53 protein-coding genes and 1 tRNA gene (2 of these 54 running past the window's edge) are annotated in these 56,715 nt (G+C 68.4%); 33 read left to right on the top strand and 21 right to left on the bottom strand.

Features of this window, described 5'->3' with window-relative positions:
* Nucleotides 1–75, bottom strand: partial view of a vitamin K epoxide reductase family protein gene (locus tag KTR9_RS08400; protein ID WP_014926023.1) — the 5' end (the start) only. It extends 576 nt beyond the left edge of the window; the window shows 75 of its 651 coding nt (coding positions 1–75); its start codon is at nt 73–75; the stop codon falls past the left edge of the window.
* A gap of 153 nt (nt 76–228) precedes the next feature.
* Here KTR9_RS08400 and KTR9_RS08395 point away from each other — a divergent pair, with 153 nt between their 5' ends.
* From KTR9_RS08395 to KTR9_RS08380, 4 genes are read left to right on the top strand one after another with little or no spacing between them, the layout of a single operon-like run.
* Nucleotides 229–873, top strand: a complete 645-nt coding sequence (locus KTR9_RS08395) for an ABC transporter permease (RefSeq protein WP_010844301.1) — start codon at nt 229–231, stop codon at nt 871–873.
* Nucleotides 870–2,183: an ATP-binding cassette domain-containing protein gene (locus KTR9_RS08390; RefSeq protein WP_014926022.1), complete on the top strand. Its 1,314-nt coding sequence runs from the start codon at nt 870–872 to the stop codon at nt 2,181–2,183. Before KTR9_RS08395 ends, KTR9_RS08390 begins: the two co-directional genes overlap by 4 nt.
* Nucleotides 2,180–2,998, top strand: a complete 819-nt coding sequence (locus tag KTR9_RS08385) for an ABC transporter permease (RefSeq protein ID WP_014926021.1) — start codon at nt 2,180–2,182, stop codon at nt 2,996–2,998. Before KTR9_RS08390 ends, KTR9_RS08385 begins: the two co-directional genes overlap by 4 nt.
* Nucleotides 2,995–4,002, top strand: coding sequence for a glycine betaine ABC transporter substrate-binding protein (locus tag KTR9_RS08380; protein WP_014926020.1), 1,008 nt, complete (start codon nt 2,995–2,997; stop codon nt 4,000–4,002). The genes KTR9_RS08385 and KTR9_RS08380 overlap by 4 nt, the downstream gene beginning before the upstream one ends.
* Nucleotides 4,003–4,130: 128 nt before the next feature.
* On the opposite strand, the gene KTR9_RS08375 is transcribed toward KTR9_RS08380, so the two are convergent.
* The 3 genes from KTR9_RS08375 to KTR9_RS08365 form a co-directional block, all read right to left on the bottom strand.
* Nucleotides 4,131–4,646 (bottom strand): pyridoxamine 5'-phosphate oxidase family protein, encoded by a 516-nt coding sequence (locus KTR9_RS08375; protein ID WP_014926019.1) that lies wholly within the window; start codon nt 4,644–4,646, stop codon nt 4,131–4,133.
* A gap of 77 nt (nt 4,647–4,723) precedes the next feature.
* Nucleotides 4,724–4,918: a hypothetical protein gene (locus KTR9_RS08370; RefSeq protein ID WP_044506284.1), complete on the bottom strand. Its 195-nt coding sequence runs from the start codon at nt 4,916–4,918 to the stop codon at nt 4,724–4,726.
* A 1-nt stretch (nt 4,919) separates the two neighbouring features.
* Nucleotides 4,920–6,047, bottom strand: coding sequence for an LLM class flavin-dependent oxidoreductase (locus tag KTR9_RS08365; protein WP_044507761.1), 1,128 nt, complete (start codon nt 6,045–6,047; stop codon nt 4,920–4,922).
* A 186-nt stretch (nt 6,048–6,233) separates the two neighbouring features.
* Here KTR9_RS08365 and KTR9_RS08360 point away from each other — a divergent pair, with 186 nt between their 5' ends.
* Both KTR9_RS08360 and KTR9_RS08355 read left to right on the top strand, forming a co-directional pair.
* Complete coding sequence (locus KTR9_RS08360) at nt 6,234–7,406, top strand: LLM class flavin-dependent oxidoreductase (protein ID WP_014926017.1); 1,173 nt, start codon at nt 6,234–6,236, stop codon at nt 7,404–7,406.
* Nucleotides 7,403–8,743: an NtaA/DmoA family FMN-dependent monooxygenase gene (locus tag KTR9_RS08355; RefSeq protein WP_014926016.1), complete on the top strand. Its 1,341-nt coding sequence runs from the start codon at nt 7,403–7,405 to the stop codon at nt 8,741–8,743. Before KTR9_RS08360 ends, KTR9_RS08355 begins: the two co-directional genes overlap by 4 nt.
* 47 nt (nt 8,744–8,790) lie before the next feature.
* Here the strand turns inward: KTR9_RS08355 and KTR9_RS08350 are convergent.
* Nucleotides 8,791–8,862, bottom strand: a tRNA-Gln gene (locus tag KTR9_RS08350).
* Nucleotides 8,863–8,983: 121 nt separating this feature from the next.
* Nucleotides 8,984–9,739, bottom strand: a complete 756-nt coding sequence (gene fabG / locus KTR9_RS08345; protein WP_010844292.1) for a 3-oxoacyl-ACP reductase FabG — start codon at nt 9,737–9,739, stop codon at nt 8,984–8,986.
* A 329-nt stretch (nt 9,740–10,068) separates the two neighbouring features.
* On the opposite strand from fabG (KTR9_RS08345), the gene glmU reads away from it, so the two are divergent.
* The 3 genes from glmU to arsC all read left to right on the top strand — a co-directional run bounded on the left by glmU (nt 10,069) and on the right by arsC (nt 13,297).
* Nucleotides 10,069–11,529 (top strand): bifunctional UDP-N-acetylglucosamine diphosphorylase/glucosamine-1-phosphate N-acetyltransferase GlmU, encoded by a 1,461-nt coding sequence (gene glmU / locus KTR9_RS08340; RefSeq protein ID WP_014926015.1) that lies wholly within the window; start codon nt 10,069–10,071, stop codon nt 11,527–11,529.
* 57 nt (nt 11,530–11,586) lie between these two features.
* Nucleotides 11,587–12,564: a ribose-phosphate diphosphokinase gene (locus tag KTR9_RS08335; protein ID WP_010844290.1), complete on the top strand. Its 978-nt coding sequence runs from the start codon at nt 11,587–11,589 to the stop codon at nt 12,562–12,564.
* A 391-nt stretch (nt 12,565–12,955) separates the two neighbouring features.
* Nucleotides 12,956–13,297, top strand: a complete 342-nt coding sequence (gene arsC, locus KTR9_RS08330; protein WP_010844289.1) for an arsenate reductase (glutaredoxin) — start codon at nt 12,956–12,958, stop codon at nt 13,295–13,297.
* Nucleotides 13,298–13,316: 19 nt separating this feature from the next.
* On the opposite strand, the gene KTR9_RS08325 is transcribed toward arsC, so the two are convergent.
* On the bottom strand, nt 13,317–13,763 hold the full coding sequence (locus KTR9_RS08325) for a limonene-1,2-epoxide hydrolase family protein (RefSeq protein WP_014926014.1): 447 nt from the start codon (nt 13,761–13,763) through the stop codon (nt 13,317–13,319).
* A 232-nt stretch (nt 13,764–13,995) separates the two neighbouring features.
* Here KTR9_RS08325 and KTR9_RS08320 point away from each other — a divergent pair, with 232 nt between their 5' ends.
* The 3 genes from KTR9_RS08320 (at nt 13,996) to KTR9_RS08310 (ending at nt 16,354) form a co-directional block, all read left to right on the top strand.
* A complete protein-coding gene (locus tag KTR9_RS08320; RefSeq protein WP_014926013.1) occupies nt 13,996–14,628 on the top strand; it encodes a 50S ribosomal protein L25/general stress protein Ctc in 633 nt (210 codons plus the stop codon).
* A gap of 28 nt (nt 14,629–14,656) precedes the next feature.
* On the top strand, nt 14,657–15,223 hold the full coding sequence (gene pth / locus KTR9_RS08315; RefSeq protein WP_035718102.1) for an aminoacyl-tRNA hydrolase: 567 nt from the start codon (nt 14,657–14,659) through the stop codon (nt 15,221–15,223).
* A gap of 111 nt (nt 15,224–15,334) precedes the next feature.
* Nucleotides 15,335–16,354 carry a beta-ketoacyl-ACP synthase 3 gene (locus tag KTR9_RS08310; protein WP_044507759.1) on the top strand — a complete coding sequence of 340 codons (1,020 nt, stop codon included), beginning with the start codon at nt 15,335–15,337 and terminating at the stop codon, nt 16,352–16,354.
* Between the two features lie 180 nt (nt 16,355–16,534).
* On the opposite strand, the gene KTR9_RS08305 is transcribed toward KTR9_RS08310, so the two are convergent.
* Both KTR9_RS08305 and KTR9_RS08300 read right to left on the bottom strand, forming a co-directional pair.
* Nucleotides 16,535–17,299 carry an ABC transporter permease gene (locus KTR9_RS08305; protein WP_010844284.1) on the bottom strand — a complete coding sequence of 255 codons (765 nt, stop codon included), beginning with the start codon at nt 17,297–17,299 and terminating at the stop codon, nt 16,535–16,537.
* Nucleotides 17,296–18,369 (bottom strand): daunorubicin resistance protein DrrA family ABC transporter ATP-binding protein, encoded by a 1,074-nt coding sequence (locus KTR9_RS08300; RefSeq protein WP_010844283.1) that lies wholly within the window; start codon nt 18,367–18,369, stop codon nt 17,296–17,298. Before KTR9_RS08300 ends, KTR9_RS08305 begins: the two co-directional genes overlap by 4 nt.
* 301 nt (nt 18,370–18,670) lie before the next feature.
* Between KTR9_RS08300 and KTR9_RS08295 the strand changes: the two genes are divergently transcribed.
* From KTR9_RS08295 to KTR9_RS08280, 4 genes are all read left to right on the top strand, one after another.
* Nucleotides 18,671–19,687 carry a beta-ketoacyl-ACP synthase III gene (locus KTR9_RS08295; protein ID WP_010844282.1) on the top strand — a complete coding sequence of 339 codons (1,017 nt, stop codon included), beginning with the start codon at nt 18,671–18,673 and terminating at the stop codon, nt 19,685–19,687.
* Nucleotides 19,688–19,798: 111 nt separating this feature from the next.
* Nucleotides 19,799–20,674, top strand: coding sequence for a type IV toxin-antitoxin system AbiEi family antitoxin domain-containing protein (locus KTR9_RS08290; protein WP_014926010.1), 876 nt, complete (start codon nt 19,799–19,801; stop codon nt 20,672–20,674).
* 105 nt (nt 20,675–20,779) lie between these two features.
* The gene (locus KTR9_RS08285; protein WP_044506281.1) at nt 20,780–22,390 is read left to right on the top strand and encodes a peptide chain release factor 3; all 1,611 of its coding nucleotides are present in this window, start codon (nt 20,780–20,782) and stop codon (nt 22,388–22,390) included.
* A 28-nt stretch (nt 22,391–22,418) separates the two neighbouring features.
* Entirely contained in the window at nt 22,419–23,147 is a 729-nt protein-coding gene (locus KTR9_RS08280; RefSeq protein ID WP_083888944.1) for a hypothetical protein, read from the top strand.
* A gap of 93 nt (nt 23,148–23,240) precedes the next feature.
* Here the strand turns inward: KTR9_RS08280 and KTR9_RS08275 are convergent, their stop codons facing one another.
* A complete protein-coding gene (locus KTR9_RS08275) occupies nt 23,241–24,251 on the bottom strand; it encodes an enoyl-CoA hydratase/isomerase family protein (protein ID WP_014926008.1) in 1,011 nt (336 codons plus the stop codon).
* 210 nt (nt 24,252–24,461) lie between these two features.
* Between KTR9_RS08275 and KTR9_RS08270 the strand changes: the two genes are divergently transcribed.
* The 6 genes from KTR9_RS08270 to KTR9_RS08245 all read left to right on the top strand — a co-directional run bounded on the left by KTR9_RS08270 (nt 24,462) and on the right by KTR9_RS08245 (nt 30,751).
* Nucleotides 24,462–26,051, top strand: coding sequence for an ABC-F family ATP-binding cassette domain-containing protein (locus KTR9_RS08270; RefSeq protein WP_014926007.1), 1,590 nt, complete (start codon nt 24,462–24,464; stop codon nt 26,049–26,051).
* Between the two features lie 56 nt (nt 26,052–26,107).
* Nucleotides 26,108–26,896 carry an alpha/beta fold hydrolase gene (locus KTR9_RS08265; RefSeq protein ID WP_044506277.1) on the top strand — a complete coding sequence of 263 codons (789 nt, stop codon included), beginning with the start codon at nt 26,108–26,110 and terminating at the stop codon, nt 26,894–26,896.
* Nucleotides 26,897–27,026: 130 nt separating this feature from the next.
* Nucleotides 27,027–28,142 (top strand): MBL fold metallo-hydrolase, encoded by a 1,116-nt coding sequence (locus tag KTR9_RS08260; protein WP_014926005.1) that lies wholly within the window; start codon nt 27,027–27,029, stop codon nt 28,140–28,142.
* A 33-nt stretch (nt 28,143–28,175) separates the two neighbouring features.
* Nucleotides 28,176–28,937, top strand: coding sequence for a crotonase/enoyl-CoA hydratase family protein (locus KTR9_RS08255; RefSeq protein ID WP_014926004.1), 762 nt, complete (start codon nt 28,176–28,178; stop codon nt 28,935–28,937).
* A 30-nt stretch (nt 28,938–28,967) separates the two neighbouring features.
* Nucleotides 28,968–29,870, top strand: coding sequence for a LysR family transcriptional regulator (locus tag KTR9_RS08250; protein ID WP_014926003.1), 903 nt, complete (start codon nt 28,968–28,970; stop codon nt 29,868–29,870).
* An 8-nt stretch (nt 29,871–29,878) separates the two neighbouring features.
* Entirely contained in the window at nt 29,879–30,751 is an 873-nt protein-coding gene (locus KTR9_RS08245; RefSeq protein WP_044506275.1) for a LysR family transcriptional regulator, read from the top strand.
* 59 nt (nt 30,752–30,810) lie between these two features.
* Here KTR9_RS08245 and KTR9_RS08240 read toward each other — a convergent pair whose 3' ends face one another.
* Nucleotides 30,811–32,034 (bottom strand): acetyl-CoA C-acetyltransferase, encoded by a 1,224-nt coding sequence (locus tag KTR9_RS08240; protein WP_014926001.1) that lies wholly within the window; start codon nt 32,032–32,034, stop codon nt 30,811–30,813.
* A 51-nt stretch (nt 32,035–32,085) separates the two neighbouring features.
* Nucleotides 32,086–32,844 (bottom strand): 3-oxoacyl-ACP reductase FabG, encoded by a 759-nt coding sequence (gene fabG, locus KTR9_RS08235; RefSeq protein ID WP_014926000.1) that lies wholly within the window; start codon nt 32,842–32,844, stop codon nt 32,086–32,088.
* 208 nt (nt 32,845–33,052) lie between these two features.
* Between fabG (KTR9_RS08235) and KTR9_RS08230 the strand changes: the two genes are divergently transcribed.
* The gene (locus KTR9_RS08230) at nt 33,053–34,237 is read left to right on the top strand and encodes an acyl-CoA dehydrogenase family protein (protein WP_014925999.1); all 1,185 of its coding nucleotides are present in this window, start codon (nt 33,053–33,055) and stop codon (nt 34,235–34,237) included.
* Nucleotides 34,238–34,254: 17 nt separating this feature from the next.
* Here KTR9_RS08230 and KTR9_RS08225 read toward each other — a convergent pair whose 3' ends face one another.
* On the bottom strand, nt 34,255–35,019 hold the full coding sequence (locus tag KTR9_RS08225) for an SDR family NAD(P)-dependent oxidoreductase (RefSeq protein WP_014925998.1): 765 nt from the start codon (nt 35,017–35,019) through the stop codon (nt 34,255–34,257).
* A 328-nt stretch (nt 35,020–35,347) separates the two neighbouring features.
* Nucleotides 35,348–36,481, bottom strand: coding sequence for a thiolase family protein (locus tag KTR9_RS08220; protein WP_014925997.1), 1,134 nt, complete (start codon nt 36,479–36,481; stop codon nt 35,348–35,350).
* A 314-nt stretch (nt 36,482–36,795) separates the two neighbouring features.
* On the opposite strand from KTR9_RS08220, the gene KTR9_RS08215 reads away from it, so the two are divergent.
* From KTR9_RS08215 to KTR9_RS08200, 4 genes are all read left to right on the top strand, one after another.
* A complete protein-coding gene (locus KTR9_RS08215) occupies nt 36,796–37,992 on the top strand; it encodes an acyl-CoA dehydrogenase family protein (protein WP_014925996.1) in 1,197 nt (398 codons plus the stop codon).
* 55 nt (nt 37,993–38,047) lie between these two features.
* Nucleotides 38,048–39,205, top strand: coding sequence for an acyl-CoA dehydrogenase family protein (locus KTR9_RS08210; protein ID WP_014925995.1), 1,158 nt, complete (start codon nt 38,048–38,050; stop codon nt 39,203–39,205).
* 324 nt (nt 39,206–39,529) lie between these two features.
* Nucleotides 39,530–40,369 carry an SGNH/GDSL hydrolase family protein gene (locus KTR9_RS08205; protein WP_148281259.1) on the top strand — a complete coding sequence of 280 codons (840 nt, stop codon included), beginning with the start codon at nt 39,530–39,532 and terminating at the stop codon, nt 40,367–40,369.
* 32 nt (nt 40,370–40,401) lie between these two features.
* Nucleotides 40,402–42,225 (top strand): ABC-F family ATP-binding cassette domain-containing protein, encoded by a 1,824-nt coding sequence (locus KTR9_RS08200; protein WP_014925993.1) that lies wholly within the window; start codon nt 40,402–40,404, stop codon nt 42,223–42,225.
* A gap of 39 nt (nt 42,226–42,264) precedes the next feature.
* Here the strand turns inward: KTR9_RS08200 and KTR9_RS08195 are convergent, their stop codons facing one another.
* Genes KTR9_RS08195 through KTR9_RS08185 form a run of 3 tightly spaced genes read right to left on the bottom strand, consistent with a single transcriptional unit; the run spans nt 42,265 to nt 45,115 of the window.
* Complete coding sequence (locus KTR9_RS08195) at nt 42,265–43,410, bottom strand: alpha/beta hydrolase (protein ID WP_044506270.1); 1,146 nt, start codon at nt 43,408–43,410, stop codon at nt 42,265–42,267.
* Nucleotides 43,411–43,427: 17 nt separating this feature from the next.
* The gene (locus tag KTR9_RS08190; protein WP_010844377.1) at nt 43,428–44,393 is read right to left on the bottom strand and encodes a 4-(cytidine 5'-diphospho)-2-C-methyl-D-erythritol kinase; all 966 of its coding nucleotides are present in this window, start codon (nt 44,391–44,393) and stop codon (nt 43,428–43,430) included.
* A 53-nt stretch (nt 44,394–44,446) separates the two neighbouring features.
* Entirely contained in the window at nt 44,447–45,115 is a 669-nt protein-coding gene (locus KTR9_RS08185; protein WP_044507757.1) for an HAD family hydrolase, read from the bottom strand.
* Nucleotides 45,116–45,256: 141 nt separating this feature from the next.
* Here KTR9_RS08185 and KTR9_RS08180 point away from each other — a divergent pair, with 141 nt between their 5' ends.
* Nucleotides 45,257–46,249 carry an LLM class F420-dependent oxidoreductase gene (locus KTR9_RS08180; RefSeq protein WP_014925990.1) on the top strand — a complete coding sequence of 331 codons (993 nt, stop codon included), beginning with the start codon at nt 45,257–45,259 and terminating at the stop codon, nt 46,247–46,249.
* A gap of 126 nt (nt 46,250–46,375) precedes the next feature.
* On the opposite strand, the gene rsmA is transcribed toward KTR9_RS08180, so the two are convergent.
* The 4 genes from rsmA to KTR9_RS08160 form a co-directional block, all read right to left on the bottom strand.
* Nucleotides 46,376–47,338 carry a 16S rRNA (adenine(1518)-N(6)/adenine(1519)-N(6))-dimethyltransferase RsmA gene (rsmA, locus tag KTR9_RS08175; protein ID WP_044506268.1) on the bottom strand — a complete coding sequence of 321 codons (963 nt, stop codon included), beginning with the start codon at nt 47,336–47,338 and terminating at the stop codon, nt 46,376–46,378.
* A complete protein-coding gene (locus KTR9_RS08170; protein WP_193363236.1) occupies nt 47,302–48,468 on the bottom strand; it encodes a resuscitation-promoting factor in 1,167 nt (388 codons plus the stop codon). Before KTR9_RS08170 ends, rsmA begins: the two co-directional genes overlap by 37 nt.
* Nucleotides 48,469–48,559: 91 nt before the next feature.
* The gene (locus KTR9_RS08165; protein WP_014925987.1) at nt 48,560–49,477 is read right to left on the bottom strand and encodes a TatD family hydrolase; all 918 of its coding nucleotides are present in this window, start codon (nt 49,475–49,477) and stop codon (nt 48,560–48,562) included.
* A 57-nt stretch (nt 49,478–49,534) separates the two neighbouring features.
* Nucleotides 49,535–50,368, bottom strand: coding sequence for a PhzF family phenazine biosynthesis protein (locus KTR9_RS08160; RefSeq protein WP_010844383.1), 834 nt, complete (start codon nt 50,366–50,368; stop codon nt 49,535–49,537).
* A gap of 181 nt (nt 50,369–50,549) precedes the next feature.
* Between KTR9_RS08160 and KTR9_RS08155 the strand changes: the two genes are divergently transcribed.
* From KTR9_RS08155 to KTR9_RS08135, 5 genes are all read left to right on the top strand, one after another.
* The gene (locus KTR9_RS08155) at nt 50,550–51,272 is read left to right on the top strand and encodes a beta-phosphoglucomutase family hydrolase (RefSeq protein ID WP_010844384.1); all 723 of its coding nucleotides are present in this window, start codon (nt 50,550–50,552) and stop codon (nt 51,270–51,272) included.
* Nucleotides 51,269–53,626 (top strand): glycoside hydrolase family 65 protein, encoded by a 2,358-nt coding sequence (locus KTR9_RS08150; protein ID WP_044506266.1) that lies wholly within the window; start codon nt 51,269–51,271, stop codon nt 53,624–53,626. The genes KTR9_RS08155 and KTR9_RS08150 overlap by 4 nt, the downstream gene beginning before the upstream one ends.
* A gap of 85 nt (nt 53,627–53,711) precedes the next feature.
* Nucleotides 53,712–54,434: a HEAT repeat domain-containing protein gene (locus KTR9_RS08145; RefSeq protein WP_014925985.1), complete on the top strand. Its 723-nt coding sequence runs from the start codon at nt 53,712–53,714 to the stop codon at nt 54,432–54,434.
* A gap of 2 nt (nt 54,435–54,436) precedes the next feature.
* A complete protein-coding gene (locus KTR9_RS08140) occupies nt 54,437–55,426 on the top strand; it encodes a HEAT repeat domain-containing protein (RefSeq protein WP_014925984.1) in 990 nt (329 codons plus the stop codon).
* 287 nt (nt 55,427–55,713) lie between these two features.
* Nucleotides 55,714–56,715: the 5' portion of an HNH endonuclease signature motif containing protein gene (locus tag KTR9_RS08135; RefSeq protein ID WP_014925983.1), read on the top strand. 240 nt of this gene lie beyond the right edge of the window; only the first 1,002 of its 1,242 coding nucleotides appear in the window; its start codon is at nt 55,714–55,716; its stop codon lies beyond the right edge, outside the window.

Here is a 56,715-nt window from a genome sequence, read left to right as displayed (position 1 = left end):
ACGCACGGCCGCGGCCAGCAGGAGCCGGTCGTCGTCGGCATCGACCTTTGCGGTGGTCAGCGCACTCTCACTCACTTTTCCAGCATGACACCGCACGGCGGGGAGATCGACCCACGCCGCGTCGAAGTCACACTGGATCGGTCCAAATGTCGGCAGTATTGCCCGTCCGTGCGTAATGTCTTTCGAGACACCGGGGGGCTCGGCTGCCCCGGGGATGGGACAGCAACAGTGCAATTGTGGGACTATCTCAGTGAGAACGCACGATCCCTCACCTTCCTGACGTATCAGCATGCGTCGCTGTCGTTCCAGACAGTGCTCGTGGGTACGGCCGTGGCCATCGTCGTCGCCGCCGTCGTCTACCGGCTTCCGCTGGCGAGTGCGCTCACGCTGACGTCGAGCCGTGTGGCGCTGACCATTCCGTCGCTCGCCCTGCTCGCATTGCTGATCGTGCCCTTCGGACTCGGTGTGACGCCGTCGTTTCTGATGCTCGCCTTCTTCGCCACGCTGCCGGTCATCGGCAACGCGGTGGTCGGTTTGAGATCCGTGCCGCCGTCCGTGGTCGAATCCGCCCGCGGCATCGGCCTTTCGCGATGGCGGATCCTGCTCACGGTCGAGTTGCCGATCGCCTGGCCGGTGATCCTGACCGGCATCCGCGTGTCGACCCAGATGATCGTCGGTGTCGCGGCGATCGTCGCCTACGTTCTCGGACCCGGCCTGGGATCCCTGATCTTCAACGGACTTTCCCGCCTGGGTGGTGCCAATGCACTCGAAATGGCGCTCGCCGGAACGATCCTGATCGTGATCATCGCCCTCATCTTCGACGCTCTCCTGGTTCTGCTCGGCCGCCTCACCATCTCCAAGGGACTCTCATGACCGACACCGCCACCTCCTCCGCGCCGAACGGCAACAACCGCAACGTCACCGGCGAGTCCATCCGGCTCGACGGTGTGGCCAAGCGTTACCGGGGAAGCACCACACCGGCCGTCGCGCGCCTCGACCTGGAGATCGACGCCGGCGACATCGTCGCCTTCGTCGGCCCGTCGGGATGCGGCAAGACGACGACGCTGAAGATGATCAACCGCCTCATCGAACCCACCGAGGGGCGCATCTACATCGGCGGACGCGACGTCACCGCGGAGAACCCGGACAAACTGCGCCAGTCGATCGGCTACGTCATCCAGTCCGGCGGGTTGTTCCCGCACTGGTCGGTGAGCAAGAACATCGGCGCCATCCCGCGAATCCTCAACTGGGACAAGAAGCGGATCGCCGAACGCACCGAATACCTGCTCGACCTCGTCGGACTCGATGCCGCGACCTTCGCCGACCGGCTCCCCAAGGACATGTCCGGTGGTCAGCAGCAGCGCGTCGGCGTCGCACGCGCGCTCGCCGCCGATCCCCCGGTGCTGCTGATGGACGAGCCGTTCGGCGCCGTGGATCCGATCACCCGAGCCCGCCTGCAGGACAAGCTGATCGCGATCCAACACGAGCTGGCCAAGACCATCGTCATCGTCACCCACGACTTCGAGGAAGCGACCAAACTCGGCGACAAGGTGCTGATCCTCTCCGAGGGCGGGCGCATCGAGCAGTTCGCGCCCCCGGAGGAGATCCTGGCCAACCCGGCGAGTCCCTTCGTCGAGGAGTTCGTGGGTTCGGGTGCGACACTCGCCCACCTGACGCTCACCCGCGTCCGCGACGTCGACATCAGAGAGGTGGTCACCGCCCGCGTCGGTGAACCGTCCGGCGCCGTGGTCGCCCGCGCGAAAGCGGCCGGCGAGGACTGGGTCGCCGTGGTCGATCAGCACGGCCGCCCCCGCGCCTGGCCGTCGGTCGAGGAGATCCGCGCCAAGCCGGAGGTCTCGGACTACCTCGATCCCCGGCTCCCCGTCGTCGCGCAGTCCTCGACGCTGAACGACGCCCTCGACTCGATGCTCGCGACCAGCCAGGGTGGCGTTCTCGTCACCGACGGTCGGGGCGCCGTCGTCGGCGCGCTGAACATCGCGTCGGTGATGGAGGCAATCCGTGGGCAGCTCGCCACCGTGCGAGATGTCGATGCCGAGGTCGGTTACCTCGACCACGCCGATGGGTCGGCTCCCGTCGAGACCCCGGTCGTGGCGGCCGACGACGACTCCGGCACCGAGCACGTCGCCGGAGGCGTCACTCCCGAGACGAGCGTCGAGCGGTGACCGGCTTCATCGCCGAAGAGGCACGGATCACCGAGACCGCGAAACCGCCTGCACCAGAATCGGTTCCGAGTGGCTTACGGCGGCGACTCGCCCGCATTCCCATCGATGTGTGGTTCGAGCCGCTGGTGATCGTGGTCGTCGGCGTCGGTTTCGTGATCTGGTACGCGAACACCACTTTCACCAGCACGGAGAGCGCGGCGATGTCGTGGCCGGCTCTGCGTGCCACCATCCTCGACCACATCCAGCTGACGCTGGTCGCCACGATCATCGTCGTCGTGATCGCGATTCCGCTCGGCATCGCGCTCACCCGTCCCGCCCTGCGCTGGCTGAACCCGATCGCGGTCAACATCGCCAACATCGGACAAGCGGCCCCCGCGATCGGACTCCTGGTGTTGTTCACCTTCTGGCTCGGCACCGGTTTCACCACCGCCGTCGTCGGCCTGGTCGTCTACGCGGTGCTTCCGATCCTGCAGAACACGATCGTCGGGTTGCGGCAGGTCGACCAGCGGACGGTCGAGGCCTCGCGAGGCATCGGCCTGTCGGCGGTGCGCACCCTCGTCCAGGTCGAACTCCCCCTGGCCGTGCCGGTCATCCTCAACGGTGTCCGGACCGCACTGGTCATCCTGGTCGGCACCGCCACCCTGAGCACGTTCATCGGGGCGACCAGCCTCGGCACGCTCATCACCACGGGGATCACCCTGTTCCTGCCGAAGCTGCTCGTGTCCGGTGCGATCCTCGTCGCGCTGCTCGCCATGACGATCGACTGGCTCGGACGCCTCGTCGAACTCGCCGCGACTCCTCGGGGGATCGCATGATGACCCGCCTCCATCCGGTCCGCGCCCGTCGCGTCGCAACGGTCCTGGCGGCGTCGGCCGCCGTCCTGATGATGCTGTCGGCGTGCGGCTTGGTCAGTTCGTCCGGAACCTTCCGTCCCGCTTCCCTTCCCGGCGGCGAACGCCCGCTCGAGGGAACCTCCATCGCGGTGACGTCCAAGAACTTCACCGAGCAGGTACTGCTCGGGAAGATCACCGCCACGTACCTGGCGGCCGCCGGCGCCGACGTCGACGATCTCACCAACGCGCCGGGCTCGATGTCGTCCCGGCAGGCAGTTCTCAACGGCGACGCCGACATCGTGTGGGAGTACACCGGGACCGCCTGGCAGACCTACCTGGGCGAGACCGAGACGATCTCGGACCCGCAGCAACTCTACGAACGCGTCCGCGACGCCGAACGCGCGAACGGGGTCGAGTGGCTCCCGCCGGCGTCGTTCAACAACACCTACGCGTTCGCCGCGTCGTCACCGACCGCCGAGCGGCTGAACGTCAAGACGATGTCCGACATCGCCAAGCTCCCCGAGTCCGAGCGGACCTTCTGCATCAACGACGAGTTCTACTCGCGCGCCGACGGATTCATCCCGATGTTGAAGGCCTACGACATTCCGCTCGACCAGCCCGGCGGGGTGCCCTCGAGCAACGTGACCATGATGGATTCCGGCGTGGTCTACACCTCCACCGCGCGTAGCGAACCGTGCAATTTCGGCATGGTCTACTCGACGGACGGTCGCATCAAGAACCTGGATCTCGTCGTCCTCGAAGACGATCGGAAGTTCTTCCTGCCCTACAGCGGATGCGTCGTGGTCAACACCGGCCTCAACGATTCCAATCCGGAGATCGCCGAACTCATGGCACCTGTGTCGGCCAAACTCACCGACCCGCTGATGCAGGAACTGAACGGGCTCATCGACATCGACGGCGCCGATCCCTCCGACGTCGCCTACGACTGGCTGAAGGACGAGGGCTTCATCGTCCCGGTGGACTGACGACCCGTCGACTGTGCGTCGAATCCCGTCGACTGGTTGAATCCGCCACGGATTTCGACGCACGGTCGACGAATATCGACGCACGGTCGACGGGATTCGACACACGGTCGACGGATTTCGACGCACAGTCAACGAGATTGGGCCGAATTCGGTGCGAACACCGTCATCCAGTGCGGGTGCAGCCGGTAGTAGACGACCTCGGCGTCCCAGTCGAAGGCGTCGTCGCCGTAGATCGTCTTGAAGTGCGCCACCAACTCGGGCCAGTCATCTGCGCGAGGACCGTCCAGCGGATTCAGGATCTCGACGGTCCCGTGGGTGAACACCCCCAGTTCCTCACCCTGGATGTGCGCGACGCTCGCGGCGGGACGGGCGGCGAGATGTCGGGCCTTCGCGGCGGCACGCGCCGTGCCGAAGACCCACTTCCCATGGAGGAAATGTCCGTCGACGGCACTGATTCTCGGTTCACCCGACGCCGTCACGGTCGAGAGCGCGAGGACACGCATCCCGGTCAGGATGTCGACGAGTTGTGCTGCGCCGACGGTGTTGTCACTGCTGATGATGGAACGCAGATGGTCCGTCGAGCGGGACAGGGAGGCGTCGAGAAGGGTCTGGAGTTCGCGGAGTTCATCCGGGGTCTCGTGCATGGTGGGCGTTCCTCGTGGGCTGTTCGCCGGCGACGACGGTCGTCGCCGAGGAACCCCATGGTGCCATCGGAAACCACCTACGAGGGCTGTCCGCGACCGACCGTTCTTGCTGTCTCGAGCGGCAATCCCAGGGGCGGCGCCTCGGGATGCAGGGCAGCGCCCGCGGCGAGAAGGTCCACGTCGACGCGACACCGTAAGGCGGCGAACAGCGTACCCAACGACGACCGCGCACCCGTGCGCCGTCCGAAACCCGCTGCATCGAAGCCGGTCACGTCAGTGTCCTCCCAATCCCCATGCAGTGGCGAGTAATTCATGCGACGCCAGCCGATGGTCGAAGTCGTGGGTGACGCTGGTGACCAGCAACTCGTCGGCACCGGTCACCCGGGCGAGCGTCCGCAGCCCGTCGACGACGGACTCGGGATCGCCCACGAACTGGGTGCGCACCCGATCGTCGACGAGAGGGCGCGCATCGTCGTCGAGGGAATCCGCTGTATCCGGGTCGGGATACGGTTGCGCGCCCGCCCCGCTGCGGATGCCGTGAACCCAGTGCCCGTATGTGGACGCGCGGTGACGTGCGGTCGGTTTGTCCTCGGCGACAACGACATCCGCGGAGACGATCACATACGGCTCGGCCAGGACCGGCGACGGCCGGAACGCACTGTGATACGCCTCGACGGCCTCGAGAACCGTGCTCGGGCTGACGTGATAGTTCGCGACGAACGGCAGCCCCCGCGCACCCGCTGTCTGCGCGCTCTGGCCCTTGCTGCTCCCGAAGATCCAGACCGCCACGTCCGCGCCGCGCCCGGGCACCGCGGTCAGCTCGACGCCGTGGTGCTCGAAGTCGCCGGCCAGGAGCGCGAGGACGTCGCCGACGGCGTCGTCGAAGTCCGGCGGTGACGCACCGTCGAACTGCGACGCCTCGAACGCGGCGACGACCCGCGGTGCGTTCAGGATCGACTCGACGGGGAACGGCGTCGGGATGAGCAGGCCGTCGACTATCTCGTCCGGCTGCCGCGGTGCGGATTGCCGGTCGGTGCTGGTCAATTCGGTGCGGCGCTGAGCGGAACGCCCGAGCCCCAAGTCCAGCCGGCCGGGATACAGCGCGTCGATCGTCCCGAACGCCTCCACGATCGACACGGGGGTGTGCAGGCCGCTCTGCACCGCCGCCGACCCCACGCGGATCGACTCGGTCGCGGCGGCGATCAGCCCGATGAGTGTTGTCGTCGACGAACTGGCCACCGCGACGAAGTGGTGCTCGGCGAGCCAGAACCGTCGGTAGCCCAGGCGTTCGGCGTGCTGGGCCAGCACGACGCTGCGGCGCACCGCTGTCGCGGCGTCACTCCCCTCGGTGACCGGGGCGAGATCCAGCACCGACAGCGGTATCGGTTCTCTTCCCGTCACACCGCTCTCCGACCGACTCGAGTCCTGCGCCGAACACACCTCATCCTGACCACCGAAACGTGGCCGCCGGTTTATCGGAAGGGTTTGGCCCACCGCGATCCGATGACCGACGCCCGGAATCCACGGTCTCTCCGCCACCGTTCGATCCAGGGACATGTATCGACGACACGACTGAGGGAGGACTCCATGGCCGAGCACGTGCACGTCGCCGTGGCGCTGGACGGAGCCGGGTCGCACCCGGGCGCGTGGCGGGCACCCGGAGCCCAGGCGCACACCCTGACCACGGCGGCGCACTGGCAGGAACGGCTCGCGGAGGCAGAAGCCGGGCTGCTCGACTTCGTCACCCTCGCGGATTCGTTCGCCCTGCACCGCGGGCATCCACGCACCGACCGGGCGACCGCGGGACTCGACTCGGTACTGCTCGCCTCCCGTCTTGCGCCGACGACCCGGTCGATCGGGCTGATCCCGACGGCGACCGCCACCCACACCGAGCCGTTCCACGTCTCCAAGGCGATCGCGACCCTCGACTACGTGAGCAACGGACGTGCCGGAGTCGTCCTGCGCACCACCGCGGATCCGGACGAAGCGGCGTTGTTCGGCCGGCGACGGTTTCCCGACGATCCCGCGGTGCTCGCCGACCTCGCGTCCGAGGCCCTCGACTTCGCCACCGTGATCGGACTGCTCTGGGACTCGTGGGAGGACGACGCCGAGATCCGCGACGTCGCGACCGGTCGGTTCGTCGACCGGGACAAGCTGCACTACATCGACTTCGCCGGAGACCATTTCTCGGTCCGGGGTCCCGCCATCACGCCACGACCACCCCAGGGCCGGCCGGTCATCGCGGCGACCGGCGCACATCCCACCGACCTGCGGGTGATCGGCCGGGGCGCCGACCTCGGGTTCATCAACCCCCGCGAGGTCGACGACGCAGTGCGCGCGGTGGACGCCGTGGGCACCGCCCACTCCGACGCCGGTCGCGGGATCGCCGACCCCGCACTCCTGTTCGTCGATCTGTTCGCCGTGCTCGCCGCGTCGGAGTCGGCGGCGAGAGCACGCCGGGCGCAACTCGACGAGTGGGCGGGTGAACCGTTCACTCCCGACAGCGCGGCCTTCGTCGGCACCCCGGCCGGGCTCGCCGACGAGATCGAACGCTGGACAGCCGTCGACGGGGTGAGCGGGGTGCGGTTGCACCCGGCCGCCGTGCCCGAGGACCTACACGTGATCACGCGGGAGGTCGTGCCGGAGCTGCAGCGTCGCAACCGATTCCATGACTCCTACACCGCGCCGACGTTGCGGGGCCATCTTGGTCTGGCGCGGCCGTCCAACCGTTTCGCCGCTGGAAAGGCCGGTGTCGCATGACCAAGCAGGTGCATCTCGCCGCCCACTTCCCCGGGGTGAACAACACCACGGTGTGGAGCGATCCGGAGTCGGGCAGTCAGATCGAGTTCGACTCGTTCGTCCATCTCGCCCAGACCGCCGAACGCGGGAAGTTCGACTTCTTCTTCCTCGCCGAAGGACTGCGGCTCCGCGAGCAGAACGGGCTGATCTACGACCTCGACGTGGTCGGACGACCGGACACCTTCACCGTCCTGTCCGCACTGGCCGCGGTGACCACCCACCTCGGCCTGACCGGCACCATCAACTCGACCTTCAACGAACCGGTCGATGTCGCACGGCAATTCGCCACCCTCGATCACCTGTCCGGCGGACGTGCGGCGTGGAACGTGGTGACCTCGTGGGACGAGTTCACCGGAGAGAACTTCCGTCGAGGCGGCTATCTGCCCGAGGACCAGCGGTACGCGCGTGCCGAGGAGTTCCTCACCGCGGCCGCGACGCTCTGGGACTCGTGGCGCGACGACGACGTGCTCGCCGACACCGCGAGCGGCCACTTCCTGGCACGCCCCGATGCCGGTGAATTCGAGTTCACCAGTACACAATTCGACATTCGCGGACACTTTCCCACGCCTCGTCCGCCGCAGGGGCGGCCGGTCATCTTCCAGGCCGGGGACTCCGACGAGGGCCGGGAGTTCGCGGCTGCCACCGCCGACGCCATCTTCTCCCGGCACGCCACCTACGATGCCGGGCGGGCGTTCTACACCGACGTCAAGCGGCGACTCGCCGCGTACGGACGGCACCCCGAACAGCTCCTGGTGCTCCCCGCCGCCACCTTCGTCGTCGGCGACACCGACGCGCAGGCAGCCGAACTCGCCCACGAGGTGCGCCTGCAGCAGGTCAGCGGGCAGACGGCGATCAAGTTCCTGGAGCAGTTGTGGAATCGCGACCTCTCCGACCACGACCCCGACGGTCCGCTGCCGCAGGTGGATCCGGTCCCGGGCGAGAACACGGTCGCCAAGGGACGCGCGAGCGTGCGCATGCACCGTGACCCGGTCGCCGTCGCGCGCGAGTGGCGCGACCTGGCCGAGGCGAAGAACCTGACGACGCGCGAACTCATCATCGAGGTCACCGGCCGCCAGTCGTTCGTCGGCTCACCGCAGACGGTCGCGCACACGATCAACGACTTCGTGCAGGCCGACGTCGCCGACGGCTTCATCCTGGTGCCCCACATCGTGCCCGGCGGACTCGATCGGTTCGTCGACGAGGTGGTGCCGATCCTCCAGGAGCTCGGTGTCCACCGCACCGACTACGAGGGCACCACGCTGCGGGACAATCTGGGGCTGGCACGACCGGCGGGATGAACCCGCCGGGCACCGAGAAAGGGCGCCGTCGCGCCTCGACTCATGAGCTCCGCCACCAGGACTCGAACCTAGAATGCCTGAACCAAAATCAGGAGTGTTGCCGATTACACCATGGCGGATCACTGCGCTGACGATTGTGCCACAGCCCGCGGGCACGCACGCCAGGTGACCACTCGACGAGAACTCGGCTCCCAGACCTCGATCGAGGTCTGGGAGCCGGAGTCGTGGTCCAGGAGGTGATCAGTCCTTGGGGCCGCCGGCCACGTAGACGACCTGACCCGACACGAAGCCGGCACCCTCGCTGATGAAGAAGGACGCGGTGTGGGCGATGTCCTCGGGCACGCCGACGCGGTTGACCGGGATCTGGCCCGCTGCGGCACGCTTGAAGTCCTCGAAGGGCACACCGATGCGCTCGGCGGTGGCGGCGGTCATCTCGGTCTCGATGAAACCGGGGGCGATGGCGTTCGCGGTGACCCCGAACCGGCCGAGTTCGATGGCCAGGGTCTTGGTGAATCCCTGCATGCCGGCCTTGGCCGCCGAGTAGTTGACCTGTCCGCGGTTGCCGAGCGCGGAGGTGCTCGACAGGTTGACGATGCGTCCCCACTCCGCCTCGACCATGTACTTCTGCACGGCCTTGGTGACATTGAACGCCCCACGCAGGTGCACGGCCATCACCGCGTCCCAGTCGTCGACAGTCATCTTGAACAGCAGGTTGTCGCGGGTGATGCCCGCGTTGTTGACGACCACCGTCGGCTTGCCGAGTTCGGCGACGACCTTGTCCACCGCGGCGTTCACCGAGGCCTCGTCGGCGACGTCGGCACCCACCGCGACGGCCTTGCCGCCGGCGTCGGTGATGGCCTTGACCGTGTCGGCGCAGGCATCGGCGTCGAGGTCCAGGACGGCCACCGCCAGTCCGTCGTCGGCCAGGCGCCTGGCCACGGCCGCGCCGATCCCCCGTGCGGCCCCGGTGACGATGGCCGTCTTCTGCGTGCTCATTCACTACCTCCGTGTGGTCGTTTCACGAACCGGACAACTCCGGCACGCGTGGTTCTGTCTCCCGCACCCACCCTGATCCGTCTGTGACAATCCACTGGGACATCGGCAGGTTCTACCGATTGATCGCTCGGCGTTCGCGGTCCCTATGTGTTCTATCAGGCCCGGTCGGGAGGATCCGGCACAAACTGCGCGCTGCATTTCTGCCACCGGGCACCGATGCGTAGGATCGCACCCGACGTGCGACCGCCGGTCGGGTCTGCGACCCCCGCCGCCGCCGTCGAGCAGACATGATCGCGGCAGTCACCGATCAGGAAGAGGGTGGGCATTCGATGACGGGAACGTCGCCATCCGTGGCCGTGATCGTCCTGGCCGCGGGCGCCGGTACCCGCATGAAGTCCAAGACCCCGAAGATCCTGCACACCATCGGCGGACGTTCACTCCTCGGCCATGCGCTGCACGGCGCGGCGGGCATCGAACCCGAGCATCTGATCGCGGTCGTCAGCCACGAGCGCGAACGGGTCACGGCGGCCATCGGTGAGATCGGCGCACTCCTGGGCGTCGAGGTCGGGATCGCCGAACAGGACGCGCCGCGCGGAACGGGCGACGCCGCCCGGGTCGGACTCGGCGGGTTGCCCGACGATTTCGACGGCACCGTCGTCGTCACCGCCGCCGACGTCCCCCTGCTCGACGCCGACACCCTGCGCGCCCTCGTCGACACCCACCTCGCCGACGGTGGAGCCGCCGTCACGCTGACGAGCTTCGTCGCCGACGACCCGACCGGATACGGACGGATCATCCGCGACGGAGACGCCGTCGCCGCCATCGTCGAGCACAAGGACGCGAACCCCGAGCAGCGCGCCGTGACCGAGGTGAACGCCGGCGTGTACGCCTTCGACGCCGCCGCGCTGCGGGTCGGTCTGTCGAAGCTGTCCACGGACAACGCGCAGGGCGAGTACTACCTCACCGACATCGTCGAGATCGCCCGCGGCGAGGGCCGGGCGGTCCGTGGGTTCACGGTCGCCGATCCGGTGCTCGTGGCCGGTTGCAACGACCGCGCCCAGCTCTCCGCTCTCGGTGCCGAACTCAACCGCCGGATCATCCGCCGCCATCAGCTCGACGGGGTGACCGTCGTCGACCCCGCCACGACGTGGATCGACATCGACGTCACCATCGAGCCCGACGCGCACATCGAACCGGGCACCCAGCTGCACGGCCGCACCCACATCTCCGCCGACGCGGCCATCGGACCCGACACCACCCTCACCGACGTCACCGTCGGAGCAGGTGCCCAGGTGATCCGTACACACGGCAGCGACGCGGTCATCGGCCCCGACGCCACCGTCGGCCCGTTCGCCTACCTCCGACCCGGGACGGCCCTCGGGGTCGCGGGCAAGATCGGCACCTTCGTCGAGACCAAGAACGCGACCATCGGCGACGGGTCGAAGATCCCGCACCTCACCTATGTCGGTGACGCGACCATCGGCGAGCACTCCAACATCGGCGCGTCGAGCGTCTTCGTCAACTACGACGGGGTTGCCAAGCACCGCACGGTGATCGGCGATCACTGCCGCACCGGCTCGGACAACATGTTCGTCGCCCCGGTCAGCGTCGGCGACGGGGCGTACACCGGAGCCGGAACCGTCGTGCGGCAAGATGTACCGCCGGGGGCCCTCGCGGTCTCGGCGGGAGAACAACGCGTCATCGAGGACTGGGTCGTGCGCAAGCGGCCCGACACCGCGGCGGCGCGCGCGGCCCTCGAGGCGCGCGAGAACGACTCCGGGCCGGCCTGACATCCCGACCCGCGCTCGACCCTGCAGATCCGAAACGACACCAACAGAAGAGTTTTCATGACCTGGACCACTGACAACCAGAAGAACCTGATGCTGTTCTCTGGTCGTGCCCATCCCGAACTCGCCGAAGCAGTCGCCGATGAACTGGGCATCAAGGTCACACCGCAGACCGCCCGCGACTTCGCCAACGGTGAACTGTTCGTTCGTTTCGAGGACTCGGTGCGCGGCTCGGACGCGTTCGTCCTGCAGAGCTGCCCGTACCCGCTGAACCAGTGGGTCATGGAGGCGCTCATCATGATCGACGCCCTCAAGCGCGGCTCGGCCAAGCGCATCAGCGTGATCCTCCCGTTCTATCCGTATGCCCGCCAGGACAAGAAGCACCGCGGGCGCGAGCCGATCTCGGCCCGCCTCATCGCCGATCTGCTCAAGACCGCGGGCGCCGACCGGATCATCACCGTCGACCTGCACACCGATCAGATCCAGGGCTTCTTCGACGGGCCCGTCGACCACATGCACGCGCAGGGGCAGCTCGCCGAGTACATCCGCGGCAAATACGGCACCGACAACATCGCGGTGGTCTCCCCCGACTCCGGTCGCGTACGTGTCGCGGAGAAGTGGGCCGACACCCTCGGTGGCGCACCACTGGCGTTCATCCACAAGACCCGCGATCCGTTGGTGCCCAACCAGGTCAAGTCCAACCGCGTCGTCGGCGAGGTGGAAGGACGCACCTGCATCCTGATCGACGACATGATCGACACCGGCGGCACGATCGCCGGCGCGGTGCGGGTCCTCAAGGACGCCGGGGCGGGCGACGTCATCATCGCCACCACCCACGGTGTGTTCTCCGACCCCGCGGCCGAGCGCCTCGCGAACTGTGGCGCGAAGGAGGTCATCGCGACCGACACCCTGCCGATCCCGGCCGAGAAGCGCTTCGCGAACCTCACCGTCCTCTCCATCGCGCCGCTGCTCGCGCAGACGATCCGCGAGGTCTTCGAGAACGGTTCTGTCACAAGCCTGTTCGACGGTATCGCCTGACCCTTCGAGGCTCGCTCCGCTCGCACCTCAGGGAACAAAAGGGACGCTGCGCTCGCACCTCAGGGAACAAAAGGGACGCTCCGCTCGCACCTCAGCTCTTTGCTCCCCAATCCGAGAGAACGACCTGCTTCCTGCTCCCTGAGGAGCGCCCGGAGCTTGCGGAGGGCGCGTCACGAAGGGTCTTCGCAACCCGACTCGCCAAGACCCTTCGTGACGCTCGCAAGCTCGCTCCTCAGGGAGCGGGGGGCTTTCGTAGTCCACGACGGCAGCCAGGCCGCAGTTACCGAGGTGCGAGGAGCGCAAGCCGCCGGGCCGAGCAAGCGACGAAGGAGCGCGTCGAGGTCGACGAGCCACGAAGGGCTGCGCAGTCGACCCGGGTACCGTGTGACCCGTGGACGCGACGATCTATCACAACCCGAAATGCTCGACCTCGCGGAAGGCATTGCAGGCCCTGCGCGACGCCGGCATCGAGCCGACCGTCGTGAAGTATCTCGACGAGCCGTACAGCCGCGACCAGCTCGTCGAGCTGTTCGCCGATGCCGGGCTCACGCCCGCACAGGCGGTCCGCAAGCGGGAGGCCCTGTACAAGGAACTCGATCTCGCATCGGCCACCGACGATCAGATCCTCGACGCCATGGTCGAGCACCCCGTCCTCGTCGAACGTCCGATCGTCGTGACCGCCAAGGGCACTCGCATCCCGCGACCCATCGACAAGCTCGACGAGATCCTCTGAGCGCCGGCCGCGGGTCGGGTCAGGCCGGGACGGCCGGCGCGGGCAGTGGCCGCTGCACCGACGGCACGGCCAGCGCGGCCACACCTCGCACCAGCGCCTTCGTCATGTCGAAATAGTCGAAGTAGTCGCGCCACACCGTGATCCGGCCCTCCCGCACCTCGAAGCGGCCGCACACCCAGAACTGGAGATGCAGCCGGCCGAGTCGGAGTTCGTCGACCCGCTCGGTCAACACGACGCCGGTGTCGTCAGAGCTCACGTTGATCATCCGGTAGTTGAATCCCACCGAGTCCTTGCGTGCCACTCCGCCCAGGACTCCGGCCACCTTCCGTTTCCCGCGGATCGTCGGCAGCGAGACGTTCGTGTAGGCGATGTCGTCGTCGATGGTCTCCAGCGCGGCGGGTACGTCGCCCCGCGCGAACTCGGTCAGCAGGGTCGTCACGATCTCGATCGGCGTCTGTGGGGTCATGGCAGACCAGTATCCCCGAGCTCGGCGCCGACAGCGGGCGATGTGACATCCCAGCAGGTCGTCGACTACTCTGATCGCCGTTGTCTCGGCGAGGGTGACCCAGTCACCGTTATCGGCGCGGCCATCGTAGTTCTCCTCGGTCGCCGACCGGCGGGTTCCGCGGTCGGCGTTCGTGCCCGGTGTTGCTCGTCGCGACGCCGACAGACCGCACACCACCCACGAGGAGACCCACATGTCGAACCAGGCCAGCAAGCTCTCGGTCAGCACCCGCACCGAGAAGGGCAAGGGCGCAGCACGCCGTGCACGTCGCGAGGGCAAGGTTCCCGCCGTGCTCTACGGCCACGGCACCGATCCGCAGCACCTGCACCTGCCTGCGCGCGACTTCGCCGCGATCCTGCGCAACAACGGCCTCAACGCCATCATCGACCTCGACATCGAGGGCGACAGCCAGCTGGCGCTCACCAAGCAGGTCGACGTCCACCCGATCCGCAACTACATCGAGCACGCGGACCTGCTCATCGTCCGTCGCGGTGAGAAGGTGACCGTCGAGGTCGCCATCATCGTCGAGGGCGACGCCGCCCCGGGCACGCTGGTCGTCTCCGACACCAGCCTCATCGAGGTCGAGGCGGACGCCCTGTCGATCCCCGAGCAGATCGTCGTCAGCGTCGAAGGTGCCGAGGCCGGCCTGTCCGTGCACGCTTCCGATCTGGACCTGCCCGAGGGCGTGACCCTCACCGCCGATCCCGAGACCCTGATCGTCGCGGTCACCGAGGCGCAGCTCGCGGCCACCGAGTCCGACGCCGACGGCTCGGCCGACGCCGCAGCCGAGGGCGAGGCCGCCGAGGCGGCCGAGGAGTCGGAGTAACCCCACCCTCGACTACTCGGTACGAGTGGTGAAATTGATTGTCGGCCTGGGTAATCCCGGGTCCAGGTACGAGAAGACGAGGCACAACGTCGGCGCGATGGTCGCCGACGGCCTCGTCGCCTCGGCCGGCGCGCGCTGGAAGGTGCACAAGAAGTCCGGCGCCGAGGTCGCCGAGGTACGCCTCGGCGGCCAGCCGGTTCTCGTGGCCAAGCCGCGCACCTACATGAACGAGTCCGGCCGTCAGATCGGTCCGCTCGCGAAGTTCTACTCGGTGTCCGTCGACGACCTGATCGTCGTCCACGACGAACTCGACATCGACTTCGGCGCCGTCCGCCTGAAACGCGGCGGGGGCGAGGGCGGCCACAACGGGCTGCGGTCGCTCAGCCAGGCACTCGGCACACGCGACTATCTGCGTGTGCGCATCGGCATCGGCAGGCCGCCCGGCCGTCAGGATCCCGCCGATTTCGTGCTGAAACCGTTCCCGTCCTCGGCTCGCAGCGAGGTCGAACTCCTGATCGCCAACGGTTGCGACGCCGTCGAACTACTGGTCGGACAGGATCTGGAGTCCGCACAGAACACCGTGCACGCCTGGTGAGGACCCCCTACCGGGCGGCAGCGCGGCCGTAGAATCGCTGCGGCAGGCAATGCGAAGGGATCGGCAACAGTGGTCAACCTCTCGGTGAAGACAGGACACCAGAACGTCTCGATGCTCGGCATCGGCGCCTACCGGCCGCGACGCCTGGTCAGCAACGACGAGGTGTGCGAAGTTCTCGACTCCTCCGACGAGTGGATCTTCGAGCGGAGCGGCATCCGCAATCGCCGCTGGATCAGCGGCGACGAGAGTGCACGGTCCATGGCCGCCGCGGCCGCCGAGCGGGCCATCGCGAACTCCGGCATCGCGAAGGACAAGATCGGCGCGTTGATCCTCGCCACCAACAGCTGGAAGACCAAGATCCCCCACGGCGGGCCGATCGTCGCCTACGACATCGGCCTCAACGGCATCCCGGCCTACGACGTCGCCGCCGGTTGCGGCGGCTTCGGCTACGGGCTCGGGGTCGCGGCCGACACCATCCGCGCCGGCAGCGCCGAGTACGTCCTGCTCGTCGGCGTCGAGACCATGTCGGTGGTCATGGATCCCACCGACCGCAACACCGCCTTCATCTTCGGCGACGGCGCCGGGGCCGTGGTCGTCGGCCCGAGCGCGGACAACGGGATCTCCCCGACCGTCTGGGGCAGCGACGGCGAGAACGCCGAGGCGATCGGTCAGAACTGGGACATTCCCGAGTACATGGACCGTGCGCAGGCCTACCAGGTCAAAGACCCCGAGACCGACCCGGTCGGACGCATGGTCGTGACGATGGCGGGACCCAAGGTGTTCCGATGGGCGGCCATCACCCTCCCCAGGGCGCTCGCCACCGTGCTGGAGACCTCCGGCGTCGGCGTCGAGGACATCGAGGTCTTCGTGCCCCACCAGGCCAACGCCCGCATCAACGACCTGATGAAGAAGAACCTCGGGTTCCCCGACGACCTGCCGATGGCGAACGACATCGAGAACACCGGGAACACCTCGGCGGCCTCGATCCCGCTCGCCATGGAGGAGATGCTCGCGACCCGCAAGGCCAGGGGCGGGCAGACCGCGCTGCTCCTCGGTTTCGGCGCCGGCCTCAGCTACGCCGGCGCGGTCGTGACCCTGCCCCCGGCCCCGGCGATTACCAGCTTCGACTGACGACCCACTCCTCCCTGATCCGAAAGAATCACACACCCCCTGGTCCCTGAGGTGCGAGGAGCGCAAGCGACGAGCCACGAAGGGTCTGGTGAGTTGCTTTGCGAGACCCTTCGTGACGCGCCCTCCGCAAGCTCCGGGCGCTCCTCAGGGAGCGGAGCGGGCAGCCCCCCGGACCAACGGTCAGGCGTTTTCCTTGCGGAAGACCGACGTGCCCCAGAGGGTTCCGAGTCCGGCGAGTACCAGCGAGGCAAGGACGCCCCACAGGACCTGAGCACTGGCGAGGTCGCCGGAGAAGGTGTCGCGCACGGCGTCGACGATCCACCGGAACGGCATGAAGTCGCTGAGGCTCTGCAGCCACGACGGCCCGAGGGTCATCGGGAGCAGGATGCCCGACAGCAACAGGACCGGCATCATCACCATGTTGATGAGCGGCGCCATCACGTCCTCGCTCTTCGTGGTGAGTGCGAGGGCGTTCGACGCCGCGGCGCACGCACCACCGATCAGCATCGTGATGACGATGCCGAGGATCACCCCGACCACCGACCCGCGCATGCCCATGAGATAGCCCAGCACCACCAGGATCAGAGCCTGGACGAGAAGCTGCAGCATGTCCCGCATGAGGCGACCGGTGAGCAGCGCCGTGCGGCTGGCCGGGGTCACCCGCTCGGCCTCGATGACGCCTTCACGCCATTCGCCGATCAAGCTGAAACCGGCGAACAGCGCACCGAACAGCCCGAGCTGCACGAGCAGACCGGGAACCAGGAACGTGTACGGGTTGTCCGCGCCGCCCGGGAACTGCGCGACGAGCGGCTTCAGCAGGGGTCCGAACAGCACGAGGTAGAGGATCGGCTGCATCACCCCGATGAGGACCCAGGCCGGGTTCCGCAGGTTCATGCGTATCTGGCGGTGGAACACGATGGTGCTCTCGCGGAGGAATGTGGTCATCGGTTGGCCCCCTGCTGGTTGAGTTCGGACGGTGCGGCGTCGGCCGAGCGGAGATCGGGATCGGTTGTGTCCGAGGCGATGTCGTTGCCTCGTTCGGTCTCGGCATCGCGCAGCGACCGGCCGGTGAGGGTGAGGAACACGTCGTCAAGCGTCGGCCGGATGACCTCGATGGAATCGAGGGTGATGCCCGCGGCGTCGAGGTCGCGCAGCAACCCGGGAACCGCCCGGCCGGCCCGGGGCACCCGGCTTCGGACGTGCCGGCCGTCGACCTCGATCCGGCCTTCGCCGCTGCCACCGGTGACCGAGGCCAGCTTCTCCGCGGCGGTGGACACGGCCGCGGAGTCGGCGACCTCGAGTGCCACCAGATCACCGGACACCTGTGCCTTGAGGTTGTCGGCGGTGTCGGCGGCCACGATCCGGCCGTTGTCGATGATGAGGATCCGGTCGGACAGTTCGTCGGCCTCGTCGAGGTAGTGCGTGGTGAGGAAGACCGTTGCGCCGCGATCGGTGCGTAGGCGCCGGATGTGGTCCCAGAGATTCGCCCGGGCCTGCGGGTCGAGCCCGGTGGTGGGCTCGTCGAGGAAGACCAGGGACGGTTCGTGGACCAGTCCCATCACGATGTCGAGGCGGCGCTTCTGGCCACCGGACATGTTCTTGGGCTGCCGTTCCCACAGACCGTCGAGCTGCAGCTGAGAGAACAGGGCGTGTCCGCGGCGCGTCGCCTCGGCCCGGGACAGTCCGTAGAGCATGCCGTGGTCGACGATCTCGTCGCCGGCCTGCGCCTGACTGAAGGTGCCGCCGGCCTGCGAGACGTATCCGATGCTGCGCCGGACCGAGACCGGGTCGGCGACCACGTCGAATCCGTTGACCGTCGCGGTTCCCGCGGTCGGCCGCAGGAGCGTCGTCAGCATCCGCAGCGTCGTGGTCTTGCCCGCGCCGTTGGGACCGAGGAACCCGACCACCTCCCCCTCGGCGATGTCGAGATCGACACCGTCGACGGCTCTCACCTCGCGTTTCTTCTTCCCTTTCCCGGTGTGGAACACCTGGACCAACCCGCGTGCGTGGATCATGCGGACTCCCCTTCTCCGTGCCGTCGACGATGAGCTGACCGGCGTGGTGGCTGTTGCGTTCTGCGTTGCGCGCACGTCATCGTCTGCTGATCGTCGTACCTGGAGGCGACTTTCCGACGCCCCGAATGTGTTCGACCGATCTGCGGACCAGCATTTCGCGCATCGAGGACGACTTCGGTCCGCATTTGGCGACCCGGTGACGATTCCGAGCGGGGTACCGCTACTTCCCAGTAAGAGACCGTGTGAGTACGGTCGTATGTCGGGTCACATATTCGCCGGGCACGTTTTGGAAGGGTTCACCATGGCGGTCATCGCAGACACCACTGGCATCAACAACATCGGCATGCTCGGCATCGGCGCGTACCGCCCCGAACGCGTCGTCACCAACGACGAGATCTGCGAGCAGATCGACTCCTCCGACGAGTGGATCTACACCCGGACGGGAATCAAGACCCGCCGGTTCGCACGTCGCGACGAGAGCGTCATGGAGATGTCGGTCAACGCCGGGCGCAAGGCGATCGCCAACGCGCTGCTGCAGGGCTCCGACATCGACGCGGTCATCCTCGCCACCAACACTCACCTGCTCCTGACCCCGGCCGGCGCCACCAAGGTCGCCACCGAGCTGGGAGCCAACGGCGTCCCCGCCTTCGACGTCACCGTCGGCTGCGCCGGCTTCGGCTACGGCATGGCACTCGCCTCGGACATGATCCGCGGCGGCAGCGCCACCCACGTGCTGGTCATCGGCGCCGAACAGCTCTCGGTCGCCCTCGACATGACCGACCGCACCAACTGCTTCATCTTCGGCGACGGCGCGGGTGCCGTCGTCGTCGGACCGACAGAGGAACAGCAGCTCGGCCCGGTGATCTGGGGCTCGGACGGCTCCCAGTTCAACGCCATCCGCCAGGATCACGACTGGGTGACCTTCCTCGACAGCGACCGCACCCAGCGCCCCTTCTTGCGCATGGAGGGGACCGCGGTGTTCCGTTGGGCCGCCTTTGAGATGGGCAAGGTCGCCCACCGCGCCCTCGAGGCCGCCAAGCTCGGCTCCGAAGACCTCGACGTCTTCGTCCCCCACCAGGCCAACGCCCGCATCAACGAGCTGCTCGCCAAGAACCTCAAACTGCGCGACGACGCGGTGGTGGCCAAGGACATCGAGTACACCGGCAACACCAGTGCCGCCTCGATCCCGCTCGCGATGGAAGACCTGCTGTCGACCGGCAAGGCACAGCCCGGACAGACCGCTCTACTGCTCGGCTTCGGCGCCGGACTCTCCTACGCCGCGCAGGTCGTGACCATGCCGCCGGTTCCGTTCGAGTAGGGGCTGCGGGACGCAACTTCGGGATTCAGCAATAGGTATCGCTGAGCGATACCTATTGCTGAACGCGACGGGCGAGGGAACCGGATGCTCGTGCAGAGCGTCTGATCCCGTATGCAGTCACCGACCGAACTCCGCCGGATCGCTCTTGCGCACGATGGCGTCTTCACAGCCGCCGACGCTCGCGCTGCCGGACTCGACCGTGCCGCGGTAGCGCGGCGGGTCGCTTCGGGGACGTGGTCGCGAGAGGCTCGCGGGATCTACACCGTCGCCGACCACCCGGTCACGGAACGCACCAAGGTCCGACTGGCTGTGCTGCGGGTCGGGCCCCACGCGGTGCTGTCCGGCGTCGCTTCCGTGTGGTGGCAAGGGCTTGCAGACGCTCCGCCCAGGACGGTCACCGTCTCGGTGCCGCGCGGCCATCACCGGCAGGATCATCCCGGCGTCCATCTTCGTTACAGGCGTCTCGACGACGCGGACGTGTTGGTGAGATCGGGCCTACGGGTGACCGCACTTCCACTGGCAGTTCTCGAGGCCTCACTCGAGGAGAGCATCTCCGTCGTCGACAACGCACTTCTGCGACGGCGCGTCTCGATGCGTCAGCTGCGAGACGCGACCGCGCGCCAGACCGGCACACCGGACGCACCCGGCCTCCGCCGCGTCCTCGATGCCCTGGGCTCAGGCGCGCGGTCCGAAGCCGAGCGGAGGGCGGTGAGCATCCTCGAGAAGGCCGGCATCGAGGGCTGGATCGCCAACCATCCGACCGAGGGTTACAGCGCGGACCTCGCCTTCCCGGGCCGGCACCTCATCGTCGAGATCGACGGCTTTGCACACCACCGGGACGCCGACGCATTCCAGTACGACCGCAAACGACGCAACGACCTGCTTGCCGCCGGGTGGACAGTCCTGAACTTCACATGGGCGGACATCACCGAGCGGTCTGATGATGTCGCGACTCGCATCCGCAGCGCCCTCACTGCCAAGGGATGAGGCAGGTTCAGCAGTAGGTATCGGTCAGCGATACCAATTGCTGAACCCAGCCGCGGACTGTCGCGGGTTTGGCCGCCTTCTCCACGCCCGGTAGCCTCGAACCTCGTGAGTTCCGAGGTGATCAGTCGCGAAGTGACGCGTCGTCGTACCTTCGCCATCATCTCCCACCCCGACGCCGGCAAATCGACGATGACCGAGGCGTTGGCGCTGCATGCGCGGATGATCAGCGAGGCCGGTGCCGTCCACGGCAAGGCGGGCCGCAAGTCGACCGTCTCGGACTGGATGGAGATGGAGAAGGCCCGCGGCATCTCCGTCAGTTCGACGGCACTGCAGTTCAACTACTCCGCCGCCGTGCAGGCGGATCCCGACGTCCCGAGCGTGATCAACCTCGTCGACACCCCGGGGCACGCCGACTTCTCCGAGGACACCTACCGCGTGCTGACCGCGGTCGACGCGGCGGTGATGCTCATCGACGCCGCCAAGGGGCTCGAGCCGCAGACCCTGAAACTGTTCCAGGTGTGTCGCCACCGCGGCATCCCGGTGATCACGGTCATCAACAAGTGGGACCGGCCGGGACACAGTCCGCTCGAGTTGATCGACGAGATCCAGGAGCGGATCGGTCTCACCCCGACGCCGTTGTTCTTCCCGGTCGGCATCGCGGGCGACTTCCGTGGCCTCCTCGACCGGCGGACCGGCGAGTACGTGCACTTCACCCGTACCGCCGGTGGCGCCAAGATCGCGCCCGAGGAGATCATGTCCGCCGACGACGCGCAGGCCCGTGAGGGCGACGAGTGGTCCTCGGCGCTCGAGGAGAGCGAGCTGCTCACCGAGATGGGCCAGGACCACGATCAGGAGCTGTTCCTCGCCGGGCAGACCTCGCCGATGATCTTCGCCTCGGCGATGCTCAACTTCGGTGTGCGGCAACTCCTCGAGATCCTGGTGGAGCTCGCCCCGCCGCCCGGCCCCCGGGCCGACATCGAGGGCAACCCCCGCCCGGTCACCGACCCGTTCAGCGCGGTGGTCTTCAAGGTGCAGGCCGGGATGGACTCCAGCCACCGGGATCGGTTGGCGTACATGCGGATCGTGTCCGGCGAGTTCGAGCGCGGCATGGTCGTCACCCACGCACAGACCGGAAAACCGTTCGCCACCAAGTACGCCCAGGCCGTCTTCGGCCGCGACCGCTCGACGGTCGACACCGCCTATCCCGGCGACGTGGTCGGCCTGGTCAACGCGACCGCGCTCGCACCCGGCGACACTCTCTACGACGGCCCCCGAGTGCAGTTCCCGCCGATCCCGTCCTTTGCACCCGAACACTTCTCGACGCTGCGCGCCACCACGGCCGACAAGTATAAGCAGTTCCGCAAGGGCATGGATCAGCTCGAGAGCGAGGGCGTGGTCCAGGTGCTGCGCAACGAGACCCGTGGCGAGGCCTCACCGGTGCTCGCCGCCGTCGGACCGATGCAGTTCGAGGTCGTGACCGCCCGGATGAAGGCCGAATACAACGTCGACACGATCATCGAACCTCTGGGTTACAGCCTTGCCCGCCGCACGGACGCCGACAGCGCGGCCGAACTGAACCGGCAACGCGGCGTGGAGGTCTTCACCCGCACCGACGGCGCGGTCCTGGCCCTCTTCAGCGACAAGTGGCGCCTGCAGTACATCGAGAAGGAACACCCCGACCTCACCCTCGAACCCCTTGTCGCGGCTGCGGATTAACCGGTCGGTGAGCTCGCGGGGACGACCCGTGCGCGCCGCCGTGCTGCTGGCCGCGGCGGTGTCGGTGTGCGTCGCCGCCTGCGGCTCGGACACCCCGCCGCAGTCCACGGCCACATCCTCGACCCCGACGCCGACCTCGCGGCCGGTCGATCCCGCGATCTGCGCCGAGAAACCGCCTCAGGGCAGCGTCGACCGCAGTGGTCAGGACTTCGAGTTCCGCCACGGGGACATCAAGGTCGCGGTCGGGAAGACCCCCGCAGACTCCGGTCGCGGACCCGCGGCGGGCGCCACCCCCACCGACGAGCCGAACTGCTACGAGTTCGACCGGTGGGGACCGTCGCGACCCGACGTGCCACCCGACTCACTGCTCTTCGTGTTCAAGGACGCCGGGACCGGCGGCGCGCAGATCGAGTTCCTGATCAGTGAGCTGACCGGCGGGCTGTTACCGCCCGTGGGTGCGACGCGTCCGACCGTCGGACCGCTGACCAGGCCGATCAACGCCCAGATCGGCGTCTCGATCAACGGCGTCTACCACCACTCCTCCGCATGCCAGCTCAGCGTGACCGGGATGTCGGGCGAACTCACGGCCGGATCGTTCACCTGCCCGGCGGCGACGCGGGTCGACGCCAACCCCCTCGCTCCCGACGACGACGTCCCCCACGACCTCGACGAATCGTCGACGACGAAACGACCGGACGCCGAAGGCAATTCGACGGACCCCGTCGCACTGTCGGGGTGGTTTCAGCTCACGCCCTGAGACACACGGCGCGAGGTGGCTTCGACACGGTTCCTCGACCTCGACGCGCTCCTTCGTCGCTTGCTCGGCCCGGCGGCTGCGCTCGTCACCGGCTCAACCAGCGGCGGCACCGACGATCCGTGCCACCAGTGCGGGGTCGACGTCGTCGATCGCGGCCGGATCGAACACGGGACTCCGGTCCTTGTCGACGAGCACTGCCCGCACACCCTCGCGGAAGTCGTGGGTCTTCGTGATCTCCTGCGCCGCATGGAGTTCGCGGTCGAAGCACTCGTCGATTCCCGACTTCGCACCGGCACTGATCATCGCCGCGGTGACCCACAGGCTCGTGGGTGAGGCGCTCTCGAGCAGACCCACCATCTCCTGGGCCCAGTCGTCGCCGACCGCGCCGCGCAGGCCGCCGAGGATGGCGTTGACGTTGTCGTCGGCGAAGTACTCACCGATCTTTCGCAACGGCACGTCGCTCGTCTGCTCGGTGCCGGAGGTGGCCAGCGCGTCGGCCAGCGGTGCGCCGGAACGGATCATGTCGGCGACCGCCGGCAGGTCCGCGGAGGAGACGAAATGCGTTGCCAGACCGACGGCCACCGCGTCGACACCGCGGATCCGGGCGCCGGTGAGACCGAGCCACATGCCCACGCCTTCGGGAAGCCGCGGAAGGAAGTAGGTCGAACCGATGTCCGGGAAGAAGCCGATCGCCGTCTCGGGCATCGCGATCATCGCCTTCTCGGTGACCACCCGGATCTCGCCGTGGACGCTGATGCCGAGTCCGCCGCCCATCGCCGCCCCGTCGATCAGGCTGATGTACGGCTTCGGGTAGTCGGCGACGAGCTGATCGAGTCGGTACTCACTGCCGAAGTATCTGCTGATCGACGCCGCATCGCCGTCGATGGCGTGCTCGCGGATCGCGCGGATGTCACCACCGGCGCAGAAGGCCCGCTCGCTCGCCGAGGTTACCAGGACGGTGTCGATCGCGTCGTCGTCACCCCATTCGCCGAGGGTGACGTACATGTCGTCGATCATGCTCTGGTCCAACGCATTGAGGGCCTTGGGGCGGTCCAGGACGATCTCGCCGACGCCGTTGGACACGGAGGTGCGGAGAAAAGACATACCCCAACCGTAGCGGTGACCCGCACCGGCACGCGTGGCAGATAATCCGTTGGCAAGTCCGAGTGCATCCGCTACGGTGGTCACCACTTGCACGCGGACTCGAGGAGTGATCCACCCGATGAAGAACTGAAGTGGCCCCGGCCGCCGGCAACCTGCCGGTGGACCTCACCGACGACTCGTCGGTGTTCCCGACCCACTTCAGGAGCGCTCATGCCGTCTTCCATCGTGCTGTCCGACGTCTCGTTCGCCTGGCCCGACGGGACTGTCGTCTTCGATCACCTCGACCTCACTCTCGGCGCCGAGACGTATGCCCTGATCGGCGCGAACGGCGCGGGCAAATCGACGCTCCTCGGCCTCATCGCGGGCCGGCTGCGTCCGGCGTCCGGCAGCATCACCGTCGCGGGCGATGCGTCGACAACCGAGGTCGGTGTGGTCGTGCAGGACCCGCAGTCCGACCCGTCCACCACCGTGGCCCGGGCGCTCGGCATCCACGAGATCCGTTGTGCGATCGAACGAATCGAGAACGGGTCGGTCGATCCGCAGGACTTCGACGCCGTCGGGGACGACTGGGGTGTCGAGGAGCGCGCGATCGGTCTCCTCGAGCAGATGGGCCTGCCACGCGACCTCGACCGCGCGGTCGGCGCCATGTCCGGCGGTGAGGCCACCCTGCTGGCGATCGTCGCCGCGCTCATCGCCAACCCGGCGATCCTGCTTCTCGACGAGCCGACCAACAACCTGGACACCGACTCCCGCGCACGGCTTTTCGACGCCATCGACTCGTTCACGGGCACGGTCGTCGTGGTGAGTCACGACCTCGAACTCCTCGAGCGGGTCGACGCGACGGTCGAGCTCTATCGCGGTCGCGTGCGGCTGTTCGGCGGCCCGTACTCGCAGTACCGCGAGATCATCGACGCCGAGCAGGAAGCCGCCGAGGCCGCCGTCGCCACCGCGGCCGGCGACCTGCGCAAGCAGCGCAGGGAGATGTCCGAGGCCCTGATCAAACTCGACCGGCGGGCCCGGACAGGTGCCACCGCGGAGCGCGAGAAGCGGGTGCCGAAGATCGTCGCGCACAATCGCCGGAGCGAGGCCCAGGTGTCGGCGGGTAAACTGCGCAACGCCCATCGCGACGACGTGGCCTCCGCGGCAACACGTCTCGACGAGGCCCGCGAGGACATCCGGGCCGATCGCACCGCGCGGATCGTCGTACCGACGCCGGAGGTCGCCCCTCGTGCCCAGATCATCGTCGACGACCGCCTGCGCGTCGACGGACCCGAGCGGGTGGCGCTCGTCGGGCCCAACGGTTCCGGAAAATCCACGCTGATCGCCGACGTGATCGCCCGCGAATCCGTGGTCGTGCCCTACGCGTTCGTGCCCCAGCAGATCACCTTCGCCGACCCGACCGTCTCGATCGCCGAACACCTGGCGCGGACCCACCCGGACATCTCCACCCAGGAGGTCCGGGCGCACCTCGCGCGCTTCCTGTTCCGGGGCGCCCGCGCCGATCGCGCGCTCGCCGAACTGTCCGGCGGCGAGCGCCTGCGAGTCGCCCTGGCCGACGCCCTGCTCGGCGACCCGACGCCGAGACTCCTGATCCTGGACGAACCGACCAACAATCTCGATCTCGACACCGTCACGCAGCTCGTCGACGCTCTCGAGGCATGGTCCGGCGCGCTGCTGGTGGTCTCCCACGACGCCGGGTTCCTCGACCGGATCGGAATCGAGCGGCGTATCTCCCCGACGGGCGCGGATGACGAAGCCCCCGCGGCCGAACCCGCCGTCGACGTCCAGGAAGACCGCTGACGAACACTCGGTGACACGGCCCGCGCCGTGGCCGCGGTGCCCGCATACTGCGTGCGATGCCTCCGTCAGCCCTTGCCGCGACCGATCCGCCGGTGGACGAACCCACCCCCGTCGTCCTCGTCCACGGGATACGGGTGAGTGGAGCGACACTGCACCGGGTGGCTGCCGCGGTGGCGGCGACGGCCCCTGCGGGCAGGGATGTCGTCACCCCCGATCTCCCCGGGCACGGACGGCGTCGGGCGGAGAGGTTCACGATGGACGCTGCCGTCGACGCCGTCGTCGCCGAGATCGAGCGGTTCGGCCGGCCGGCGGTCGTGGCCGGCATGTCGATGGGCGGTTATGTGGCGATGGCGGCCGCGAGTCGCCATCCACATCACGTCGCGGCGCTGGTGCCCATGTGCGCGACCGCGCAACCCAGTCGGATCCTCGCGGCACCGTTCGAGACATTCGGGGCGGTGACATCGCTCCTGCCACGCCAGGCGGCGGTCATCAGCCAGGCGCTCACCCGCCTGGCCGTCGGCAGGCAGGTGTCCGAGGACATGGAGATCGGCGGGTTGTCGCTCGGGTCCATCGCCGACGTCGTGGCCGAGCTCAAGCACTTCGACGCGCTCGGCGAGGTCGGTCGTTATCCGGGCCGCACGGTCTTCGTCAACGGGCGTCAGGATCAGTTCCGGGTCCACGAGCGACGGTTCGTCGAAGCCGCGGCGGACGCGACCCTCACCATCGTCCCGCGCGCGAGTCATCTCTTCCCACTCATCCAGCCCGAACTCGCGGGACGCCTCGTGGGCGAGGTGGCGGCGGGCTGCGACCATGCCGGTGCGCTCGGGCACGAACTCGACTCATAGGTCCTACCTCAGGGTGTCTGAGCCGCACCCAGTTTGAGCCTCGAAGTCGTCTCGTGATCGGATGACACAGATCACTGCAACACTCGTCGCGGTGCCCTCGCGCGAACGATGCACCCGGGGAGGAGGCTGGATGGTCCCGATCGAGGTCACCGGCGTGCTGCAGAAACAGGCCTGGGCCGACAAGGTGCTGCCGCCGGTCGAGGAGGTCCGGCCGCGACTGTGGTCGATCCCGGTGCCCATGGGTCCCAATCCGCTGCGCTACATCCTCGTCTACGCTCTCGGACTGCCCGACGGCGGCCTCGCGCTCATCGACGCCGGCTGGCCGTCGGACGAGTCGTGGGATGTCCTCGTCGCAGGCATCCGCTCCACCGGACACGACATCACCGACGTCCGTTCCATCGGTGTGACCCACCTCCATCCCGACCATTTCGGGCTCGTGCCGCGTCTCCTCGAGCACGTCGACGCCGAGCTGTGGATGCATCGCGGCGACGCCCGCTACCTGCGTCACCATTCCGACGACGAGGTGGAGAGCCAGCTCCGGCAGGCGCGGTCCGAACTCCGGATGCTCGGCGCACCGACCGAGGTCGCCGACGAAGGGTTCATCGGTTTCATCCGCATGCCCGACGGCCGGACCGTCGACCGCGAACTGACCGGCGACGCCCCCCTCGACATCCCCGGCTGGGATCTCCGAGCCATCTGGACGCCCGGCCACACCGCGGGACATCTCTGCTTCGCCGACGACACCGCCGGTGTCATCTTCACCGGCGACCACCTGTTGCCGCGGATCAGTCCGAACATCTCGACCAACCCCATGCAGACCGACAATCCCCTCGCCGATTACCTGATCTCGCTGGCCAACACGGAGAAGATGCGCGACCACGAGGCGCTGCCGTCCCACGAGTACCGGTTCCGAGGTCTCGGCGACCGGGTGACCGGCCTGCTCGAGCACCACGAGGACCGGCTCGCCGAGATCACCGCGACCGTCGCCCGGCATCCGGAGAGCTCGGCCTGGGAGATCACCCGGTCGGTGACCTGGTCACGCCCGTTCGAGGAGCTGTCGCTCACCCTCAGCCGACTCGCGCTGCGGGAGACGCACGCCCACCTGATCGTCCTGCAGGAGCGAGGCATCCTCGACGCTCGCGTACCCGCCGACGACCCGGCCGCACCGGGCCCGATCCGCTGGTTCCTGGCCGATGGCGCCACACCGCCTGCGCCACAATCGGTTTCCACTTCCGAAAGCACCTGACGTCCCCTCCGTCCACCAACTCCAGGAGATCCCATGAGTGCAGTGCTCACCGAGTTCGCCGACGGCGTCGCCGTCATCACGATCAATCGTCCCGAAGCGAAGAACGCCGTGAATCTCGAGGTCTCCGAGGGCATCGCCGCCGCGATCGACGAACTCGAGTCGCGCGACGACCTCACCATCGGGATCCTCACCGGCGCCGGCGGCACGTTCTGCGCCGGAATGGACCTCAAGGCCTTCGCCCGCGGCGAGCAGGTGTCGCTGAAGGGCCGCGGGTTCGGCGGCCTCACCGAGGCGCCACCCAGCAAGCCCCTCATCGCCGCGGTCGAGGGCTGGGCGCTGGCCGGGGGATGCGAACTCGCGCTGTCGGCAGACCTCGTCGTCGCGGCGAGCAATTCCAAGTTCGGCATCCCCGAGGTCAAGCGCGGACTCGCCGCCGCGGCCGGCGGACTGCTCCGCCTGCCGAAGATCCTGCCGTACCAGGTCGCGATGGAGCTCGCGCTGACCGGCGACCCGCTCACCGCCGAACGCGCCCATCAGTTCGGACTGGTCAACCGCGTCACCGAGCCCGGTGAGGCGCTCGCCGGCGCACGCGAACTGGCCGCCGTCATCGCGGCCAACGGCCCGCTCGCCGTCCGTGCCACCAAACAGGTCACCTCGATGGCCATCCGCTACACCGATCCCGAACTGATCAAGAAGCAATGGGATCATCTCGGCCCGGTGTTCGCCTCCGACGACGCGAGAGAGGGTGCCGTCGCCTTCGCCGAGAAGCGGGCGCCGCGATGGACCGGCAAGTGACCTCCCGCCGGATTCACTAAAGTGACCGGGGTGGACCTGCACCTCGTGACCTACTTCGTCGCCGTGGTCGACCACGGCGGCATCACGAAGGCCGCCCAGTCCCTCTACATCTCACAGCCGTCGCTGTCCCAGGCCATCCGCACGCTCGAGAAGCGCCTCGGCGTCACGTTGTTCGACCGCACCGGGCGCCGCCTCGAACTCACCGAGGCCGGACGCAAACTCGACGTCGCCGCCCGCCGCATCCTGGCCGACGTCGACCGTGCCAAGGCCAAGGTCGACGCGGTTCGCGAGCTGCGTGCCGGCCGCGTCGACGTCGTGACCTACGCGGCATTCAGCGTGGATCCCGTGGTCAACGTCGTGCGTCTGTTCCGGGAACGCTTCCCGCACTTGTCGGTACGGGTCGTCTCCGCGGACAGCCCCGCAGGAGTGCTGTCGGCGCTGCGATCCGGCGAGGCCGAGGTCGGGATCATGGACTCGACCGCCGAGCACGCGACTTTCACCGCCATCCCGATGGCCGAGCAGGAACTGGTCGTCGCGGCGCCGGCGCCGCTCGCCGACGGACTGCCGGATCCGATACCGCACTCGGCGGTGCGCTCACTACCCCTCGTCATCGATCACAGCGACCCGATCACGGCGGGGCTCCTCGACGGGCTCCTCGACGAGGACGGAAGGAACGTGGCGGTCGACTGCCAGCTGCCTTCCGCGGTGTGGAGTCTGGTCAAGAAGGGAACGGGGGCAACGGTTCTCCCCTTCACCGTGGCCGAACGACAGCTCGCGGGACTGCGGCGACTCGCGCTCGACCCGCCGCTGACGCGGGCGTGGGGACTCGTGCTGCGATCCGGGCTCCCCTCGCCGGCCGCCCTCGCCTTCATCTCCGCGGCGAAGGTCCACTGCGGGATCGCTCCGGATCCCGCCGAACCACGGGACTGGTGACTTCCACCATGGAATCGCGGCAGGTCGAGTACTTCCTGGCGGTGGTGGAGAACAAGGGCATCGGTGGTGCGGCCTCGGCTCTCGGCGTCGCTCAACCCACTGTGTCCCAAGCACTCCGGGCGCTCGAACGCGAACTCGGGGTGCAGCTGTTCCACCGCATCGGCCGTGGGATGGTGCTCTCGGCGGCCGGGCGGACGATGGTCGGTCCCGCACGTCAGATCGTCCGCGACATGGATGCCGTCGACGACCTTCTCTCGGCGTCGGAGGACGAACTCACCGGTCATCTCGACATCCTCGCCTTCGCCGCCACCGCCGTCGGACCCGTCGTCGACCTCGTCACCCGGTTCCGTGCCGCGTATCCACGAGTGTCGGTGCGGCTGGGCGAGTTACGCGACGAGACCAGGGCCGCGTCGGCGATCGAGGACGGTCACTGCGAGTTCGCCGTCGCTCACCTGCCGATCGCCGGTGACGACCTCGAGGTCATCGTGATGGGTGAACACGAACACGTCCTGGTCTACCCACCCGGCACCGAGGTGGCCGAGGGCCCGATCCCGTTGAACAACCTGCCGCCGATCCCGATGGTCTTCGTGCCGCGCGGCTACTCGGTGGCCGACGAGTTCGAGGAGGCCATCCGTGTCGGCGGCGTCCGGCCGCCGCTCGCCGTGCTGTCGGAGATCCGCGAGGAACGGCTCCCCATGGTGGAGTCCGGGATCGGCGGCACGCTCCTCGAGCGGTCCGTCGCGGAGTCGGCGGACTCCCCGGTCGTCATCCGCGAGATCGAACCGAATGTCGTGCGTCCCTTCGCGATCGCCTTTCACCCGCCGTCCCTGTCGGCCGTCGGCCAGGCGTTCGTCGACCTCGTGCGCGAATCGGTGGGATGACCGACTGGAACACCGGACCCCACCGGAGCGACTCAGGTGGGGTCCGGTGAGTCTTGGGGTCAGCCGACGCGTTCGAAGACCGCCGCGAGTCCCTGACCACCGCCGATGCACATCGTCTCCAGACCGTAACGCGCCCCGCGCCGGTGCAGCTCGCGCGCCAGCGAGGCCAGCATGCGGCCGCCGGTGGCCCCGACCGGATGTCCCAGTGAGATTCCCGAGCCATGGACGTTGGTGCGATCGAAATCGCCGCCGGCGCCGAACCGGCCGAAACCCCATTCGCGGGTGACAGCGAGCGCCTGCGCGGCGAAGGCCTCGTTGAGTTCGATGACGTCGATGTCGGCGAGCGTCAGTCCGGCCTTCGCGAGGGCCTTCTCGGTCGCCGGCACCGGCCCGATCCCCATGGTGCGCGGCGGTACCCCGGCCAGACCCCAGGACACGAGCTTGACCAGCGGGCGCAGACCCAGCTCCTCGGCGACCTCGGACGTGGTCACGATCGCCATCGACGCGGCGTCGTTCTGGCCGCTGGCGTTGCCCGCCGTCACCGTCGCATCCGGGTCGGTCTTGCCCATGATCGGCTTGAGCTTAGACAACGATTCCACCGAGACATCGGGGCGCGGATGCTCGTCGGTGTCGATGACCTGGTCGCGTCCTCGCGAGGGAACGGTGACCGGGATGATCTCCTCGGCCAGGACGCCGTCCTTCTGAGCGCGGACCGCTCGTTCGTGCGATGCCACAGCCAGCTCGTCCTGCTCTTCCCGGGAGATCTCATACTCCTCGCGCAGGTTCTCGGCCGTCTCGATCATGCCGCCGGGCACCGGGTAGTTCTTTCCGCCGGCGGTCGAGCGGGCGCGAACCAGACTGTCGTGCATGGCGATCCCGGTTCGTGCACCACCCCACCGCATGTCCACCGAGTAGAACGACGCATTGCTCATCGATTCGGCACCACCGGCGACCACGACGTCGTTGTCGCCCGACGACACCTGGTATGCGGCCTGGATGACGGCCTGCAGTCCCGAGCCGCAACGACGGTCGATGTGCATGCCGCCCACCGTGATCGGCAACCCCGCGTCGAGGGCGATCACTCGTCCCAGGGCGGGCGCCTCACTGTTGCCGTTGCAGTGACCGAGGATGACGTCCTCGACCTTCCCCGGGTCGAGTCCGGTGCGATCGAGCATCCCCGTCAACGCGGCGACCCCGAGATCGACGGCGGTGAGATTCTTGAACATCCCGCCGTAGCGGCCGATCGGGGTCCGTACCGGTTCGCAGATGACCACGTCGCGCATGGGTGACCTTTCGGGTTCGATGGTGCGAAGTTGTCTGGGTGAGATCGACTCTCACATGAAGCGGCCGCCGGTCACCTCGAGGACGGTGCCCGTCATGTACGACGACATGTCCGACGCCAGGAACAATGCGACGCTCGCGACCTCACCGACCTCGCCGACGCGTCGCATCGGGATCTCCGCCATCTTCTGGTCCCAGGCCTTCTGCGGCATCGCCTCGGTCATCGCCGACCGGATCAGACCGGGCTGTATCGCGTTGACCCGTACGCCGTGATGGGCCATCTCCTTGGCCGCGGCCTTGGTGAGGCCGACGATGCCCGCCTTGGCCGCCGAGTAGTTCGTCTGCCCGACCATGCCGACCTTGCCCGACAGCGACGAGATGTTCACGATCGCACCGCGCTTGGCCTCGCGCATGATCGCCGCCGCCTTACGCGTGCCGTTCCAGGTGCCTTTGAGATGCACCGAGATGACCTGGTCGAAATCCTCCTCGGTCATCGTGCGCATCGTGGCGTCCCGGGTGATCCCCGCGTTGTTCACCACGACGTCGAGAGATCCGAAGACCTCGACCGCCGTCGCCAGCAGTGCGTCGACCTCGCCCGCGTCGACGACGTCACACCGCACCGCCCGGGCCACCTCGCTGCCGCCGAGTTCGTCCGCGGCAGCCTGCGCGGCGTCGAGGCCGAGATCGCCGAGCACGACTCGAGCGCCGGCCTCGACGAACGATCTGGCGATCTCGAAACCGATGCCCTGCGCGCCGCCGGTCACGACGGCGGTACGTCCTTCGAGCAGCGGCTGCGCGGTGGTGCGTGACATGTGTCGTGTCGTCCTTCCGGGTCACCGCCCCGTGAGGTCGGTGGAGAGCGAACGGCGAACAGCGACAGGGCGCCGCGCCGGCGGGTGAGTGAACTCAATCTATCGAGATCGTCCCCCGTCGAACCCCTCCACGCTCATACGCAGCGGCTATCGGATCGATCCCGGTTTCGTATTGGACGGCCGAGGTGCGAACGCGCAGAGTGGGCGCATGACCGGTGTGATGCAACCAGCCTCGACCTCCCAGGTGGGACCCGAGGATTTCGCCGACATTCTCGCCGCGACGCGTGAGTTCGTCCGCGAGGTGGTGGTCCCGCGTGAGCAGGAGATCCTCGACACGGACGCGATCCCGGACGACATCCGCCAGACGGCCAAGGACATGGGTCTTTTCGGCTACGCCATCCCGCAGGAATGGGGCGGTCTGGGCCTCGACCTGACCCAGGACGTCGAACTCGCGATGGAACTGGGATACACCTCCCTGGCGCTGCGGTCGATGTTCGGCACCAACAACGGCATCGCCGGCCAGGTACTCGTGCACTTCGGCACCGATGAGCAGAAGACCGCGTGGCTGGAGAAGATCGCGTCCGGCGAGGTGGTCGCCTCGTTCGCACTGACGGAGCCGGGGGCCGGCTCCGACCCGGCCGGACTGCGCACGAAGGCCGTCCGCGACGGCGACGACTGGGTGATCACCGGCGAGAAACGGTTCATCACCAACGCCCCGCTGGCCGATCTGTTCGTCGTGTTCGCCCGAACCCGCCCGGCCGACGACGACGGCACCGGCATCGCAGTGTTCCTCGTCCCCGCCGACGCCGCGGGGCTCAGCGTGGGCGCCAAGGACCGCAAGATGGGCCAGGAGGGCGCCTGGACCGCCGACGTGCACTTCGACGATGTACGTGTCCCGGCGTCGGCGCTGGTCGGTGGCAGCGAGGACGTGGGCTACAAGGCCGCGATGATGAGCCTGGCGCGCGGCCGGGTTCACATCGCCGCCCTCTCGGTGGGCACCGCGCAGCGCGCCCTCGACGAGTCGGTGTCGTGGGCCGCGACGGCGACCCAGGGCGGTACCGCGATCGGCGAGTTCCAGTTGGTACAGGCCATGCTCGCCGACCAGCAGTCCGGCGTGATGGCCGGGCGAGCACTGGTCCGCGAAGCGGCCCGCGCCTGGGTCGACGACACCGACCGGCGCATCGCCCCGTCCGCCGCCAAGCTGTTCTGCACCGAGATGGTCGGCAAGGTCGCCGATCTCGCGGTACAGATCCACGGCGGCAGCGGCTACATGCGCGACGTCCCGGTGGAGCGCATCTACCGCGAGGTGCGGTTGCTCCGCCTGTACGAGGGCACCAGCGAGATCCAGCGGCTCATCATCGGACGCAACCTGGTCAAGCGCGCCCAGCGCTGACTCTCGAACCGGGCGGCTCAGCGCGGTGCCATCCGGATCGCCCCGTCGAGGCGGATGGTCTCGCCGTTGAGATAGGAGTTCTCCAGGATCGAGGCCGCGAGCTGCCCGAATTCCTCCGGCCGGCCCAGTCGTGCCGGATGGGGGATGCTCGCCTCCAGTGACGCACGCACGTCGTCGCGCAGGCGCGCCAGCAGCGGGGTGTCCATCGTGCCGGGAGCGATGGTGTTCACCCGGATGAGCTTGCCGGCCAGGTCGCGGGCGGCGACCAGCGTCATCCCGACGATGCCCGCCTTCGATGCCGCATAGTTGATCTGGCCGATCTGTCCCTCGAACGCCGCGACCGACGCGGTCATGATGATGGCGCCGCGTTCGCCCTCGATCGGATCGAGCCGCGCGATGCGTTCCGCGCCCAGCGAGAGCGCATGGAACGACCCGACGAGGTTCAGCTTGACGACGAACTCGAAGTCCTCGACCGAACCCGCCCTGCCCTCCTTGTCGAGGATGCGCATGCGCCGGCCGGCTCCGGCACAGTGCACCAGTCCGCGCAGGCCACCGCGGTCGTCGGCGACATCGAGTGCGGCGGCGAACTGTTCGGGATCGGTGATGTCGGCGGCGGCGAACGAGGCCGCGGTGCCGAGTCCGTCGGCCACGGCCTGTCCGTCCGAGGTCGGCAGATCGATCAGGGTGACCAGGCCGCCGGCGTCGATGACACGTCGGGCCGTCGCGAGGCCGAGACCGGATGCGCCACCGGTGATCGCCACCGACAGTCCGTTGAGTTCCATTGTTGTTCAGTACCTTTCGTGGTGATGTTTGCTGCTCCCTGAGGAGCGAGCTTGCGAGCCCGACCCAGACCCCTGAGGAGCGAGCTTGCGAGCGTCACGAAGGGTCTGGCGGGTCGCCGTACGAGACCCTTCGAGGCTCGTCGCTTACGCTCCTCGCACCTCAGGGAGCAGAGGGGGCCGCCGACGCTCCCCGCACCTCAGGGAGCAGAGGGGGCCGCCGACGCTCCCCGCACCTCAGGGAGCAGAGGGGGCCGCCGACGCTCCCCGCACCTCAGGGAGCAGACGGGACCGCCTGCGCTCCTCGCATCTCAGGGCGGAGGCTCCGTGGTCAGAGCAGTTCGAGAATGGTGGCGTTGGCCATCCCGCCGGCCTCGCACATCGACTGCAGTCCGTATCGAATCCCGTTGTCCCGCATGTTATGGACGAGCCGAGTCATGAGGATCGCGCCGGACCCGCCCAGGGGGTGGCCGACCGCGATCGCGCCGCCCAGCGGGTTGAGTCTCTCGATGTCGGCGCCGGTCTCGGCCTGCCAGGCCAGTGGCACCGGGGCAAACGCCTCGTTGATCTCGAAGGCGCCGATGTCGTCGATCGACAGCCCCGAACGCTTGAGCGCCTTCGCCGTTGCCGGGATCGGCCCGGTCAGCATGATCACCGGATCATCGGCGGCGACGACCGCGGTGTGGATTCGGGCGATCGGCGTGAGACCGTGCGACTTCGCGGTCTCGCCGGACATGATCAACAGGGCACCGGACCCGTCGGAGATCTGCGAGGAGTTGCCGGCGTGGATGACGCCGTCCTCGCTGAAGGCCGGCGCGAGCTTGGCCAACGACTCGAGGGTGCCGCCGCGCCGGATTCCCTCGTCGCCCTCGAGCACTCCCGGGATCGGGGCCAGCTGGGCGTCGAAGGCGCCGCGGTCGGCCGCCTGCGCGGCGAGGTCGTGTGATCGCAGCGAGTACTCGTCGAGGCGAGTGCGATCCAATCCCCACTTCGCGGCGACCATCTCGGCGCCGATCCCCTGGCTGAACCTGTCGACGCCGTAACGGTCGAGGACCGTGGGCGGCTGGTGCTCGCCGTTCGGCGCGGCGCTGCCCATCGGGACCCGGCTCATCGACTCGACGCCGCCGGCGATGACGACGTCCTGCTGGCCCGAGGCGACCGCCGCGGCCGCCATGCTGACCGCCTGCTGGCTCGACCCGCAGGCGCGCGTGACGGTGGTTCCGGGGACACTCTCGGGCCAGCCGGCGGCGAGCACGGCCGTTCGCGCGACGTTGCCCGCTTGCTCGGCGGTCTGGCTGACGCAGCCCCAGACGACGTCGTCGACGACAGCCGGATCGATGCCGGTCCGCTCGACGAGCGCCTCGAGTACATGGGCGGACAGGTCGGCGGGATGGATCCCGGACAGGGCGCCGCGACGGCGGCCGATGGGCGCGCGGACCGCGTCGACGATCACTGCATCACGCATGAGGACTCCTCGATGTCGGGGCAAGGATGACGTTGTGTCAGACGTGTACGACGCCGGCGGACGTGAACGCCCGTTCTGACGAGCCGACCACCGGGGCGCCTGGCAGGCAAGTCGGTTCACACTCACGGTCGATGAGGCCCTGCCTATGGGAGGCGCGCGTGCCATTGGCTCGCGCTATCGCTCCCTTAGTTCAGCGCGACTACTTCAGCGCGGTCGAGGAGTGCATGCTGTGAGACGGACCTGTGTGAAGTCGCACACGCGCCCGCCCGACGGTGCGATCGCACCCCGACCGACTTCGGAGACAAGCCACCACCATGACCCGCCTCGCGCAGACCTTGGGCCTCACCGAGATCCAGACCGAGATCCTGTCCAACGTCCGCTCGTTCGTCGACAAACAGATCATCCCCACCGCGCAGGAGCTCGAGCACGCCGACGAGTACCCGCAGGCCATCGTCGACGGCATGGCCGAGATGGGCTTGTTCGGTCTGATGATCCCCGAGGAGTACGGCGGGCTCGGCGAATCCCTGCTGACCTATGCGCTGTGCGTCGAGGAACTCGCGCGCGGCTGGATGAGTGTGTCCGGGGTGATCAACACCCATTTCATCGTGGCGTACATGATCCGGCAGCACGGGACCGACGACCAGAAGCAGCGGTTCCTCCCCCGGATGGCGACCGGCGAGGTGCGCGGCGCGTTCTCGATGTCCGAACCGGAACTGGGGTCGGACGTGGCGGCGATCAAGACGAGCGCCAAGCGCGACGGAGACGACGGATACATCATCGACGGGCAGAAGATGTGGCTGACCAACGGCGGGTCGTCGACTCTCGTTGCCGCGCTGGTCCGGACCGACGAGGGCAACGAGAAGCCGCACAAGAACCTGACCACCTTCCTCGTCGAAAAGGCCGCCGGTTTCGGCGAGGTGCGGCCCGGGCTGACGATTCCGCGGAAGCTGGACAAGATGGGCTACAAGGGCATCGACACCACCGAGCTGATCTTCGACGGTTATCGCGCACCCGCGTCCGACATCCTCGGCGGCGAGCCCGGCCGCGGGTTCGCGCACATGATGGACGGCGTCGAGGTCGGCCGCGTCAACGTCTCCGCCCGCGCGTGCGGGATCGCCCAGCGCGCATTCGAACTCGGCGTGAAGTACGCGCAGCAGCGATCCACGTTCGGCAAGCCCATCGCCGAACACCAGGCCATCGCGTTCTCGCTGGCCGAGATGGCGACGAAAGTCGAGGCCGCACACCTGATGATGGTCAATGCGGCACGCCTGAAGGACTCGGGCGAGCGCAACGACGTCGCCGCCGGAATGGCCAAGTACCTGTGCAGCGAGTACTGCGCCGAGGTCACCCAGGCCAGCTTTCGAATCCACGGTGGCTACGGCTATTCGAAGGAGTTCGAGATCGAGCGGCTGATGCGCGACGCGCCCTTCCTGCTGATCGGCGAGGGCACCAGCGAAATACAGAAACAGATCATCTCCAAGGGACTCCTGCGCGAATATCGCGAGAAGTGACCGCCGAGCCGAATGTCGTCAGACCCGTCCGCCCACAACAGTTTCGAGGGACCACATGCAGCGTCGCATCTTCACCGAGGACCACGAATCGTTCCGCAAGACAGTCCGGGACTTCATCGCCAAGGAGGTCGCGCCCGTCTATCACGACTGGGAGAAACAGGGACATCCGCCGCGTGAGTTCTACAACCGTCTCGGCGAACTCGGCGTCCTGGGCATCGAGGCGCCCGAGGAGTACGGCGGCGGCGGTGTCTCCGACTTCACCTACTCGATGGTGATCGCCGAGGAGACCTCGGCCGCGGGTGTCACCTTCGGCAGCTACTCGGTGCACTCGAACCTGATCCTCCCCTACCTCGTCGAGTACGCCACCGACGAGCAGAAGCAGCGCTGGCTGCCCGGATTCTGTTCCGGCGAGCTGATGTTCGCGATCGCGATGACCGAACCCGGCACCGGTTCTGATCTCGCCAACATCTCGACCACCGCCAAGCTGTCCGAGGACGGATCGCACTACGTACTCGACGGCGCGAAGACGTTCATCACCGGCGGCGCACTCGCCGATCGCGTCCTCGTCGTCGCCCGGACCGCACCCTTCGATCCCGAGAACCGTCGTGCCGGATTGTCGATCCTGGTGGTGGACACCAAGTCCGAGGGATTCTCGGTCGGCCGCAAGATCGAGAAGATCGGACTCAAGGCCTCCGACACCGCCGAGCTCTCGTTCAGTTCGGTCGAGGTTCCCGTGTCCGACCGGCTCGGCGAGGAGGGAGCCGGGTTCTCGTACCTGGCGCACAACCTCGCGCAGGAACGACTCACCATCGCCGTCGGGGCGTCGGCCACCGCCGCGGCAGCCGTCCAGCATGCGATCGCCTACACCAAGGAGCGCGACGTCTTCGGCAAACCCGTTGCCGCGTTCCAGAACACCAAGTTCGTGCTCGCCGAGTGCTCTGCCGAGGTCGAGGCGATCCGCGCGATCGTCGACCGCGCACTCGAACTCCACAACGAGGGCGAACTCACCGTCCCGGACGCGGCCCGCGCGAAGCTGTTCGCCACCGAGACCGCCGGCAAGGTCATCGACAAGTGCCTGCAGTTGCACGGCGGGTACGGCTACGTCCTGGAGTACCCGATCGCCCGGCTGTACGCAGACACCCGCGTCACCCGCATCTACGGTGGCACCAGCGAGGTCATGAAGACGATCATCGCCAAGGACCTCGGCCTGTAGGTGTCATGCAGGTCGCTGCTCCGACTGTCGCTCCCTGAAAACCACCCCACGGAGCCGGGTCGGGCGACCCATCGGCAGCTGTCCGTTTCCTACGGGTGGTCTTCAGCCTGCTCGTGTGATATCCGCCGCTCACGCCCCCCGCAAAGTTCGCGCAGCCCGCGGTAACAGGCGACCGATGCGTACCGACAACCCCGGTGAACGCTCAGCCCAGTCCGGTTTCCCGTCCGCCGGTCGTGCCTTAAGATTCCCTGAGCAATCGGCGGGTAGCGGAAGTGGTGTGCGTTGGTGGGGTTTGTCCGGGGTGGGGTCCGAGTATTGGCGACGGTGCTGGTCACCGCGTTCGTGGTGTCGCTGATGGCAGCGGTGTCCGCGCCCGCGCAGGCGGCCCCGGCGCGCTACACCGGTGGCACCTACGTGGCGCTCGGTGATTCGCGTGCGTCCGGGAGCTTCTACACCCCGACCCCCGCGTATTTCGGAGGCTGCAAGCGGTCGGCGTTCAACTACCCGACCCTCGTCGCCGGGGCCACTCTGCCGCGACGTTTCATCGACGCCTCGTGCGCGGGCGCCCAGGCGGCGCACCTGTACCAGGCCCCACAACACACCAGCGGTGGCACGAAGCCGATTCAGCTGCATCTGGTCCCGCGCGACGCGCAACTGATCACGGTGAGCATCGGCGGCAACGACATGCGGTGGAACGCGATCCTGAACCAATGCCGGACGCCCGCGTTCACCGACCGGCGCTGCCGCCACAACCGCGGCCTCGAGAACGAGGTCCGGCGTCGGATCGACCTGATGGAGAGCCGGGTGACCCCGGCGCTTCGCGCAGTCCGGAAGAAGGCACCCAACGCCCAGATCATCGTCGTCGGCCTGGGTGGCTTCATCGGGTTCAGCGGATGCTGGCCGCTCGTCCCGCTGAGCGACCCCGACGCCCGGTGGATGCGTGAGGTCTTCAACCGCGCCAACGGCGCGCTCTGGCGGGCGTCGACCAAGGTCGGTGGCACCTTCATCGACGCCAACCGCCGATCGGCGGGGCACGATGCGTGCAACCTGATCAGCCCCTGGTACGAGAGCTCGCTGTCGAATCGCATCGCCCTGCCATTCCACGTCAACCAGGCCGGCGCCGTCGCCTTCGCAGCCATGATCAACGGGGCCATCCGCCGTTAGCCCGACACCGGCCACCCACTAGCGTTTGTCGGGTGGCTCATCTACTCGGCGCGGAAACCCTAGGCCTGGAATACCCGACCACCAAGGTCTTCGAGTCGGTGTCCCTCGGCGTCAACGAGGGCGACCGCATCGGCATCGTCGGGCGCAACGGCGACGGCAAGTCGAGCCTATTGGCGATGCTCGCCGGACGGATGCAGCCCGATTCCGGTCGCGTCACCGTCCGGGGCGGCGTGCGTGTCGGCGTCCTGGATCAGGTCGACGTGTTCGACGACGACGAGACCGTCGGGCACGCCGTCGTCGGTGACCGTCCCGAACACGAATGGGCGGGCGACGCCCGCGTCCGCGACGTCATCGGGGGACTACTCGGGGACGTCGAGTGGACCGCGCCCACCGCGTCGCTGTCGGGTGGTCAGCGACGCCGGGTGTCCCTGGCACGGCTGCTGGCCGGTGAGCACGACGTCCTCGCGCTGGACGAGCCGACCAACCACCTCGACGTCGAGGCCATCACCTGGCTCGCACAGCACCTCAAGCGCCGCTGGCCGGCCAACGCCGGCGGACTGATGGTCGTCACCCACGACCGGTGGTTCCTGGACGAGGTCTGCACCGTCACCTGGGAGGTACACGACCGGATCGTCGAACCGTTCGAGGGCGGATACGCCGCCTACATCCTGCAGCGCGTCGAACGCGACCGGCAGGCCGCGACCATCGAGGCGCGCCGGCAGAACCTGGCACGCAAGGAACTGGCCTGGTTGCGTCGGGGCGCCCCGGCACGGACATCCAAGCCGAAGTTCCGGATCGACGCGGCCAACGCACTGATCGCCGACGTACCGCCGGTTCGCGACACCGTCGCCCTGCAGTCCCTGGCCACCGCACGTCTCGGCAAAGACGTCGTCGACCTGCTCGACGTGTCGGTGTCCTACGGCGAGCGCAACGTCCTCGACGGCGTCGAGTGGCGGCTCGCGCCGGGTGAGCGCACCGGCATCCTCGGGGTCAACGGCGCGGGCAAGTCCACGCTGCTCGGTCTCATCGCCGGGACGGTGGAGCCGACCGGCGGACGGGTCAAGCGCGGCAAGACGGTCAAGGTCGCCACCCTGACCCAGCGCCTCGACGACCTCGACCGGTACCTCGACGATCCGGTCCGCGTGGTCATCACGGAACTGCAGACCACCTACACCTTCGGCGCCGGATCGAAGGCGCAGGAACTCTCGCCGTCGCAGCTGCTCGAACGGCTGGGCTTCGACAGCGCGCAGCTCTCCACCCCGGTCCGAGATCTGTCCGGCGGACAGAAGCGACGCCTGCAGCTGCTGTTGATCCTCCTCGACGCCCCGAACGTGCTGATCCTCGACGAGCCGACCAACGACCTCGACACCGACATGCTCGCCGCGCTCGAGGATCTTCTCGACTCCTGGCCGGGCACGCTCATCGTCGTCTCGCACGACCGGTACTTCCTCGAACGGGTCACCGATCAGCAGTTCGCCGTCCTCGACGGCAAGTTGCGACACCTCCCGAACGGGGTCGACGAGTTCCTGAAACTCCGTGCGGCGCAGTCGAAGGCGACCGCCTCCGGATCGGGTTCGGGCGGTTCGGGTTCGGGCCGTTCGACGTCGACGGGCGGTGGGTCGGGTTCGGCCCTGAGCGGCGCGGAGCTGCGCGCGGCGAACAAGGAGCTGGCCGCCCTGGAGCGTCGGATCGACAAGTTGCACAGCACGATCGACTCCGCGCGAGCGGCGCTGGCCGACCATGATCAGTCCGACTACCAGGGGCTCGCCGCCGAGACCGAACGCATCCGCGCCATGGAGACCGAGCTGGCCGAGGTCGAGGACCGCTGGATGGAGCTCGGCGAAGCCCTCGAATGACCGGCGGCCCGGGCCGGTCGTCGTCGGCGAAGGATCTCGTCAGCGGCCGAACGACTCCCGGATCGCTGTCATCACGTCGGGCAGCGACTCGTCGACGACGCTGCTGTGATCGGCACGCGCGTAGGTCTTGAGGTCGACGTCGGTGCCCGCGTCGCGCATCGCCGACCGCAGGGACCGGGACAGCGGGTAGGGCAGCACCGGATCGAGAAACCCATGTGCCAGCGTGACTTTCGCCGGATATCCGGACGTGGGGACCTCCGCGTACTCGCGCAGGGCGTCGCGGAACTCCTGCTCGTCGGTGAACGACGACGCGACGAGTGAACCCGGTGACACCGACCGCAGCGCGTCGACCAGATCGCCGTTGCACCGGGCGCGCGCCCGGTCGAGGAAACGCTTGCCGTCGGCGGTCAGGAAGTCGGCGACACCGAGCTCCGGATGGGCGTGGTCGAGACCGGCGAGGGTGAACAGGAACGGCGCACTGAGGACATTCAGCGCGCCGAGGCCCGGGACGCGGGGGCCGAACAGTCCGAAGAGGTTCTCCAGCGACGACACCGGGGCGATCGCGACGATGCCGGCGACCGGCAGTTCGGGTGCGTGCTCCGCGGCGAGGCGGCCCGCATGCAGCGCGGCGTGACCGCCCTGCGAATGACCCGTCGACACCCACCGCGACCCGAGTGAGGGGTCGACCGACCGTGCCGCCCGGATCATGTCGAGTACCGAATACGCGGCCGCCCGGCCGCCGAGGTACTCCGTCTCCCCCGCCGATCCAAGCCCGGCGTAGTCGGTTGCGGTGACCGCGTAGCCGGCGTCGAGTGCCGCCCGCACCGGCGCCTCGACGCCGTCGCCGAGGCGGTGCAGGGTCGGCGCGCACTCATCGGCAAGGCCCACCGTCCCGTGCGCCCAGGAGACGATCGGCCAGCCGCCGGCGGGCGGCACGCCCTCGGGCACCCAGTACACGCCGCTCGACATCGCCGGACGTCCGTTCTGATCGCGCGTCGCGTAGGTGATCCGGGTCCCCGATCGGGCAGCCGACGGGAGTTCGTCGTCGGCGACCTCGGTGGTGGTGAACACGAACCCGTCGGCGGGTGCGGCGGCCACGGCGGAGCCCGGCATGGCGACCGCCGACAGCCCGAGCAGCAGGGCGACGACTGTCGACGCGACGACAGCGAAGGGTCTACGGGGCATCGATCAACCGTAGGTGATCAGCGCCGGAGATCGGCTCCCAGGACTCGCGTCCCGGCAGCCGGACCGCTGGCGGTGCGGACCGAGCGAGCAACTCCGGCGCCGGACAATTCCGCCGCGACGTTCACCGCGCTGGTCTCGTCGGCGCACAGGAAGGCGCACGTCGGACCCGACCCCGACACGATGCCGCCCAGCGCTCCGGCGTCGATCCCGGCGCGCAGCGTCCGGCGGAGCGTCGGCTGCAATGAGAGCGCCGCGGGCTGTAGATCGTTGTGCAGCAGCGGCGCCACCGCGCGCGGGTCGCCCGACGCCAGCGCCTGCATCAGTTCGTCGGGGCGTCGGAGCAGGTCGCGTTCGTCGTCGTCGGCGCACTCGCCAGAACGGCTGCCGCGCAACCGATCCAGTTCGCGGTACACCGCCGGCGTGGACAGCCCTTCGCGCGCGAGTGCCAGGACCCAGTGGAATTCCCCGCGGGAGAGGACCTGCATCAACCGCTCGCCGCGCCCGGTGCCGAGCGCGGTGTTGCCGTGCAACGCGAACGGGACGTCGCTGCCCAGACCCGCCGCGATCGTGGCGAGGTCGTCCCGGCCGATGTCGAGTTTCCAGAGGGCGGCGAGTGCGACGAGCGCCCCCGCGGCGTCGGCGCTGCCACCGGCCATGCCGCCGGCGACCGGGATCGTCTTGTCGATGTCGATGGCGACCTTGCCGGACCGGTCCGCCCAGTCGGCCAGTGCCAACGCCGCGCGTACCGCGAGATTGGACTCGTCGGCCGGGACCGACCCGGCGCCTTCACCGCGGACGGTCACGGTCGTCTCGTTCGCACGGGCCACCCGGATGTCGTCGTGCAGGGACAGCGCCTGGAAGACGGTGACCAGGTCGTGGTACCCGTCCTCGCGGCGCGGACCGACCCCGAGGTGCAGATTGACCTTCGACGGAGCCCGTGCGGTGACGGAGTCCGACACCACCGACAGCGACGTACGCGACACAATGATCCAGCCTAGCGCCCCAGGGTCGGCCTCGCGCCAATCGACGCCGTCGCTCAGGGACGCCAGTCGCGGTCGACGAGTTCACCGACGTGCTCGACGACGAGCACCGCCCCCGAGTCGCGCAACTCACCCTCCGAGAACCCGCCGGAGCGCACCGCAACGCACTCCGCCGGCAGCCGGTGCGCCGACGCCACATCCCACACCGTGTCGCCGACGACCACAGCCCGCCCGCCGCCGGCCTCGTCGAGGGCGACCGACAGGATATCGGGCGCCGGCTTGGACGAGTCGGCATCGTCCGAGGTCGTCACGGCGGCGAAGTCGTTCCGCGACAACCCCATCGACTCCAGCGCCGCATCGGTGAACTCCGACTTCCCCGACGACGCGAGAGCCACCCGATACCCGGCGTCGAGCAACCCTCGGACCAGGTCGGCTGCGCCGAGGAGCGGACGGACGTCGGGTAGCAGCCGGCGGTAGTGCCCCTCCCAGTCGTCGCGGAGCGTATCGCCGAGCGAATCCTCCACCTCGTCGCCGCAGATCTCGCCGACGAGGCGGTCGCCGCCCATGCCGATCGCCCGGTGCACCCGCCACCACTGCGGGATCAGGTCGTGGCCTGCGAAGGCCCGCATCCACGCCAGCGCGTGGAGGTAGGTCGAGTCGACGAGGGTACCGTCGACATCGAGAAGCACGGTGTCGATAGACCCATCCGCTTTGTGGTCCGGCATCTGCACCTCGTTTCCGGGGTCGAGAACCGCGCCCCGTCGTCGGACGTCCGCCGTCCGGACACCACCGTCTCGAGCGTCCCGGATTCGGACCTACGACTCAACGCCTACACCGAAGCGACCGATCTCGCAGAGGAGAACCCCATGGCAACGCGATTCGGCTACACCCTGATGACCGAGCAGGCCGGCCCGAAAGAGCTGGTGCGGTACGCCGTCGGCGCCGAAGACGCTGGCTTCGACTTCGAGGTGTCGAGCGACCACTACTTTCCGTGGCTCTCGGCCCAGGGTCACGCACCGTACGCGTGGACGGTCCTGGGAGCCGTCGCCCACGCGACCGAGCGGGTCGACCTGATGACGTACGTGACGTGCCCGACGATCCGCTATCACCCGGCGATCATCGCGCAGAAGGCCGCGACGCTGCAGATCCTCGCCGACGGTCGCTTCACCCTCGGTCTGGGCTCGGGCGAGAACCTCAACGAACACGTCGTCGGCGAGGGTTGGCCGTCGGTCGCCGACCGCCAGGACATGCTCGCCGAGGCCATCGAGATCATCCGCAAGCTGCACACCGGCGAGCTCGTCGACTTCCGCGGCGAGTTCTTCCAGGTCGACGCCGCCCGGATCTGGGATCTCCCCGATCAGCCGGTCCCGATCGGTGTCGCGGTCGCAGGCAACGCGGGCATCGAGACGTTCGGCCCGCTCGCCGACCACCTGATCGCCGTCGAACCCGACGCCGACTTCATCAACGCCTGGAACGCGCACTCGTCGACCCCGACCGTCGACGGACAGCGGTCCCGCGCGATCGGGCAGATCCCCATCAGCTGGGATCCCGACCGCGACAAGGCGATCGAACGTGCGCACGATCAGTTCCGGTGGTTCGCCGGCGGATGGGATGTCAACGCCGACCTGCGGACCACCGCGGGATTCGCCGCCGCGACCCAGTTCGTCACGCCGGACGACGTCGCAGGCAACATCCCGTGCGGCCCCGACCTCGACCAGATCGTCGAGGCCGTGAAACCCTTCTGGGAGGCCGGCTTCACCGACATCGCGCTCGTCCAGATCGGGGGCGACACGCAAGACGAGTTCCTGCGCGACGCCGCACCCGCGCTGCTGGAGAAGTTGCGAGCCGCGTCGAACTGAGTCCGAAAGCGCCCCTGAGATCCGCCCCGCGGGCGGCCGCGAGCGACGATGTGTCGCCGCGACGCCTCCTGTGGGTGGATTCCAGGGGCGGTTTTCGTCAGGCGCAGGCGCAGGCAGCAAACCCCATCAGGTGGTGCGTGCGAGCCGGACGAAGTCGTCGACGTCGAGCTTCTCGCCCCGCTCGCCGGGATCGATACCGGCCTCGCGCAGTCGGCGTTCGGCTTCGGCCGCCGATCCCGCCCAGCCGGCGAGGGCCGAGCGCATCGTCTTGCGGCGCTGGGCGAATGCGGCGTCGATCGCGGCGAACACCTGCTGCCGGTCGAGCGGGTCGGTCGAATGGTCGTCGGTGCGTTCGATGCGGACGAGTCCCGACTCGACCTTGGGTTCGGGCCAGAACACGTTGCGTCCCACCGAACCCGCCCGGGTCACGCGACCGTGGTAGCGCGCCTTCACGCTCGGTACGCCATAGGTCCGGCTGCCCGGGCCCGCAGCGAGGCGGTCGGCGACCTCCGCCTGCACCATCACGAGCGCGGTGGTGATCTCGGGGAACAATCCGAGCAGGTGCAACAGGACCGGCACCGAGACGTTGTACGGCAGGTTCGCGACGAGAGCGGTCGGCACCACTGGGAGGTCGTCGCGCGTCACGTGCAGGGCGTCGGCGAGGATGACTTGGAAGTTGTCCTGCCGGCTCGGCGCGTACTCCGCGATCGTTGCCGGAAGACGTTGCGCGAGAACCTGATCGATCTCGATCGCGACGACCTTGCCGGCCGTCCCGAGTAGCGCGAGGGTGAGCGAGCCCAATCCCGGGCCGACCTCGAGGACGGTGTCGCCGGCGCCGACACCCGACGCCGCGACGATGCGCCGCACCGTGTTCGCGTCGTGGACGAAGTTCTGTCCCAGCGTCTTGGTCGGCCGGACACCGACCTCGGCTGCGAGCTCCCGGATCTGCGCGGGTCCGAGCAGGCGCGGGGCCTCGTCGGGCGTGCCCGCAGGTGTCTCGTCGGGCGTGCCCGCAGGTGTCTCGTCGGGCGTGCCCGCGGGCGTCTCGTCGATCAGCGCAGGCCCAGCTTGGACGAGCAGGACGGCCACGCGCCCCAGCCCTGGACCGCTTGGGTCTTTTTCGCGATCGCGATCTGCTCCTCGCGGCTGGCGAGGTCGGCTCGCGGAGCGTACTCGAGACCGCCCCAGCGCTCCCAGGTGTTCTGGTCGAACTGGACGCCGCCGTAGAAGCCGTTGCCCGTGTTGATCGCCCAGTTGCCGGTCGCCTCACACGCGGCGAGCGCGTCCCACACCGACCCCGGCGGCACGAACGGCGCACCCGGCTTGGTGCCGATGCGGACGGTGGCCGCGACGGGCTCGCTGAGCACCTCGCTGGTCAGCTTGTCGCGCTTGACGACCCGGCCGTTCACGGTGGTGACCTTGTAGGTGACACGCGCCTCGCCGGGAGTCCCCTTCTTCTCGACCACCTTGCGATCGCGGACGAGGGTGGGGTCCTCTTTCTTGACCTCCGGCGGAGCGACGGGCTCGGTGAGGGTGACGTCCTCGGTCTTGATCCGGGTGACGACGATCTTGAGGTTCGGGGTGACCTTGGTGTCGGCCGCGGGGGTGACCTTGTCCTCGGCGCCCAGCGGCGTCCCGAGTGACTCGAGCAGATCTTTCACGGTGTGTGCGGCGACGGTCGGACGCTTCTTGGCCGGGCCGTCGACGAGAGTCACCGGCTTGGGCAGCGCGACGTCGATCTCGCCGCCGTCGACCGGGAGTTCGTTGCCGAAGACGGCCTGCTCGGCGGCGTGGCTCAGCCCGCGTTCGGCCAGCAGCTGATCGACGGTCGAGGCGTTGGTGACGATCCTCTCCGGCTTGCCCTCGACGTCGAGGGTGACCTCCTTGAGCCGGTTGACCTTGATGGTCTGGCCGTCGCCGAATCCGGAGTCCAGGCCGGGGCTCACCTTGTCACCGTCCGCGGGTGCGAGCCCCTCGGACTCGAGGAGGCTCTCGACGGACATCGCCATGGTGGACACGTGCCGAACGTCGCCGTCGACGTCGATCGCGACGTTCTTGTGCATGGCGACGCCCATGATCCCGCCGGCCGCGACGGTGGCGCAGACGGCGCCGACCGCGACGCGGACACGCAACGAGTTCGATCCGTTGATCTTGGAGAAGACCGTTTTTGGCGACGCCGGGGTGGACGACTCTGGGTTCGGCAAGGAAGGCAAGGGCACGACATCCTGATAGGCAACACTGGCACCACGTCGGCCGACTGGATCTGCACGCCGGCCAGGCGGATCACAGTACGATAACGAACCGGCCAGATTATGGCAAAGGGATGCCGTACACCCGGCGCGCGTTGGCCCCGAGGGTCTGTGCCATCTCCGCGTCCGTCACCCCGCGCACCTCGGCGAGCGCCCGCGCCGTGTACGGCAGGCAATACGACTGATTCGGCTGGCCACGGTAGGGATGCGGGGTCAGGAACGGCGCGTCGGTCTCGACGAGAAGCTGGTCGTCGGGCACGAGTTCGGCCGCGATCCGGAGTTCCTCGGCGTTGGCGAAGCTCACAGTGCCGGCGAAACTGAGCATGAAGCCACGCTCGACACATTCGCGTGCAACATTTCGGTCACCGGAGAAGCAGTGCATGATCACGGATTCGGGCGCGCCCTCCGCGGCCAGGACGTCCAGCAGATCCCGGTCGGCCTCACGGTTGTGGATCATCAGCGGCTTGCCCACCCGCTTCGCGAGGTCGATGTGCCAGCGGAACGTCTCATGCTGCACCCCGGGTGGCGCGCACTCGTCGGACTTCCCGGGCCAGTAGTAGTCGAGACCCGTCTCGCCCACCGCGACGACCCGCGGGTGACGCACCATCTGTTCGAGCTCGGCCGCGGTCTCGTCGTTCAGATCCCCGGCATGCATCGGATGCAAGGCCACCGCCGCGTAGACCCGATCGTCCCATTCCGCGGCCGCGACCGCCCAGCGCGCGTCGACCATGTCGTCGGAGACGGTGACCACATGGTCGACGCCGACGGCCTGCGCGTGGTCGCAGATCGCGCGGACCGCGTCGGCGTCGCGTCCGCCGCACGCCGCGAGGTGGGTGTGCGCGTCGACGAGACCGGCCAGCGGAGCCGGGTCCGGCGGTGGTTCGCGCCGACGACGCTTCTTCGCGGCCTTGTTGCTCAGGGTCTCGCCGCCGTTCGGCTCGGCAGGCCCCGTGCCGGGGCCACCAGGGGCGTCGCTCATGGCACCCACCTTGGCACAGAGCGCCCGACGCCTCCGGCCGCGGTGCGCCCCGACCGCCTAGAGCGTCACCGTGCCCTCGATCACCGTCGTGGTGTCCCCGCCGATCCAGATGTTCTCGCCGTCGTCGTGGACGTGGATGCGCCCGGCACGGCCGAGTGCCGCACCCTGCGCGGCGACATAGGACGCCGGTGCGTGGCCGTGCGCACGCAACCACATCGCGATACCGGCGTTGAGACTGCCCGTCACCGGGTCCTCGGGGACACCGATCCCCGGCACGAACGCCCGCACCTCACCGAAGACCTCGCCGTCACCCGAGCCGTACCGCCCGAACAGCCCGACCTTGTGATCCCCGAGGGCCGGGATGTCCGGCGCCACCTCGAGCACCCGCTCCCCCGACCCGAGCTGCAGCACCATCCATTCCGGCCCGTTGTCGACCCACTCGGCCGCGAGGACCTCGCCGACATCGACTCCCAGCGCGGCTGCGACCTCGGCGACGACCGCGGGCTCGACGGGGCCGGACCGCCGCAACGGCGGCGCCGCGAAGGCCAGGCGTGCACCCGAGCGGCGCAGTCGGACCAGGCCGACGCCGCACTCCTGCACGATGTCCTCCCCGGCCGGGCGGCCGCCCGTCGTCAGCCAGGCATGCGCGGAGCCGAGAGTGGGGTGCCCGGCGAACGGCAATTCCCCGTCCGGGGTGAAGATACGCAGGCGGTAGTCGGCGGCGGCGTCGGTCGGCGGCAGCACGAACGTCGTCTCCGACAGATTGGTCCAGCGGGCGAACGCGGCCATCCGGTCGTCGGGGATGTCGGCGGCGTCGAGCACCACGGCCACCGGGTTACCACCGGTTCCAGTGGCGGAGAACACATCGATCTGGGCGAATCGTCGGGTCATCGGTTCATCGTCTCACTCCCAGTTGTTGCCCGGTCAAAGGGTTTTCGGGTCGCCCACCCCGACCCGGGCGGACATCGCCCGACACGACGGGTACACGCGCGCGGACGTGTTCGAGGGAAAACGGTCCGCCCGGCCACGCAAATCGCGCCGGAGTCGTCCGGGACGGGTAGCGTGGCGAAGCGTGTTGGGATTGCCAGATTCGATCACCGTCGCACTGTTCGACCTCGACGGAGTTCTCACCGAGACCGCGGTGCTACACCGCAAGGCATGGAAGAAGGCGTTCGACGCCTTTCTCGCCGCGCGCCTGGGCGGCGCGGACCATGCCGACTTCGTCGAGTTCACCGACCAGGACTACCTCGCCTACGTCGACGGGCGTCCCCGCGAGGACGGCGTCCGGGCCTTCCTCGCCTCCCGAGGGATCGACGACGTCGACCCGCAGACCGTGACCGAGATCGGGAACGGGAAGAACGACATGTTCCTGGTCAGCCTGGCCGAGGACGGCGGGCAGGCATATCCGGGTTCGGTGCGATACCTCGAGGCGGCGCGAGATGCCGGCCTCCGGATCGCGGTGGTGACCTCCTCGAAGAACGGAGCAGCAGTGCTGGATGCAGCGGATCTGTCGAAATTCGTCGAGGTCCGGGTGGACGGGCTCGACATCGTGACGAAGGGCCTGAAGGGCAAGCCCGCTCCCGACTCGTTCCTCCTGGGCGCCGAGCAGATGGGCGTCGAACCCGCTGCGGCGGCGGTCTTCGAAGACGCCATCTCCGGCATCCAGGCCGGCAGCGCGGGAGCATTCGGCTACGTCGTGGGCGTCGACCGCGTCGGTGGTGTGCAGGCCGAGGCCATGCGCGCGGCCGGTGCCGACGTCGTCGTGACCGATCTCGTCGAATTGCTGCCCGCATGACCGCCGAGCACGGCCACGACTTCGGCTTCGAGATCCATCCGTGGCAGCTGAAATGGCGCGGCGGAGTCGATCTGGACATGCTCGGCCGAACCGAGACACTGTTCGCACTGTCCAACGGGCACATCGGTTTACGCGGGTCGTTCGAGGAAGGCGAGCCCGTCGACCATCCCGGCACCTACCTGAACGGCTTCTACGAGCTGCGCGGTCTGCCCTACGCGGAGAGCGGCTACGGCTATCCCGAGTCCGGACAGACCGTCGTCAACGTCACCGACGGCAAGATCATCCGGTTGCTGGTCGAGGACGAGCCGATGGACCTCCGGTACGGGCGTACCGAGGAGCACGAGCGGACGCTGGACTTCCGGACCGGCACCCTCCGTCGTCACACGGTGTGGACCTCACCCACCGGCCGCAAGGTCCGGATCAAGTCCGAGCGTCTCGTGTCCTTCACCAAACGCACGATCGCGGCGATCCGCTACGAGGTCGAGCCGGTCGACGAGGACATGAAACTCGTTCTGCAGTCCGATCTCCTGGCCAACGAGCCGGTGCCGGCACCGGGCAACGACCCGCGCCTGGCGGCCGCGCTGGACGCCCCGCTGGTCTCCGATCTCGCCACCTGCCGCAACTACTGGGGCATGCTGGTCCACCACACCAAGAAGTCCGGCCTGCACATCGCGGCCGGTATGGACCACGAGATCTACTTCCCCGACAAGGCCGACACCTTCATCCGTGCCGACGGTGACCTCGCCCGACTCACCATCGCGGCCAACGTGCCGAAGGGCAAGAGCCTGACCCTCACCAAGTACATGGGGTACGGCTGGTCGGCCCGACGCTCGGTGCCGGCGCTGCGTGCCCAGGTCGACGCGGCGCTCGCGATGGCGATGGAGACCGGCTGGGATTCGCTCAAGGCCGACCAGGTCCGCTACCTCGAGGACTTCTGGCGCGACGCCGACGTCGAACTCGACGGCGATCCGGAGTTGCAGCAGGCGGTCCGGTTCGCGCTGTTCCACGTGCTACAGGCCGGCGCGCGCGGTCAGTCCCGCGCCATCCCGGCCAAGGGGCTCACCGGCCCCGGCTACGACGGTCACACCTTCTGGGACACCGAGAGTTTCATCCTCCCGATGCTCACCTACACGGTCCCCGCCGCCGCCGGCGAGGAACTGCGATGGCGCCACTCCACCATGGACAAGGCGAAATCCCGCGCCGCCGAACTCGGTCAGCGCGGGGCGATGTTCCCGTGGCGGTCGATCAACGGCGACGAGTGTTCGGGCTACTGGCCCGCGGGCACCGCAGGCGTGCACGTGTCCGCCGACATCGCCAACGCCACGGCCCGCTACCTCCGGGCGACCAACGACGAACAGTTCGAGACCGAGTGCGGCGTCGAACTCCTCGTCGAGACCGCACGACTGTTCGCCGGCCTCGGGCACCACGACGTGAACGGCAAGTTCCGCATCGACGGCGTGACCGGTCCCGACGAGTACACCGCCGTGGTGAACAACAACACCTTCACCAACCTCGCGGCGCAGCAGAACCTGCGGGACGCCGTGGCGGCCGTACACCGCCGGCCGGACCTCGCCGAACAGTTCGGGGTCACGACCGCCGAAGCGGCGCACTGGGAAGCGTGTGCCGACGACATGACGATCCCCTACGACGACGCTCTCGGCGTCCACCAGCAGTGTGAGTCGTTCACCCTGCTGGGCGCCTGGGACTTCGAGTCGTCGGTCGGACGCTATCCGCTCCTGCTGAACTACCCGTATTACGACCTCTACCGCAAGCAGGTGGTCAAGCAGGCCGACCTGGTGTTCGCGACCTACCTGTTCGGCGATGCGTTCACCGCCGAGCAGAAGCTGCGCAACTTCGACTACTACTACCCGTTGACCGTCCGCGACTCGTCGCTGTCGGCGTGCTGTGAGGCGGTCACCGCCGCCGAGGTCGGCTACCCCGACCTCGCCTACGATCTGCTCGCCGAGTCGGTGTTCACCGATCTGCACGACCTGCACAACAACGTCAGCAGCGGCCTGCACATCGCCGCGCTGGCCGGTGCCTGGACCGACTGCGTCGCGGGCTTCGGCGGCATGCGCGACTTCGGCGGGAACATCACGTTCGCGCCCCGGCTCCCCCGGCGGCTGACGTACATGTCGTTCCGCATGATCATCCGCGACTCGAAGATCGTGGTGGCCGTCGACAAGGACAACGCGACGTACCGGCTGCTGTCGGGTCCGCCGATCGACCTGGCCCATCACGGCGAGAAGTTCACGCTCGAGTCGGCCCCGGTGACCATGCACATCCCGGAGCTGGAGTATCGCGAGCCGCCGAAGGCGCCACCGGGATGCGAACCCTACCGACGGGAGATCTAGGGCCCGGCCCGACGGTCGGGGTCCGCGCACTTGACGTTGTCACTGTGTCAAGGGGTGTGATCGACGGCGAAGGAGGTGGTCGACGATGACCGACCAGACGATTCGACCGTTCGATCCCGCGCTCGTGGCCGCACTCGCGGCCGGTGACGCGTCGACGAGGCTCCGTGCCGCGATGGCCGCGGGCACCAACCCGCATCCCGGGTACGTCGACGATCTCATCCGACGCTGCGCCGTCGAACCGGACTTCTTCGTGCGGGACATGCTGACCTGGGCTCTGACGCGCCTACGGGCCGATCTGACGGTGCCCGTTCTTCTTCCCCAGCTGGAGTCGGCGTCACCCCAGGCCCGGGCGCAGGCCCTGCACACCCTGTCGAAGATCGGCGACCGGTCGGCATGGACGTCGATCTCCCCCACGCTCCTGCACGACGCCGACGACGAGGTGGCGCGCACCGCCTGGCGGGCCGCCGTCGTCCTGGTCCCGGCCGGCCGCGAGGCCTGGCTCGCGAACGAACTTGCCGGCGAACTGGGCCGCGGGAGCACCGACGTCCGGCGGAGTCTCAGCCGTGCCCTCGCCGGACTCGGCGACTTCGCGGCTGGGCCGCTCGCGACCGCGAAGAAGCGCGGTGATCGCGAGGTGCGGGCGCACGTGGCCGCGACCGAGCGACTGATCGACGATCCGGAAAGCGACTTCGAGGCCACCTTGGAGTTCGCCTCGCGCTTGAACGGTAATGCCTCCGAAAGGGATTCGTCCGAGGGTGATTCGTCCGAGCAGCATTCGTCCGGCGCCGAGTCGGTCGACGGGGCGTGACGGTGCTGATCGGCGAGGTGGCGCAGCACACCGGCTTGAGCAGCCGGATGCTGCGCCACTACGACTCGCTCGGACTCGTGCGGCCCACCGGCCGGACGTCGGGCGGCTACCGGGAGTACGCCGCAGCGGATCTCGAGCGGCTCATGCACGTCGAGAGTCTCCGATCGCTCGGACTCTCGCTGCGCGAGGTCGGTCGCGCGCTCGACGATCCGGACTTCGAACCCGGTTCGCTGATGGACCGGCTCATCGACGACACCCGCGCGCGGATCGCCGCGGACACGCGGCTCCTGGAGCGGCTGCAGCGCGTCGCGGTGACGGGTCCCACCGAGTGGACGTCGGTACTCGACGTGATCGGTCTGCTCCGAGCGGTCCAGTCCGAACACGCGGCCCTTCGCCAGCGGGCCGCGCTGCTCGCCGGCGAGGTGGGCGTGTCCGGGGAGTCCCTGGCCGACGCGCTGCTGGCCGAGAGCGATCCCAACGTCGCCGGTGCGCTTCGGTGGGCGCTCGCGCAGAGACCGGGCGGCATCGACCAGCTCTCCGCGGGAGCGGCGGATCCTGACCCGATGATCCGGCGTCGCGCGGTCACCGCGCTGGCGGCACTCGCGGAGAACGATGAGATCGACGCGGTGTTGCACAGCCTGCTCGACGATCCCGACACCGTGGTCCGGCGCGTGGCCGCCCTGACGCTCGGGCGGCGCGGCGTCGACGCGGCGGTCGACGGACTCGTCGAGCTCATCGCCGCCGGCGACCGCGATGTCGAGGCCGCCGAGATCCTCGCCGGCCACGAAGCCCACCGCGAGCGGATCGTCGACCTGCTCGTCGACCGCCTGGGGGCCGACCCGGATGCGGCCGTGCGATCCCGACTGGTGCAGGCGCTGGCCGAGATACCCGGCACCGCAGCGACTTCGGCGCTGCAATCGTTCATCGGTGACGCCGACAGCATGGTGGCGCGAACAGCGATCGTGATCCTGGATCAGCGGCCCGGGGACTGATCGACTTCTCTGAATCCGTTGCGGCAGAGCCACTATGGCGCGGTCCGCCGATCCGGAACAACGCCCAGCAATGCGGTGATGTCGCCGTCGATTCTCACTCGACGTGAAACGTTGGGACTCATGAGACTTCTGTTCACCTCGGTTCACTGCAGTTCACTGCAGTTCACTGGCGGTACTGCCGCTCACTGAGGGTGCACAAGTTAATTACGTTGCCGCGTAATTCAATTGGGCACTATTGGATGTGGAAATCGCTCGCCTTCGAACGAATTGTCGACTACCTTGGTGGCATGCCCTCGCTCCCCCAGATGCGCGACGTCGTCATCGCACTCGGACCACCGATCGACCCGACCGGTCGGGGCATTCTCGACCGACTGGACGAGCTCCGGTTCCTGTACAACGCGGTAGGCCATCAGATCGCCGTGCACGCAGCAGCTTTCGATGCGACCGGCGCGGCCGACAAGGTGGGGTCGACCACGCGCGGGGTGCTGATCGAGATGGGTTTCGCGCCGGCGGTCGCTCACCGCAGCGTGCGAATCGGGGCGGGCATCGACTCATTGCCGAAGCTCGGCGCATGCGCCGCTGACGGGTATCTGGCGACCGAATGCGTCGACGCCGTTGTCCGTGGCATGACCATCATCGAGAAGCGAACCCCGACAGATCTTTCCGATGACGATCGAGAGCGCTACGAGTCCGAACTACTGGCGCGGGCATTCTCGGGTGCCACCCCCACCGAGATCGCCGACCACGCACGCACCATCTCCCACCGCATCCAGGTCACCGCCGACGACGCCATCCCCGGTGCCGAGGACTCCTCCCTGAACGCGGTGAACTCGCACATCACCGACGACGGTCGCGTGGAGATCAAGGCCGACGTCACAGCTGTGATCGGTGAGAAGTTCCTGTCCATGATCGACGAGCGATCCTGCCCGCGACCCGAGCCCGACGGCAGTGAGGATCGGCGTACGCGCGAACAACGGTGGGCGGACGGCTTCGAATTGTTGCTGGATCAGGCGGCGATCGGCGCGACCCTCGACACCAGCGGCACACCCAGAACCCAACTACTGGTCACGATCCCGGCCGATGCGAAGGAGCCGGCGAGACTGCCCTGGGTCGGTTCGGTGTCACAGGCCACCGCGAGACGACTCTCGTGCGACGCCATCGTGGGCGAGATCGTGCTGGACCGAGAAGGAGTGCCGTTACAGATGGGGACCAGCAGACGACTCTTCCCGTCTCACTTACGAAGGGCCATCACGGTCCGCGACCTGTGCTGCGTCAAATGCGGTGCACCC

The organism is Gordonia sp. KTR9 (assembly GCF_000143885.2).
Taxonomy (GTDB): domain Bacteria; phylum Actinomycetota; class Actinomycetes; order Mycobacteriales; family Mycobacteriaceae; genus Gordonia.
The sequence above is the reverse complement of the archived record's forward strand: the minus strand, read 5'-3'. Positions and strand labels throughout refer to the sequence as shown.

What these genes read in the sequence shown, in the direction of transcription:
- KTR9_RS08390 (WP_014926022.1), top strand. Translation starts at nt 870, where the DNA reads ATGACCGACACCGCCACCTCCTCCGCGCCGAACGGCAACAACCGCAAC.
- KTR9_RS08380 (WP_014926020.1), top strand. Translation starts at nt 2,995, where the DNA reads ATGATGACCCGCCTCCATCCGGTCCGCGCCCGTCGCGTCGCAACGGTC.
- KTR9_RS08375 (WP_014926019.1), bottom strand. Translation starts at nt 4,646, where the DNA reads ATGCACGAGACCCCGGATGAACTCCGCGAACTCCAGACCCTTCTCGAC.
- KTR9_RS08360 (WP_014926017.1), top strand. Translation starts at nt 6,234, where the DNA reads ATGGCCGAGCACGTGCACGTCGCCGTGGCGCTGGACGGAGCCGGGTCG.
- KTR9_RS08355 (WP_014926016.1), top strand. Translation starts at nt 7,403, where the DNA reads ATGACCAAGCAGGTGCATCTCGCCGCCCACTTCCCCGGGGTGAACAAC.
- fabG (WP_010844292.1), bottom strand. Translation starts at nt 9,739, where the DNA reads ATGAGCACGCAGAAGACGGCCATCGTCACCGGGGCCGCACGGGGGATC.
- glmU (WP_014926015.1), top strand. Translation starts at nt 10,069, where the DNA reads ATGACGGGAACGTCGCCATCCGTGGCCGTGATCGTCCTGGCCGCGGGC.
- KTR9_RS08335 (WP_010844290.1), top strand. Translation starts at nt 11,587, where the DNA reads ATGACCTGGACCACTGACAACCAGAAGAACCTGATGCTGTTCTCTGGT.
- KTR9_RS08325 (WP_014926014.1), bottom strand. Translation starts at nt 13,763, where the DNA reads ATGACCCCACAGACGCCGATCGAGATCGTGACGACCCTGCTGACCGAG.
- KTR9_RS08320 (WP_014926013.1), top strand. Translation starts at nt 13,996, where the DNA reads ATGTCGAACCAGGCCAGCAAGCTCTCGGTCAGCACCCGCACCGAGAAG.
- KTR9_RS08310 (WP_044507759.1), top strand. Translation starts at nt 15,335, where the DNA reads ATGCTCGGCATCGGCGCCTACCGGCCGCGACGCCTGGTCAGCAACGAC.
- KTR9_RS08305 (WP_010844284.1), bottom strand. Translation starts at nt 17,299, where the DNA reads ATGACCACATTCCTCCGCGAGAGCACCATCGTGTTCCACCGCCAGATA.
- KTR9_RS08300 (WP_010844283.1), bottom strand. Translation starts at nt 18,369, where the DNA reads ATGATCCACGCACGCGGGTTGGTCCAGGTGTTCCACACCGGGAAAGGG.
- KTR9_RS08295 (WP_010844282.1), top strand. Translation starts at nt 18,671, where the DNA reads ATGGCGGTCATCGCAGACACCACTGGCATCAACAACATCGGCATGCTC.
- KTR9_RS08290 (WP_014926010.1), top strand. Translation starts at nt 19,799, where the DNA reads ATGCAGTCACCGACCGAACTCCGCCGGATCGCTCTTGCGCACGATGGC.
- KTR9_RS08275 (WP_014926008.1), bottom strand. Translation starts at nt 24,251, where the DNA reads ATGTCTTTTCTCCGCACCTCCGTGTCCAACGGCGTCGGCGAGATCGTC.
- KTR9_RS08270 (WP_014926007.1), top strand. Translation starts at nt 24,462, where the DNA reads ATGCCGTCTTCCATCGTGCTGTCCGACGTCTCGTTCGCCTGGCCCGAC.
- KTR9_RS08265 (WP_044506277.1), top strand. Translation starts at nt 26,108, where the DNA reads ATGCCTCCGTCAGCCCTTGCCGCGACCGATCCGCCGGTGGACGAACCC.
- KTR9_RS08260 (WP_014926005.1), top strand. Translation starts at nt 27,027, where the DNA reads ATGGTCCCGATCGAGGTCACCGGCGTGCTGCAGAAACAGGCCTGGGCC.
- KTR9_RS08255 (WP_014926004.1), top strand. Translation starts at nt 28,176, where the DNA reads ATGAGTGCAGTGCTCACCGAGTTCGCCGACGGCGTCGCCGTCATCACG.
- KTR9_RS08245 (WP_044506275.1), top strand. Translation starts at nt 29,879, where the DNA reads ATGGAATCGCGGCAGGTCGAGTACTTCCTGGCGGTGGTGGAGAACAAG.
- KTR9_RS08240 (WP_014926001.1), bottom strand. Translation starts at nt 32,034, where the DNA reads ATGCGCGACGTGGTCATCTGCGAACCGGTACGGACCCCGATCGGCCGC.
- fabG (WP_014926000.1), bottom strand. Translation starts at nt 32,844, where the DNA reads ATGTCACGCACCACCGCGCAGCCGCTGCTCGAAGGACGTACCGCCGTC.
- KTR9_RS08230 (WP_014925999.1), top strand. Translation starts at nt 33,053, where the DNA reads ATGACCGGTGTGATGCAACCAGCCTCGACCTCCCAGGTGGGACCCGAG.
- KTR9_RS08225 (WP_014925998.1), bottom strand. Translation starts at nt 35,019, where the DNA reads ATGGAACTCAACGGACTGTCGGTGGCGATCACCGGTGGCGCATCCGGT.
- KTR9_RS08220 (WP_014925997.1), bottom strand. Translation starts at nt 36,481, where the DNA reads ATGCGTGATGCAGTGATCGTCGACGCGGTCCGCGCGCCCATCGGCCGC.
- KTR9_RS08215 (WP_014925996.1), top strand. Translation starts at nt 36,796, where the DNA reads ATGACCCGCCTCGCGCAGACCTTGGGCCTCACCGAGATCCAGACCGAG.
- KTR9_RS08210 (WP_014925995.1), top strand. Translation starts at nt 38,048, where the DNA reads ATGCAGCGTCGCATCTTCACCGAGGACCACGAATCGTTCCGCAAGACA.
- KTR9_RS08195 (WP_044506270.1), bottom strand. Translation starts at nt 43,410, where the DNA reads ATGCCCCGTAGACCCTTCGCTGTCGTCGCGTCGACAGTCGTCGCCCTG.
- KTR9_RS08185 (WP_044507757.1), bottom strand. Translation starts at nt 45,115, where the DNA reads ATGCCGGACCACAAAGCGGATGGGTCTATCGACACCGTGCTTCTCGAT.
- KTR9_RS08180 (WP_014925990.1), top strand. Translation starts at nt 45,257, where the DNA reads ATGGCAACGCGATTCGGCTACACCCTGATGACCGAGCAGGCCGGCCCG.
- KTR9_RS08165 (WP_014925987.1), bottom strand. Translation starts at nt 49,477, where the DNA reads ATGAGCGACGCCCCTGGTGGCCCCGGCACGGGGCCTGCCGAGCCGAAC.
- KTR9_RS08160 (WP_010844383.1), bottom strand. Translation starts at nt 50,368, where the DNA reads ATGACCCGACGATTCGCCCAGATCGATGTGTTCTCCGCCACTGGAACC.
- KTR9_RS08150 (WP_044506266.1), top strand. Translation starts at nt 51,269, where the DNA reads ATGACCGCCGAGCACGGCCACGACTTCGGCTTCGAGATCCATCCGTGG.
- KTR9_RS08145 (WP_014925985.1), top strand. Translation starts at nt 53,712, where the DNA reads ATGACCGACCAGACGATTCGACCGTTCGATCCCGCGCTCGTGGCCGCA.